50 protein-coding genes (1 of these 50 running past the window's edge) are annotated in these 57671 nt (G+C 45.2%); 43 read left to right on the plus strand and 7 right to left on the minus strand.

The window, feature by feature from the left end; genetic code table 11:
* The first annotated feature begins 107 nt into the window (after positions 1 to 107).
* Complete coding sequence (locus GPK81_RS00005; RefSeq protein ID WP_330627435.1) at positions 108 to 746, plus strand: hypothetical protein; 639 nt, start codon at positions 108 to 110, stop codon at positions 744 to 746.
* A 101-nt stretch (positions 747 to 847) separates the two neighbouring features.
* A complete protein-coding gene (locus GPK81_RS00010) occupies positions 848 to 1021 on the plus strand; it encodes a DUF4250 domain-containing protein (protein WP_118064036.1) in 174 nt (57 codons plus the stop codon).
* A 92-nt stretch (positions 1022 to 1113) separates the two neighbouring features.
* Here the strand turns inward: GPK81_RS00010 and GPK81_RS00015 are convergent, their stop codons facing one another.
* Both GPK81_RS00015 and GPK81_RS00020 read right to left on the minus strand, forming a co-directional pair.
* A complete protein-coding gene (locus tag GPK81_RS00015; protein WP_215706326.1) occupies positions 1114 to 6510 on the minus strand; it encodes a leucine-rich repeat protein in 5397 nt (1798 codons plus the stop codon).
* Positions 6511 to 6543: 33 nt separating this feature from the next.
* Positions 6544 to 7971 carry a helix-turn-helix domain-containing protein gene (locus tag GPK81_RS00020; protein WP_021976921.1) on the minus strand — a complete coding sequence of 476 codons (1428 nt, stop codon included), beginning with the start codon at positions 7969 to 7971 and terminating at the stop codon, positions 6544 to 6546.
* 514 nt (positions 7972 to 8485) lie between these two features.
* On the opposite strand from GPK81_RS00020, the gene GPK81_RS00025 reads away from it, so the two are divergent.
* The 5 genes from GPK81_RS00025 (at position 8486) to GPK81_RS00045 (ending at position 15625) form a co-directional block, all read left to right on the plus strand.
* Entirely contained in the window at positions 8486 to 9004 is a 519-nt protein-coding gene (locus GPK81_RS00025) for a MarR family winged helix-turn-helix transcriptional regulator (protein ID WP_242996935.1), read from the plus strand.
* Entirely contained in the window at positions 8997 to 11159 is a 2163-nt protein-coding gene (locus tag GPK81_RS00030; protein ID WP_021976919.1) for an ABC transporter ATP-binding protein, read from the plus strand. Before GPK81_RS00025 ends, GPK81_RS00030 begins: the two co-directional genes overlap by 8 nt.
* Positions 11156 to 12997, plus strand: a complete 1842-nt coding sequence (locus GPK81_RS00035; protein WP_215706327.1) for an ABC transporter ATP-binding protein — start codon at positions 11156 to 11158, stop codon at positions 12995 to 12997. The genes GPK81_RS00030 and GPK81_RS00035 overlap by 4 nt, the downstream gene beginning before the upstream one ends.
* Before the next feature lie 166 nt (positions 12998 to 13163).
* A complete protein-coding gene (locus GPK81_RS00040) occupies positions 13164 to 13484 on the plus strand; it encodes a putative heavy metal-binding protein (protein ID WP_021977063.1) in 321 nt (106 codons plus the stop codon).
* A 5-nt stretch (positions 13485 to 13489) separates the two neighbouring features.
* Positions 13490 to 15625 carry a HelD family protein gene (locus GPK81_RS00045; protein WP_174088458.1) on the plus strand — a complete coding sequence of 712 codons (2136 nt, stop codon included), beginning with the start codon at positions 13490 to 13492 and terminating at the stop codon, positions 15623 to 15625.
* A gap of 105 nt (positions 15626 to 15730) precedes the next feature.
* Here the strand turns inward: GPK81_RS00045 and GPK81_RS00050 are convergent, their stop codons facing one another.
* Both GPK81_RS00050 and GPK81_RS00055 read right to left on the minus strand, forming a co-directional pair.
* On the minus strand, positions 15731 to 16861 hold the full coding sequence (locus GPK81_RS00050) for a pyridoxal-phosphate-dependent aminotransferase family protein (RefSeq protein WP_118062753.1): 1131 nt from the start codon (positions 16859 to 16861) through the stop codon (positions 15731 to 15733).
* Positions 16862 to 16889: 28 nt separating this feature from the next.
* A complete protein-coding gene (locus GPK81_RS00055; RefSeq protein WP_021977066.1) occupies positions 16890 to 17447 on the minus strand; it encodes an ECF transporter S component in 558 nt (185 codons plus the stop codon).
* Positions 17448 to 17848: 401 nt separating this feature from the next.
* Here GPK81_RS00055 and GPK81_RS00060 point away from each other — a divergent pair, with 401 nt between their 5' ends.
* The 4 genes from GPK81_RS00060 to GPK81_RS00075 all read left to right on the plus strand — a co-directional run bounded on the left by GPK81_RS00060 (position 17849) and on the right by GPK81_RS00075 (position 22801).
* The gene (locus GPK81_RS00060) at positions 17849 to 18982 is read left to right on the plus strand and encodes a hypothetical protein (RefSeq protein WP_021977067.1); all 1134 of its coding nucleotides are present in this window, start codon (positions 17849 to 17851) and stop codon (positions 18980 to 18982) included.
* Between the two features lie 176 nt (positions 18983 to 19158).
* Positions 19159 to 19932 carry a class I SAM-dependent DNA methyltransferase gene (locus tag GPK81_RS00065; RefSeq protein ID WP_021977068.1) on the plus strand — a complete coding sequence of 258 codons (774 nt, stop codon included), beginning with the start codon at positions 19159 to 19161 and terminating at the stop codon, positions 19930 to 19932.
* Between the two features lie 18 nt (positions 19933 to 19950).
* Positions 19951 to 20832: an Hsp33 family molecular chaperone HslO gene (gene hslO / locus GPK81_RS00070; protein ID WP_215706328.1), complete on the plus strand. Its 882-nt coding sequence runs from the start codon at positions 19951 to 19953 to the stop codon at positions 20830 to 20832.
* A gap of 19 nt (positions 20833 to 20851) precedes the next feature.
* On the plus strand, positions 20852 to 22801 hold the full coding sequence (locus GPK81_RS00075) for an NAD(+) synthase (RefSeq protein WP_118169182.1): 1950 nt from the start codon (positions 20852 to 20854) through the stop codon (positions 22799 to 22801).
* Between the two features lie 75 nt (positions 22802 to 22876).
* On the opposite strand, the gene GPK81_RS00080 is transcribed toward GPK81_RS00075, so the two are convergent.
* Entirely contained in the window at positions 22877 to 23314 is a 438-nt protein-coding gene (locus GPK81_RS00080; RefSeq protein WP_118071226.1) for an FMN-binding protein, read from the minus strand.
* 165 nt (positions 23315 to 23479) lie between these two features.
* Between GPK81_RS00080 and addB the strand changes: the two genes are divergently transcribed.
* A complete protein-coding gene (gene addB / locus GPK81_RS00085) occupies positions 23480 to 26809 on the plus strand; it encodes a helicase-exonuclease AddAB subunit AddB (protein ID WP_215706329.1) in 3330 nt (1109 codons plus the stop codon).
* Entirely contained in the window at positions 26810 to 30532 is a 3723-nt protein-coding gene (gene addA, locus GPK81_RS00090) for a helicase-exonuclease AddAB subunit AddA (RefSeq protein WP_215706330.1), read from the plus strand. It abuts the gene before it with no gap.
* Positions 30533 to 30652: 120 nt separating this feature from the next.
* Here the strand turns inward: addA and GPK81_RS00095 are convergent, their stop codons facing one another.
* Positions 30653 to 32113 carry an RsmF rRNA methyltransferase first C-terminal domain-containing protein gene (locus tag GPK81_RS00095; protein ID WP_021977074.1) on the minus strand — a complete coding sequence of 487 codons (1461 nt, stop codon included), beginning with the start codon at positions 32111 to 32113 and terminating at the stop codon, positions 30653 to 30655.
* Positions 32114 to 32336: 223 nt separating this feature from the next.
* On the opposite strand from GPK81_RS00095, the gene GPK81_RS00100 reads away from it, so the two are divergent.
* The 13 genes from GPK81_RS00100 to GPK81_RS00160 all read left to right on the plus strand — a co-directional run bounded on the left by GPK81_RS00100 (position 32337) and on the right by GPK81_RS00160 (position 42183).
* A complete protein-coding gene (locus tag GPK81_RS00100) occupies positions 32337 to 32654 on the plus strand; it encodes a PadR family transcriptional regulator (RefSeq protein WP_015527209.1) in 318 nt (105 codons plus the stop codon).
* Positions 32655 to 32656: 2 nt separating this feature from the next.
* Positions 32657 to 33424, plus strand: a complete 768-nt coding sequence (locus tag GPK81_RS00105; protein ID WP_215706331.1) for a DUF1700 domain-containing protein — start codon at positions 32657 to 32659, stop codon at positions 33422 to 33424.
* Positions 33421 to 34338: a GIN domain-containing protein gene (locus tag GPK81_RS00110; RefSeq protein WP_119247833.1), complete on the plus strand. Its 918-nt coding sequence runs from the start codon at positions 33421 to 33423 to the stop codon at positions 34336 to 34338. The genes GPK81_RS00105 and GPK81_RS00110 overlap by 4 nt, the downstream gene beginning before the upstream one ends.
* A gap of 13 nt (positions 34339 to 34351) precedes the next feature.
* Positions 34352 to 34534, plus strand: coding sequence for a PspC domain-containing protein (locus tag GPK81_RS00115; protein ID WP_021977077.1), 183 nt, complete (start codon positions 34352 to 34354; stop codon positions 34532 to 34534).
* A 97-nt stretch (positions 34535 to 34631) separates the two neighbouring features.
* Positions 34632 to 34823, plus strand: a complete 192-nt coding sequence (locus GPK81_RS00120) for a small, acid-soluble spore protein, alpha/beta type (RefSeq protein ID WP_015527205.1) — start codon at positions 34632 to 34634, stop codon at positions 34821 to 34823.
* 164 nt (positions 34824 to 34987) lie between these two features.
* Complete coding sequence (locus tag GPK81_RS00125; protein ID WP_215706332.1) at positions 34988 to 36094, plus strand: DUF308 domain-containing protein; 1107 nt, start codon at positions 34988 to 34990, stop codon at positions 36092 to 36094.
* A gap of 43 nt (positions 36095 to 36137) precedes the next feature.
* Entirely contained in the window at positions 36138 to 36965 is an 828-nt protein-coding gene (locus tag GPK81_RS00130) for an arginase family protein (RefSeq protein WP_215706333.1), read from the plus strand.
* The gene (locus GPK81_RS00135) at positions 36962 to 37726 is read left to right on the plus strand and encodes a prolipoprotein diacylglyceryl transferase (RefSeq protein WP_021977080.1); all 765 of its coding nucleotides are present in this window, start codon (positions 36962 to 36964) and stop codon (positions 37724 to 37726) included. Before GPK81_RS00130 ends, GPK81_RS00135 begins: the two co-directional genes overlap by 4 nt.
* Before the next feature lie 162 nt (positions 37727 to 37888).
* On the plus strand, positions 37889 to 39727 hold the full coding sequence (locus GPK81_RS00140) for a S8 family peptidase (RefSeq protein ID WP_174088450.1): 1839 nt from the start codon (positions 37889 to 37891) through the stop codon (positions 39725 to 39727).
* 182 nt (positions 39728 to 39909) lie between these two features.
* Positions 39910 to 40134, plus strand: a complete 225-nt coding sequence (locus tag GPK81_RS00145) for a hypothetical protein (RefSeq protein WP_021977082.1) — start codon at positions 39910 to 39912, stop codon at positions 40132 to 40134.
* Between the two features lie 8 nt (positions 40135 to 40142).
* Entirely contained in the window at positions 40143 to 40337 is a 195-nt protein-coding gene (locus GPK81_RS00150) for a hypothetical protein (RefSeq protein ID WP_021977083.1), read from the plus strand.
* 18 nt (positions 40338 to 40355) lie between these two features.
* Positions 40356 to 40952, plus strand: a complete 597-nt coding sequence (locus GPK81_RS00155) for a GIY-YIG nuclease family protein (protein WP_118062762.1) — start codon at positions 40356 to 40358, stop codon at positions 40950 to 40952.
* Positions 40953 to 41094: 142 nt separating this feature from the next.
* A complete protein-coding gene (locus GPK81_RS00160; protein ID WP_118062763.1) occupies positions 41095 to 42183 on the plus strand; it encodes a class II aldolase/adducin family protein in 1089 nt (362 codons plus the stop codon).
* A gap of 146 nt (positions 42184 to 42329) precedes the next feature.
* On the opposite strand, the gene GPK81_RS00165 is transcribed toward GPK81_RS00160, so the two are convergent.
* Positions 42330 to 43556 (minus strand): 6-phosphofructokinase, encoded by a 1227-nt coding sequence (locus GPK81_RS00165; protein WP_021977086.1) that lies wholly within the window; start codon positions 43554 to 43556, stop codon positions 42330 to 42332.
* Between the two features lie 157 nt (positions 43557 to 43713).
* Between GPK81_RS00165 and GPK81_RS00170 the strand changes: the two genes are divergently transcribed.
* The 17 genes from GPK81_RS00170 to GPK81_RS00250 form a co-directional block, all read left to right on the plus strand.
* The gene (locus GPK81_RS00170) at positions 43714 to 43944 is read left to right on the plus strand and encodes an HPr family phosphocarrier protein (RefSeq protein WP_022426601.1); all 231 of its coding nucleotides are present in this window, start codon (positions 43714 to 43716) and stop codon (positions 43942 to 43944) included.
* Between the two features lie 216 nt (positions 43945 to 44160).
* Positions 44161 to 44439, plus strand: coding sequence for an autorepressor SdpR family transcription factor (locus GPK81_RS00175; protein WP_021977088.1), 279 nt, complete (start codon positions 44161 to 44163; stop codon positions 44437 to 44439).
* Positions 44429 to 45085 (plus strand): SdpI family protein, encoded by a 657-nt coding sequence (locus tag GPK81_RS00180; RefSeq protein WP_021977089.1) that lies wholly within the window; start codon positions 44429 to 44431, stop codon positions 45083 to 45085. The genes GPK81_RS00175 and GPK81_RS00180 overlap by 11 nt, the downstream gene beginning before the upstream one ends.
* 156 nt (positions 45086 to 45241) lie before the next feature.
* Positions 45242 to 45673, plus strand: a complete 432-nt coding sequence (locus tag GPK81_RS00185; protein ID WP_021977090.1) for a hypothetical protein — start codon at positions 45242 to 45244, stop codon at positions 45671 to 45673.
* 144 nt (positions 45674 to 45817) lie between these two features.
* Entirely contained in the window at positions 45818 to 47104 is a 1287-nt protein-coding gene (locus GPK81_RS00190; protein ID WP_242996937.1) for a vWA domain-containing protein, read from the plus strand.
* Entirely contained in the window at positions 47101 to 48621 is a 1521-nt protein-coding gene (locus GPK81_RS00195; protein ID WP_215706334.1) for an ATP-binding protein, read from the plus strand. The genes GPK81_RS00190 and GPK81_RS00195 overlap by 4 nt, the downstream gene beginning before the upstream one ends.
* Before the next feature lie 124 nt (positions 48622 to 48745).
* A complete protein-coding gene (locus GPK81_RS00200; RefSeq protein WP_021977093.1) occupies positions 48746 to 49618 on the plus strand; it encodes a phosphoribosylaminoimidazolesuccinocarboxamide synthase in 873 nt (290 codons plus the stop codon).
* 175 nt (positions 49619 to 49793) lie between these two features.
* A complete protein-coding gene (srtB, locus tag GPK81_RS00205) occupies positions 49794 to 50615 on the plus strand; it encodes a class B sortase (protein ID WP_021977094.1) in 822 nt (273 codons plus the stop codon).
* 37 nt (positions 50616 to 50652) lie between these two features.
* The gene (locus GPK81_RS00210; RefSeq protein ID WP_021977095.1) at positions 50653 to 51375 is read left to right on the plus strand and encodes an NAD-dependent protein deacylase; all 723 of its coding nucleotides are present in this window, start codon (positions 50653 to 50655) and stop codon (positions 51373 to 51375) included.
* 103 nt (positions 51376 to 51478) lie between these two features.
* Positions 51479 to 51673 carry a DUF951 domain-containing protein gene (locus GPK81_RS00215; RefSeq protein WP_021977096.1) on the plus strand — a complete coding sequence of 65 codons (195 nt, stop codon included), beginning with the start codon at positions 51479 to 51481 and terminating at the stop codon, positions 51671 to 51673.
* 115 nt (positions 51674 to 51788) lie between these two features.
* Complete coding sequence (gene rpsF, locus GPK81_RS00220; RefSeq protein WP_021977097.1) at positions 51789 to 52076, plus strand: 30S ribosomal protein S6; 288 nt, start codon at positions 51789 to 51791, stop codon at positions 52074 to 52076.
* Positions 52077 to 52156: 80 nt separating this feature from the next.
* Positions 52157 to 52615 (plus strand): single-stranded DNA-binding protein, encoded by a 459-nt coding sequence (locus GPK81_RS00225; protein WP_021977098.1) that lies wholly within the window; start codon positions 52157 to 52159, stop codon positions 52613 to 52615.
* 48 nt (positions 52616 to 52663) lie between these two features.
* Complete coding sequence (gene rpsR / locus GPK81_RS00230) at positions 52664 to 52927, plus strand: 30S ribosomal protein S18 (RefSeq protein WP_021651398.1); 264 nt, start codon at positions 52664 to 52666, stop codon at positions 52925 to 52927.
* Between the two features lie 238 nt (positions 52928 to 53165).
* Positions 53166 to 55214: a DHH family phosphoesterase gene (locus tag GPK81_RS00235; protein WP_021977099.1), complete on the plus strand. Its 2049-nt coding sequence runs from the start codon at positions 53166 to 53168 to the stop codon at positions 55212 to 55214.
* 2 nt (positions 55215 to 55216) lie between these two features.
* Entirely contained in the window at positions 55217 to 55663 is a 447-nt protein-coding gene (gene rplI / locus GPK81_RS00240; protein WP_021977100.1) for a 50S ribosomal protein L9, read from the plus strand.
* Positions 55664 to 55666: 3 nt separating this feature from the next.
* Complete coding sequence (dnaB, locus tag GPK81_RS00245; protein WP_015527183.1) at positions 55667 to 56995, plus strand: replicative DNA helicase; 1329 nt, start codon at positions 55667 to 55669, stop codon at positions 56993 to 56995.
* Positions 56996 to 57198: 203 nt separating this feature from the next.
* Positions 57199 to 57671, plus strand: partial view of a MerR family transcriptional regulator gene (locus GPK81_RS00250; RefSeq protein WP_021977101.1) — the 5' portion only. 97 nt of this gene lie beyond the right edge of the window; the window shows 473 of its 570 coding nt (coding positions 1–473); it begins with the start codon at positions 57199 to 57201; its stop codon lies beyond the right edge, outside the window.

Consider the following 57671-nt stretch of genomic DNA (forward strand, 5'->3'; position numbering starts at 1 on the left):
ATAACACAACCGTGGGACACACGGGGATAGCTCGCTTATGCTTAGCACAGTAGTGCTATCGAACGAGAACCAAACTTGCCGAGGTTGGGAAGCCCCCACCTCTATAGGTGGGGGAGGATGCCACTGTATCGGATCATGGACTTCTTGTGGGAGAAAATGTTCCTCCGATCCTGGGTGAGTATGGCGGCCTGAATCTGGGCGTGATGGAAGAACTTGGATACACCGTGAGAAAGAAGGATGAAAACGGAGATCCGGTAGATGAGATCGACTGGGAAAAGACCAGAGCGGTTCAGATACGAAGCAATTATATTTATATCAACCTGAAGGGAAGAGATAAATACGGAATTGTAGAGGCGAAGGACAAGTATGATCTGGAGGAACAGATCATTTCGGATCTCTATTCTTACAGGGATAAGGCAACCGGAAAGCGTGTGGTGGGAATTGCCATGCGAAATAAGGACAGCGTTGTTCTGGGACTTGGGGGAGCAGAATGCGGGGATATTATCTTTACGATCAATGAAGGCTTTAACAGGCTTCATGGAGATGGGTTATCCACGGCGGAAGGATATGCACAGACATCGGTTACCCCTGTTTTCCTGGCTGCAGGGGAGGATATTAAAGAGGGAAAGATCACAGACAGGGTGATCCGGCAGGTGGATGTGGCGCCTACCATCGCGGAGATCCTCGATGTGAGAAAGCCTGAGCAGTGTGAGGGGGCCCCGGTTTATCAGATACTGAAGAAATAAAAGATCCTGAAAAATTTTCCTTCCTGGCTCTTGACAAAAGACAAAATTGGTAAGATAGTAAACTTCAGACAAATATCAGAGAAAAAGGATGGAAACAGATCATGATACCAAAGGACCCGGTAATGCTTTTAAGTTATGTAAATACACAGCTGAGGGATTTTTATAAATCTCTGGATGATTTCTGCGAGGACAGAGGCCTTGTGCGAAAAGAGCTGGAGGATAAGCTCGATATGATTGATTATGCTTATGATCCGGCAGTGAACCAGTTTGTATAAAAAATCAGGAACAGGAAAACGATGTTATAAAGATAGCCGCAGTGTAGAGATATTGATCTGATATCGATTCTACGATGCGGCTATCTTTGATTTTATTTAACAGTTACTTTAACAGTTGCTTTCTTTTTGCCGGAGAGAATGGTAATGGTGGCCGTGCCTTTTTTTCGTGCAGTGATCATTCCCTGAGAATTCACAGATGCAATTTTTGAGTTGGAAGATTTATAAGTTATTTTTTCAACTGTGGTCAGTGGAGTGCGGGATATTTTTAATTTGTAGGTCTTTTTCAGTTTCAGAGAAAGACGGGATGGGGAAACAGTAAGTTTCTGAGTTGCGACTGTTTTTTGCTGGACTTTTATTTTGGCAGTAGCCTTTTTGCCGCTGGCAAGCGTGACGGTGATTTTTGTGCTGCCTGGACGGATTCCTTTGATCTTTCCGTGGGAATCAATGGTGGCAATTTTTTTGTTCGCAGAGCTGTAAGATTTTACTTTGTCACCTTTGGCTAGTCCGGTTACTTTGAATGCAGTAGTAGTCTGATCTGTTTGCAGAAGAATCGAGGTCATGTTGAGTTTAATGGTTGCTTTGAGCTGTGCTATAGCAGCTTTTTCTGTTTTTCCACAGTATGCACAGGTACGCTGTTTCTGGCCTGGCTGAAAAACTGTGGCGGATTTTACAGTTTTCCAGGAACTCCATTTATGAGATTTCTCCAGGATCTGAAAACTGATCTTGCGGGAGCCTGTATAGGAACCCATGCCTGTAACCGTAACGGAGGCAGTTCCTGGTTTGATGTTATTGGAGTATGTCAGTTTGTAATCTTTATCCAATGACAGAAGTGTGTCGCCATTTTTTACAGTTACTTCAGGAGTCTGTTCCCTGCCATCGCAATAAACATCATCAACTGTGACAGTAAGTGTAGCTACAGAGATTTCAGGTGATGTGACAGTTACTGTGCAGGTGGCCAGAAAACCGCCGTCAAAAGTTTTGACTGTGATAATGGCTGTACCAGCGGAAACTGCTTTGACAGTACCGATATCGTCAACCGTGGCAACAGCTTCATTGTCGGATGCCCAGAGAACATCTTTGATCGTGGCATTTTCCGGTGATACGGATGGAATCAGGGAAAAAGTTTCTCCGGTCATCAGAGATTTTTCAGGCTGATCCAACCGGATGTTTTCTACGTAAATACGTTCCGGAGCTGTTTCCCTGGTGTCGGAAGAAGCTACTGTTTTTTCTCCGGATTCATCTACAGGAGAGTAGATTCCTGTATCAAGGTTCTGGCTTTCTGGAATGTAGGTATTGTAGTTTTTTCCGGAAGTCAGAGGAATATCATTGTAAACAATCTTTCTGGTGAGAGTATCTCCGTCGTACTCTTCTACTTCGTAGGTCATGGAGCCGGTATCGTTTCCTGTCAGTTTCAGATAATAATCATCTCCGCAGAAGGAAACATATTTGGAGTCGCCATCTACATACATAAATATGTCGTTGTAAGAGGTATCTACAATGTTGTTTACAATGGAACCGCATAAATTATGGCTGCCGTCGTATACGTATACATCTACCGGGCAGTGGATCTTTGCATTGGTGTTTCTTCTGGAAGAACTGGAGGATTCGACTGCTTTGGTGTACATAGTATAAACACAATTGGAAAAAGATCCAAACTTTGTACGGCTCATAAGGTCTGTTACGGTTTTGGTAAAGAGAATTTCAGCTACTTCATCAACGTGTTTGCCCCAGGTTTCATCATAGACATTTTTTACTGAAGCCTCGGCCACAGATTTTACCTGTTTTGCAAAAGCTTCCATATCTGCACTGGCTATACCGATGATTCCTGAACAGTTATCCTGACTGATAGTGTAATTCAATGTTCCGAAGGCCCCGAAGCTGATGTCACCCCAGCCATAGTTTGATACGGAATAGGTGAAGTTGATCGTACGGGCTCCTTTTTTGGTAGCAGCGGATATGGAGAAGGAGGCAGTTAAAGTTTGGCCAGTTATTGTGGCCTTTTTACTGATTCCCATTTTGTCAAAAAGTTTTTCCAGAATTTTTTGACTGACAGGATTATTCCGATCTCCAGTGTAGGAGAAGGAAGAGGAATTGATGGCCACAGCCATATATCCGGATAAGAAATCATACAGTTCATTTTGCTGCTTAGTAGTAAAATATTCGCCCAGTTTCGGATCTCTGGTGAGAATATTTTTGTTTTTAAGCATTTGCTGGGCTTTGGTCATGTTCTGGACGCGTTCTGTCTTTTCTTTACGTTTTTCTGCTTGTTGACGGGTGTAATCCTGGTTATAAATATACAGTGTGCTGTTTGTGGAATGCACATATGAGTCAGAGTCCCCATAACATATGGAGAATTCAGCAGTTAATTTTGTGGTGGATTTTTCTGGAACAAAATTGGATGTAATGCTGAATTCAGGCGTTAAGATAGTTTTGGTTTCGGGTGCTTTGATTCTTAAAGGAGTTGGATATTCTATGAATGAAGTAAATCCTGTTTCTTTAAAATGAGCTTTTAATGGGGAATTGGTATTCATTTTTATTCCCTTAACAGAGACTGTATAATCAGCAAGCAGCTTTTTTAGTTCAGCCTCAGAATAAGCAGAATTTTGGCTGAATTTGCATGCGATTTTTAATGTACCTGATTGGGAAGAATGGTTGTATTGGCCATTTTCATACGTAAAGGTGTTTGCACTTGGTATAAAGTTTACGATTATATAAGGAGTGACAAGGTTTGCTGCTTCTTCCATATGAGTAACTCTGCTGTTTTTGTAGGTGAAAACAACGATTTTGTCCTTGCTGTTAACAAGGATTGAGGTTGCCTGGGTAAGATTGAAATCAGAAGCAACAGTATAATTTTTTCCTTCTATATTAATTGTGCCTTTTTCTGCATTTACACCGTCAAGATGTCCACTGATATAAGTGGTTCCTTCCTGGATAATTTCATGAAATGGAATGTTGTTGGCATTTGCGTAGGTTTCGGCCGCAGAGCAGGAATAACCTTTGATCACAAGATTTTTCCAGCCCTGGAAAGCTGTATCTGCAATGGAAGTTACGGAACTAGGGATGAAGGTTTCTTCCAGAGCCTTGCAGTTGTAAAATGCGTAGTTTCCGATGGAGGTCACAGAATCCGGAATGGATACAGAAGCCATATGAGTGTTGGAAGTACTTTCTACCCTTGCCAGATTATCGGGAATATTTTCCATACCAGGTTCCAGAATCAGTTCGCTCAGAGCACTGGCACCGCCAAGAGGTCCGTATTTACTGTCATAAGTACTGGAGCCACCGGTTTCACAGGAAGTAAGATTAGCCGGAATGGTGAGACTGTTAACCTGTGTATTTGCAATGAAAGAGTATCCCAGTTTTTTCAGTTTGGAAGGAAGGGTGATAGATTTCAGTGAAGAACAGTTACAAAAAGCAAGTCGTTCAATGGTGGTAATAGCATCGTCAAGCTCTATACTAACCAGAGAAGAACATCCGGAAAAAGAGGAATCACCCAGGTATCTTACGTTTTTGGAAAAAGAGATATTTTTCAGAGCAGTACAGTTGCTGAACGCACTGGACTGAATATCGACATAAGCACCACCCTTATTGTTGTCCGTAAAAGAAATGGAAGAGAGGGAAGTACAGTTTGAAAACGCGAGGTTTCCGATTGTATTAACCGTTTTTGGAAAAGTAATCTCTTCAAGGGAAATACAGTTTTGAAAAGCTTCATAATTGATTTGTTCAAGATTTTCTGACCAGCGAATGGAAATCAGTTTTTTGCAGCCGGAAAAAGCATTGTCAGAAATGACAGTGACAGAATCCGGAAAGGAAATATTTGTTAATTTTGCATTGTTTTTAAATGCATATTGACCTATGGTGGTGACAGAGTCAGGTATAGAGATGGAGGTCAAATGTGTGCCGGAAGTACTTTCCACTCTTGCCAGATTATCGGGAATATATTCCATGCCGGGTTCCAGAATAAGTTCTTTTAGAGTGTTAGCACCGCCAAGAGGTCCGTATTGACTCTCGTAAGTACTGGAGCCGCCTGTTGTACAGGTAGTAAGCCCTGCCGGAATGGTGAGACTGGTGATCTGTGTATTTGCAATAAAAGAGTATCCCAGTTTTTTCAGTTTGGAAGGAAGGGTGATAGATTTCAGTGAGGAACAGTTGCAAAAAGCAAAGCGTTCAATGGTGGTAATAGCGTCGTCAAGCTCGACATTAGTCAGAGAGGAGCATCCGGAAAAAGAAGAATCACCCAGATATCGTACATTTTTAGAAAAAGAAATATTTTCCAGAGCAGTACAGTTGCTGAACGCACTGGACTGAATATCGACATAGGCACCACCTTTATTGTTGTCCGTAAAAGAAATGGAAGAGAGGGAAGTACAGTCTGAAAATGCGGAAGGCCCAATGGTATTGATTGTTTTTGGAAAGGTGATCGCTTCAAGGGAAACACAATTTTCAAAAGCTTCATAATTAATTTGTTCAAGACTTTCGGACCAATGAATGGAGATCAGTTTTTTGCAACCATAAAAAGCACCGTCGGAAATGACCGTGACAGAATCGGGAATGGAAATGTTTACTAACTTTACACAGTTTTTAAATGCATATTTACCGATGGAAGTGACAGAATCCGGGATAGATACGGAAGTCAGATGCGTATTGGAAACACTTTTTACCAGAGCCAGGTTGTCGGGAATACATTCCATTCCGGGCTCCAGAATTAGCTCTTTCAAAGTATTGGCATCGCCAAGAGGACCAAACATAGTGTCCGAACTGGAACCACCTGTCGCACAGTAAGTAAGTCCTGCCGGAATGGTAAGACTGGAGATCTGTGTATTTGCAATAAAAGAGTAGCCCAGTTTTTTTAATCTGGAAGGAAGCTTCACAGATTTCAGTTCATCACATCCATAGAATACAAAATTACCGATTTCCGTAACTGTGTTGGAAATGACTACACTGGTAATTACAGGGTTGTAGGCAAAGGCACTGTCAGAGATTTTTGTGACAGTATAGTTATCAATTTTGGAAGGTATCGTTACTTCTGAATCACCACCTGTATATTTTGTGATCGTGGCGTAAAGTCCGGAAGTAGTATACTGGAATCCATCATCAGTTACATTGCTGCCGGCTGAAAGTACACTTCCGTCATCAAAGTCATTATCGGTAACCGGTTCTGATACAACATCAGAATCGGGTTCCATCGGCAGACTATCTAAAAAATTATCAGAAAATTCCGGCGAGATTTCATCAGCAGGATATTCCGTATCTGCTTCAGGAATGTCTGTATTTGCAAGGTCAGGTTCTGCATCAGATACAGAAGAATCCTGTTCTTCATCAGAACTTATAAAGTCAGAAATATCTTCGGTGTTTTCTTCTGTGAGGAGATGGGATTCCTCGGTGATTCCGGTGGAGTCTTCTCCAAAATCCAGATCTTCAGCCAGAACAGCCGACGCAGGCTGCAGACACATCAGTGCCGCAAGTGTACAGGCAAGGAACTTCTTTTTCATAGTGTTGGTCCTCCTTATGATAATTTTTTGTGATCAGGGCATCAGCGCAATATACTGTTTCAGCAGATTCAGAGTTTCTTCTTTTGTGTAGACAAGAGGGCTTCCCGGCAGATTTTTAATAAATTCGCTGAAAATCTTGCACAGGGAATGTTCCTGAATATGGATATTGCAGCAATATGCTCCAAAAACAAAAGCGTTGGTTGTATAAATATGAATTCCGGTGGATGTGACATATATGGTTAAGTAGTCTGGCAACTGCAGGTGAGTGGGGCGAAGAATCAGTCCGGAAATAGTTTCATCGGAAATTTCTTTATACAGGGTTTTTAGCATTTGACGGATATCATCAGGATCCAGTGGTGGAACATACTGAGGTGGCATATCCTGCAGAACGCAGGTTTGTGTAAGATCAGACAGACCTTTTTCTGTAAAAACAGTAAGGTAAGTGATCTGATCCTGACGTAGTACGGAAAAATGCTGTTCCACAAGCTCGTACATAGGATGATAGGGCATATCGTTGCTGTTCAGATATTTTTTGATGATTGCAGGTGTTATATAGCGTCCGGGACAGGGCTGTGACATAAAAACCTGCATGGTATCCGGTGAAGTGCCGGCAATGTATTCCTGAAGGACTTCCATAATATTAGAACTGCACTGGATGAGGAGATCGCAGTTTTGCAGTTTCGTTTGAAAAAAATTGCGATAATAAGAAATTAATTCTGTGTTGTCACTGATCCTGGCAGTACTCAGATCTTCAGAAATCTGAAGCAGGCAGGATGGGGTAATGATATAGTAGATCAGAGGAGAAGCTGTAACTGCGTGCTGGTTTTCTGTAAAGTAATAAGGTTTATAACTGCCCCGGGAAGCAAGACACAGAGGAATTATGGAACCGAGCTTCTTTAGATTTCTGCGAGCCGGATTTGGAGACAGAGTGCTGACACGGTGCAGATAAAGAAGTTCACTGACTGAAAAATGATTCTCATTCAACCATAATTCCATAAATTCCATAGTAAGATCAAGTTTCTCTGGAAGGAACATCTGGATTTCTACATCTGTGTGATGAGATACTTCGTAGATTAATACTGAACGGATAATACTGCGAACAGCGTATTCTCCGTTGATCAGAGAATCGGTCAGAGGAAGCGAGTTTACTTTTGGGGGCGGAAACATGGAGAAATCAACAGATGCCAAAGTATTCAGAAAATCACAGACAGCCTGACGATTTTCATAGGCATCCTCACCCTGTAGACTGATGTCATGCAGGCGGAAAAATTCCTGACGTTCTTCTGTGCACAGACCAAAATAACGGGCCAGTATCTGCATGGCTTTATAAGAAAGAATCCGTTCATCTTTCAGGGCTTTGTGGATTGATGTCCTTTCAATTCCTGCATTGCGTGAAATTGAAGCAATGGATTCTCCACTTTGATCGATAAGTTTTCTGAGGTAGTTGCTGAATTTTGACATAAGGATCCTCCTGTTTATCGAGTTGTTAATCGTATTATAAAGCTGGAAAAAAGGATTTTCAATTTGTGACGGAAACTGTGACAGATGAATCTTATATTTGAGCACAAATATGAAAGTTTAACCAAATCAAGTAAGTCCCCTGCGGGGTTGCGAAAAGCAATAAGCAGTGGGTGGGGACTTGCTTGTATCAGGAAGAGTGCAAGAGCCTCCTGATAAACTGCGGAGCAGTTATTTGGTGTAGAGCTACGTAGCGAAGCGGATTGCGAATATCCGCTTGACAATTATTCTTTTTAAATAGATTAGCCAGACAAAACAATTATAAGATTTTGTTTCCGGTTAAAAATGCTTGTAAATCTAAAAAAAGTGTAAAATTCACAAAAAACAGTTGCATTTTTTGTGCAGATGTATATTATGTATAGTTAGCCGACTAATTAAAATATATGGCGAATATATTTATGAACAGGCAGCAGAACGGAGTCAGAACAGCTGTTTTGTTTATGAAAGGGGTGACAGTGTGTTTTGTGAGAAGGAAGATGGGAAAGAAAAGCAGAGCAGCTTTTTAACTTTATTTATGAAGGTAGACCGACATTTTATGACGAAATGTTTTGGACAGATGCAGGAGCTTGGCATTTATCCGGGACAGATCCCGGTCCTGGGACTTGTTGCCAAGAAGGATGGCTTAAGTCAGAGGGAGCTTGCGAAGATCCTGAATATCAAGCCGCCCACGGTAAATGTTTCCGTACAGAGACTGGAGAAGGCAGGCTTTCTTTATAAAAAGCCGGATGAAAAAGACCAGCGTGTGACCAGGATCTACCTGACAGAAAAAGGAAAAGAGACCAAGGCAAAGGCACTGGAGCGGATCCATAAAAATGAAGCAGTGATGCTGGAAGGCTTCAGTGAGGCAGAACAGTGCCTGCTTCGGAGATTTCTGGAGCAGATCCTTGCAAATATTGAAAAGATCCAGCCGGAGGAATTTACAGGAAAGACTCCGATGGAGGAAATAACAGAAAAGGAGGAACAGAAACGTGATTAAACTGATGAAATATCTGAAACGTTCAGCGGGCTATATCGTGCTCATCATTGCGCTTCTTTTTCTTCAGGCATACTGTGATCTGTCGCTGCCGGATTATACATCCAAGATCATTAATGTAGGAATCCAGCAGAACGGTATTGAGGACAGTGTCCCTGAGAAGATCAGAAAAACATCCATGGACAACCTGAAATTGTTTATGGATGAAGCCGATGTGAAAACCGTTGATAAATTTTATGAGGAAGATGGAGACAATCTGGTATTAAAAGATAAGGTTTCCGAAGAAGACAGAGATAAGCTGAATGATATTTTCGGCAAACCGATGGTGATCGTTTCCACTCTGACCTCGGATAGTAAGGAAACCAAAGCAGCTCTTGCAAAAATGGACATTCCGGAAGGAACGGACCCCATGGAAGCACTTTCCCAGATGCCGCCAGAGGCACTTGCTGCAATGAAGGAACAGGTCAGTGAAAAGATCGACAAGATGCAGGATTCCATTATCACACAGGCAGGTGTTTCTTATGTCCGTGCAGAGTATGAAGCAATGGGTGAGGATGTGGATGCCATTCAGATGGATTATATGAAATCCACCGGCCTGCGGATGATCCTGATGGCGCTGATCACTATGATGGCAGCGGTCTGTGTGGTATTTCTTTCCTCCAGGGTTGCTGCTTCTCTTGGACATGATCTGAGAAACAGTGTTTACAATAAAGTAATCGGATTTTCCAGCAGAGAATACCATAAATTTTCAACCGCTTCCCTGATCACAAGATGTACCAATGATATCCAGCAGGTGCAGCAGGTAATGGCCATGCTGTTTCGAATCGTTCTGTACGCGCCGATCCTTGGTGTTGGCGGTGTGCTCCGTGTGCTGAATACGGATGCATCCATGACATGGATCCTTGGCGTAGCAGTGGCACTGATCCTGCTTGTGATCTTTGTGCTGTTCCAGGTGGCAATGCCCAAATTTACGATCCTGCAGACTCTGATCGACAAGCTGAATCTGGTTACCAGAGAGATCCTTACCGGTATCCCGGTAATCCGTGCGTTCAGTCGTGAGAAACATGAGGAAGAGCGTTTTGAGGAGGCCAATGCCACACTTACCAGAACAAACCTGTTTGTAAACAGATGTATGACTTTTATGATGCCGACCATGATGCTGATCATGAACGGAGTGTCGGTTCTTATCATCTACAGTGGCGCACATGCAGTTGACAACGGAACCATGCAGGTTGGAAATGTTATGGCGTTTATCCAGTATGCAATGCAGATCATTATGTCATTTTTGATGATCACCGCCATGTCCATTATGCTTCCAAGAGCCAATGTTGCAGCACTTCGTATTGATGAGGTCCTGAAAACAGAGGTCAGTGTCCATGATCCGGAGAATCCGGTGAAACCAGAGGCACAGACAAAAGGAACCGTAGAATTCGATCATGTAAGCTTTGCTTATCCGGAAGCCGGAGAGAATGTCCTGACTGACATTTCCTTTAAGGCAGAAAAAGGTGAGACCGTTGCCGTAATCGGAAGTACCGGAAGCGGAAAGAGTACTCTGGTAAATCTGATCCCGAGATTTTATGATGCAACAGAAGGTGCTGTTAAGATTGACGGTGTGGATGTCCGTGAAATGACGCAGAAGGATGTACGTGAGAGACTGGGATATGTTCCGCAGAAGGGAATCCTGTTCTCAGGAACCATCGATTCCAACATCCGTTATGGAAAAACGGATATTTCAGAGGAAGAAGTAAAGGAAGCTGCCCAGGTAGCACAGGCAGAAGAATTTATCGTTACAAAGCCGGAGGGCTATGAGTCACCGATCGCCCAGGGCGGAAGCAATGTTTCCGGTGGTCAGAAGCAGAGACTTTCCATTGCGAGAGCCATTGCCAAGAAACCGGAGATCTTTATCTTTGATGACAGCTTCTCAGCACTGGATTTCAAGACAGACAGTACATTACGTAAAGCACTGAAGGAGCATACAAAAGATACAACAACGATCATCGTTGCACAGCGTATCAGTACCATTCTCAATGCAGATAAGATCATTGTACTGGATGATGGCCGTATGGCAGGAATCGGAACACATAAAGAGCTTATGAAGAACTGTGAGGTATATCGTCAGATTGCCATGAGTCAGCTTTCAGAGGAGGAATTGGCATGAGTGAGCAGAGAAGACGAAAAGGGCCTATGGGAGGCCGTGGAATGCAGCCCACCGAAAAGGCCAAGGACTTTAAAGGGGCAATGGCCAAACTGTTCCGTTATATGGGACGCTACAAATTCCGTTTTATGCTGATGTTCGTATTTGCGGTAGCAGGTACGGTATTTAATATCGTAGGTCCGAAGATCCTTGGAAAAGCAACCACAGAGCTTTATAAAGGACTGGTTGCCAAGGTTAACGGAACCGGCGGAATTGATTTTGAGAAGATCGGAATGATCCTTCTGTGGACACTTGGATTATATCTGGCAAGTGCACTGTTTTCTTTTATACAGGGATTTGTAATGACCGGTATCTCCAACGATGTCACATATAATCTGAGAAAAGATATTTCAAAGAAGATCAACCGTCTTCCTATGAATTATTTTGAGAGCCGTACCAACGGTGAGATCCTTTCCAGAGTGACCAATGATGTGGATACGCTGCAGATGAGCCTGAACCAGAGTATGACACAGCTGATCACATCTGTGACAACACTGATCGGTGTCTTTATCATGATGCTGTCTATCAATGTATGGATGACACTGGCAGCACTTTTGATCCTGCCGGTTTCCATGCTTATCATCAACAAGGTAATGAAGCATTCCCAGAAATACTTCCAGGCACAGCAGGATTATCTGGGAAGAGTTAACGGCCAGATTGAGGAAAACTTCGGCGGACATGATGTTGTACGTGTATTTAACAAAGAGCAGGATGTTCTCACCGAGTTTGAACGTGATAACGGAAAGCTGTATGAGTCTGCATGGAAATCTCAGTTCTTTTCCGGAATGATGATGCCGATCATGCAGTTTGTAGGAAACCTTGGCTATGTGATGGTGGCACTTCTTGGAGGCGTTTTTGCCATCAGGGGAACCATTGAGGTTGGAGATATTCAGTCCTTTTTCCAGTACATCCGTAACTTTACACAGCCGATCCAGCAGATCGCACAGGTTACAAACCTTCTGCAGTCTTCCGCGGCAGCCTCCGAGCGTGTATTTGAATTCCTGGAGGAGCCGGAGGAAGAACTTCAGCCGGAGAATCCGGATTCTATTGAGGGACTGGAAGGAAATGTACAGTTTGAGCATGTAAAATTCGGCTACAACCCGGATAAGATCATTGTAAATGATTTTTCCGCGGATGTGCATGACGGTCAGAAGATCGCTATCGTAGGACCGACCGGTGCCGGAAAGACAACCATGGTCAAACTTCTGATGCGTTTCTATGATGTAAACGGCGGAAGTATCAAGGTTGACGGTCATGATGTCCGTAATTTCAACCGCAGTAATCTCCGGGAGATGTTTGGAATGGTACTGCAGGATACCTGGCTGTTCTCCGGAACCATTATGGAAAATATCCGGTACGGAAGACTGGATGCAACCGATGAAGAGGTGATCGCAGCTGCAAAAGCGGCTCATATCCACAACTTTATCATGCAGCAGCCTGGCGGCTATCAGATGGTTCTGGATGAGGAGACCAGCAACGTTTCCCAGGGCCAGAAGCAGCTGCTCACCATTGCAAGAGCCATTCTTGCAGATAACAAGATCCTGATCCTGGATGAGGCAACTTCTTCCGTAGATACCAGAACCGAGATGCAGATCCAGAAAGCCATGGATAATCTGATGAAGGGCAGAACAAGTTTTGTCATTGCCCACAGACTTTCCACCATCAAAGATGCAGATCTGATCCTGGTCATGAAGGACGGAGACATCATCGAGCAGGGCAATCATGAAGAGCTGCTGGCAAGAAAAGGATTTTATGCAGATCTTTACAATAGTCAGTTCGAGAAAAAAGAGGCACAGGCATAAAGCCGGTATAAAAGAGCGAAGCGGATTCCGAATGTCCGCTTCGCTTTTTTACTCTATACATCTGTTTCCCTTTCAGGTATAATTCTGTAATAAGGACTCCGGAGCATGTTTTCAGAAAGACGCCTGGGGTATCCATAAAAAATGAAAGAAACGGGAGGATTTTACCATGATCATAACAACAACACCATCGGTAGAGGGAAGAGCAATCCGTGAATATAAAGGAATCGCATTCGGGGAAGTGATCACAGGAGTGAATGTTATCAAGGACCTTGGCGCAGGTCTTCGGAATTTTTTCGGCGGAAGAAGTGCCGGATATGAGGAAGAGCTTCAGAAAGCCAGAGAAGAGGCACTGAAAGAGCTGGAGCAGCGCGCGGCAGCAATGGGAGCCAACGCAGTGATCGGTGTGGATATCGATTATGAGGTGCTTGGCGCAGACAATGGCATGCTGATGGTTACAGCAAGCGGAACAGCGGTAGTGGTGGATTAAGGCGTATGGCAGCAGTAAAAAACGGACGGGAATATCTTACACATGTGACAGAAACTCTGCGTCACCGGATCACTCAGCTGAATGATTCCATAGAAGCAGGTCAGAAAGAAATCGAAGGGATGCACGAGTACTACTGGGAAAACTACACAGAGATGGATCAGTACGGCTATGAGAACTTTGATAACCAGCAGGCACTTCTCCATGAGATCAATGCAAGCAATGAGAAGATCGAGCTGCGCCGCAGGTTCCGGAAAATGATGGATTCTCCATTTTTTGGAAGAGTAGATTTCTGTTATGAGGGCGACGATGAGCCTGAGATCTTTTATATCGGAATTGCAAACCTTGCGGAGGAAAACGGTGGCCTTCCACTGATCTATGACTGGAGAGCACCGGTGTCCGGACTGTTCTATGATTTTGACAAAGGGCCGGCATCCTATCAGGCACCTCTGGGGGAAATCCATGGAGACATTGCTGCCAAGTGGCAGTATAAGATCCGTGGTGGAAAAATGATCTATGAGTTTGAAAGTGATGTGAAGATCGATGATGAGATCCTGAAGGCAGAGCTTGGAAGTAACGGAGATGTACAGCTGAAAAACATTATCCGCACCATTCAGAAAGAGCAGAATGCCATTATCCGAAACACTTCGGACCGGATCATGGTGATCCAGGGAGCTGCAGGAAGCGGCAAGACATCCATCGCCCTGCACAGGATCGCCTATCTTCTCTATCATGACAGGAAAAATCTGAAATCTTCTTCTGTGCTGGTGCTTTCACCCAACGGAGTGTTCTCGGATTATATTTCCCATATTCTGCCGGAGCTTGGAGAAGAGAATATCCGGGAGATGAGCTTTGATCTTTTTGCCTATAAGAGACTGAAAAATACAGTGTCAGACTGCGAAGACCGCTACGATCTGATCGAGCGACAGATCGCAGGATCGTGCGATGAGAAACTTCTGAAGGAAAAACAGTCCCGGGATTTTCTGGACCGCATGGAAGGGTATCTGGTAGAACTGGAAGACAGCCTTATGAATTTCCGGGATGTGGAACATCGTGGTGTAGTCAAAAAAGAACAGGAGATCATCGAGCTCTTTTACTTTAAATTTATGGATATCCCGCTGCTTTCCAGAATGGATGCAGTGGCGGAGTATTTCATTGATGAGGTGGAAACGCTGAAGGGATTTGACCTTCCGGAGGAAGAGCGGGAGGCAGTGAAGAGCCGTTTTTACCGGATGTATGAGACAAGAGATCTTTATGTGTTATACAATCGTTTCCTGAGGCAGGAGGGATTTCCGGCGCTTCCACAGGTACAGTACGAAAAAAGAAAGCTTCGTTATGAGGATGTGTATCCGGTTCTGTATCTGAAATACCGGTTGGAAACCCAGCAGGAGGACAGTGGTGTCCGTCACCTGATCGTAGATGAGATGCAGGATTATTCCAGGATCCAGTATCTGATCATCCAGAAGCTTTTTAAATGTAAGATGACGATCCTTGGAGACCGGGAGCAGACCATGGACGGGGATCAGCAGGATGTACTCACATTCCTTCCGAAGATCTTTGGAAAAGATATCCGCAGGATCGTGATGAACAAGAGCTACCGTAACACTATTGAGATCGCTTCTTATGCAAATCAGCTTGCCGGGATCACAGAAGTGGAACTGTTTGAGCGTCATGGAAAACCGGTGGAGGAAAAAGAATTTCCGGGGCTTATCGAGGCATTGGAGCGCGTGGTGAAGGAACTGAAACTGGAGAAGCAGGCAGTGACGGAAGCTGAAGCAGACAGAATGAAAATGGCAGATATGGAGACAGCCGGTGCGGAAGGCCAGGAAGAATTTTCTTACGAGACAGCAGCGGTGATAACGAGAACTGCAGATGAGGCAAGAGAAGCATACTATATCCTTCAGAAAAAACTGGAAGCAGAAGGATTTGATACAAAGGAGCGGCTGTCCCTGCTTCACAGAGACAGTACAAACTTCAAGAAAGGTCTTACGGTTACCACCTTTTATATGGCAAAAGGCCTGGAATTTGACCAGGTATTTTCGGTATTTCCGGGAGCAGACCGAAGCCCTATCGTGCAGAGAGCCAGATATATTGCGGCAACCAGAGCGCTTCATGAATTGTATATGTATGAAATAACAGAATAAAAAATAATACAAAACGCTGTAAAAGGAAATCGTGGTACAAAATTCCTTTTACAGCGTTTTTGGATGATTTTTTGATAAAGAATTAAAAGATATAATAGAGTTGTTCTATTTCATGTTTTCACAGAAGATTTCTTCCATAGATCCGGTAAGCGGGACACCAAGTTTCCGTAAGATTCCGTCCAGAGCGTGGAAAACGTCGCGTACATTGTAGAAAGTTGCATTGTTTCCCATGTGGCCGATGCGGATGACCTTGCCTGCGAGAACATCGAAAGAACCTGCAAGCATGATGTTGTAGTCTTTTTTGACTCCGTCCAGGATCGCAGCGGCTGTGGTGCATTCCGGAACTTCAAAAACAGTTACAGTGTTGGAATAGCCGCTGTGGAGATACAGCTTAAGTCCGGCTCCTGTAATGGCCTTTCGGGAGGCTGCGGCGATTTTGGCATGGCGTGTAAGGATCCCGGGATCATCGGCAATGTTGTCAATAGCAGCCCGCAGGCCATAGATATCGCTGATCGGCATGGTATATGGAAACCATTTTTCTTCATAATAATGTGCAAAGGTTGTGAGATTTGCGTAGAAAGAAGCAATGGGTGTCTTTCTTTCAGTCATTGCCTTCTTTGCATCGCTGCTGACTACAACAAAGGTAAGTCCCGGAGGTGCGGATACCACTTTCTGTGATCCGCCGCACATGATATCAATCTGACATGCATCAATGTTCAGTGGTTCGCCGAAAGAAGCAGAGACAGAATCTACAACGGTAAGGATTCCATATTTTTTAAGAAGGGGACAGATGGCAGCGACATCGTTGAGCATACCACTTGGAGTATCGCCGTGAACTACGGTTGCATATTTGTAGTCATGGTTATCTGCAAGAAAATCTTCCAGTTCCTTCACATCGAGGGTATTCCGGTAATCTCGGGTATAAAGTTCCGGTTTGCCTCCGTACATGGAAACAAAATCGGCAAAGCCTTTTCCATAGATACCATTGTCGAGAACGAGAACCTTATCTCCAGGCTCAGTCATGGAAGCGATGGCAGCCTCCAGACCAAGAATACCCTCACCACTTAAGATGAGGGTTTCATTGGAGGTGTGGAGAAGAGCGCTGATCTTCTCACAGGTTTCTTTATAAAATTCGACAAAATCTTCGTCCAGATCCGGGTTGGTGCATTCCAGGCTTCTTGCCAGACGGACATTTTCTGCGACCTGTGTAGGTCCCGGTGTCATGATCTTATACATAAACTCACCTCTTGTTTTCTTTGGTTATTTATTTTTTTAATCCGGTTTTTCTTGCTGCAAGGTTTAATGGTGTGATCACTACGAGAACGATAACTGCTGCAACTCCAATCTGTACCAGGTTTCCAGGAATAGAAGATACAGGTGCCAGAGGGTTTCCGTAGATGATAACTTCTGCGATGTAGTAACCGACAACCTTGATCACGCAGGCTGCTGCGATGGCGATCACATACCATTTCATGTTCTGATGTTTGTGGTCTTCTGTGATCTTACCTACGGTGAATCCCATGATGCCTACGATGATAAGGGTAAATGGCGCCCAAAGGGTCCAACCGGAGAGAAGGTCGAACAAGCCCATTCCGATTCCGCCTGCGATGGCTCCGGTTTTCTTTCCAAATAAAATGGCACCGATGAAGAGCGGTACATTTCCAAGGTGGATCAGTCCGCCGTTGGCTGCAATTGGAAGCTTGACATTAATAAATGCTGTGAAGATATAAGTCAGTGCAACAAATACGGCTGTGATGGTGAGAAACTGAACAGATGAAAGTTCCTGATCGGTTCCCTGAGATGTCTGAACTGCTTTTTCCATAGTTATGAATCCTTTCCCGAAAACATCTTTATATAGATGTCCTCTTTTCATATGTTTTTGGTTGGATATACTTTACAACATGAGTGTATACGAATAAAGACACAATTATCGAAAAAAAAAGGGGGACAGATTAAAAGAAAACAGAAATTCTGTATCGGAGACGTAAAACCGGAAATACAGAATCTGATGTGGAATGGAATAAGATAGGCACATCTGGGGAGATTATAATATAGGAAGAAGTTTGTACGGAACAGGATATTTGTTTACAGGATATTCATAAAGTACAGGGAGAAATCAATTGACAAAGTTGTAATAAAATCGTAAAATGTAGCAAAGAGTGTGTTCAGGAGCGAATATTCCGGACACACTTTGTGACTGATGATGATTATGAGGAGGATACTATGAAGAATAAAAAATTTATCGCACTTTTAGCTATGACTGTTGCTCTCTCTGGTGTCATGACTGCATGTAGTTTCGGAGGTGGAAAAGAGGACAGCGTGGTTGTGGAGTCTACTCCTACTCCTACACCTGCGAAGAAAGCGACAGCTACACCGACTGTTGCGGCAGATGCACAGAACACAACCTACACATCCAAGGATAAATCCGTAGCGATTAAGCTTCCGGATGCAACCTGGGCTAATAAATCCGATGAGACAGATATGTTAAGCTTTGAGTCTCCGGATCAGGGTAAAATTCTGATCCTTCACGGTTCTGGTGCAGATCTGGAGTCTGCGGTAATTCCGAATTCACAGGATATGGCCGTTTCCATGACACAGGCAGAGAACATGGTCAATGGAACCGATTTTGAGATCCAGGATTATAAGTCAGACCAGAAAGATGGAATCAATATCTATTCCTACACTGTAAAATACAAGGATACAACCAAGAGTGATGGTTATGTATATGCCATCAATAAATATTTTGTAAATGACAGCGAGTATTACAGCCTTGTGGCATCTGTTAAAAAAGAGGATGCTCTGAAAAAGGTTCAGGAGTCTGTCGACAGCTTTGCAATCCTTGGTGATTCCACTCTGAAGAGTGCGGCAAATGGTTCCGCAGCCAAGACTGCCGGTAAAGGTAATGCAGCAGCTTCCTCTGACGGAAGTGCATCTGCAGATGGTAATGCAGCAGCTTCTTCTAACGGAACAGCAGCAGATGGAACTGCAGCTGCCGACGGAAGCACATCTACAGACGGAAGTGCAGCATCTGACGGAACATCTACAGACGGAAGCAGTACATCTGACGGTTCTTCCGATGGAACTGCATCCACTGACAGCAGCTCCTCCGGTGCTATTGTAAATGGCGGATTTACAGATGAGCAGCTTGGCAACACAGATGAGACAAGAACTATTTACAGAAACTCCGATGGTAAACCACGTGTTATCGTTCCGGACGGAAACGGTGCATGGATGGATAACGAAGGAAACCGTTTCACCTTCTCTTCTCAGTATGACTGTGATGTATATGAAGAGGATGGAACAAGCTTCTACTGGCACGGTGAGGCTGCAGACGTATACTATATGCCTGTACAGTAAAGCCTGGAGCAGCAGGAGATTCGGTTAGATAAGAAATCCGGGATCACAGCTTTTGTGGCTGCGGTCCCGGATTTTTTGTGTCATATTATGTCAGAGGCGTATACTTATACAGGAAGACATGGTATAATGTGAACGCTGCGGGCGATGGAACGCCCGGAAAATATTTGGAGGTTTTTATGGAAGCATACAGTGATTTCGCCAGAGTTTATGACATTTTCATGGACAATGTGGAATATGAAAAATGGGCGGAATATCTTATAGGAAGTCTTAAAGAATACGGAATTGAAGATGGGATCGTGCTGGAACTTGGCTGCGGGACCGGAGTGATGACGGAACTTCTGGCAGAGTCCGGTTATGATATGATCGGCGTAGATAATTCCGAGGAAATGCTGGGCGAGGCCATGGAAAAACGGGCAGAGTCCGGTCATGAGATCCTTTATCTGGAGCAGGATATGCGGGAGTTTGAACTTTACGGAACAGTGCGGGCTATCGTCAGCGTCTGTGACTGTATGAATTATATTACAGAGGAAGAAGATCTTCTTACTGTATTTAAACTGGTGAATAATTATCTTGATCCGGATGGAATTTTTATATTTGATATGAATACGCCGTATAAATACCGGGAAATACTTGGAAATACGACTATTGCGGAGAATCGGGAAGAGGGCAGTTTTATCTGGGAAAATGAATTTGACGAAGAGACAGGAATTAACGTTTATGATCTGACTCTGTTCCTTCCAAGAGAAGACGGACTTTATGAGAGAGATGAAGAAATCCATTACCAGAAGGCCTATGAGCCGGAGAAAATCCGGGAATTGCTTGAAAAGGCAGGCCTTATCCCTCTGGCAGTTTATGATGCATACACCAAGGATGCACCGAAACCGGACAGCGGAAGACTGACCTTTGTGGCAAGAGAACATGGCAAAGGAATTTCGGCAGAAGAGAAATAAAGGAGGAAATTTTTTTATATGAGTGATTATATTGTAAGAGCAACAGCGGCAAACAGCCAGATCCGTGCGTTTGCGGCTGTGACAACAGATATGGTGGAGACAGCGAGACAGAATCATAATACCAGCCCGGTGGCAACAGCGGCACTGGGACGTCTCCTTACCGGTGGTGCCATGATGGGAGCGATGATGAAAGGGGAAAAAGATCTTCTTACACTTCGTATCCACGCAGGCGGACCGCTGCAGGGGATTACGGTAACTGCGGATTCTCACGGAAATGTAAAAGGTTATGTAGGAAATCCGGATGTATGTATTCCGGCAAACAGCAAAGGCAAACTGGATGTTGCGGGAGCTGTCGGTGTAGGGTTTATGGATGTGATCAAGGATATGGGCTTGAAAGAGCCATATGTGGGTCAGGTTGCACTTCAGACCAGTGAGATCGCGGAAGACCTTACGTATTATTTTGCCACCAGTGAGCAGGTTCCGTCTGCAGTAGGACTGGGTGTGCTGATGAATAAGGATAATACGGTTCGTCAGGCCGGCGGCTTTATTGTGCAGCTGATGCCGTTTGCAGAGGAAGAAGTGATCGCAAAGCTTGAGGAAAACGTATCAAAGATCGATTCTGTTACCAGCCTTCTGGAGCAGGGCCATACACCGGAAAGCCTTCTTGAGAAAGTACTGGAAGGTTTTGATGTGGAGATCAATGATACACTGCCCACACAGTTCCACTGCAACTGCTGCAGAGAACGTGTGGAAAAAGCGCTGATCAGCATTGGAAGAAAAGAACTCAACGAGATGGTCCAGGAAGGCAAGGACATTGAGATGAACTGCCATTTCTGCAATAAAAATTATAAATTCAGCGTGGAAGATCTTAAGAGAATCATAAAAGAGTGCAAGCGATAAGCCGCAGGAGGAAGAAAAAATGAAGCATGGTTTTATCAAGGTGGCAGCAGCAACGCCGAGAGTTACCGTTGCAGACTGCAAGGCAAACGGGGAGGAAATCCTGAAGGCCATTCATGAAATGGAAAAAGAGCATGTCAAGCTGATGGTATTTCCGGAATTCTGTATCACAGGATATACCTGTCACGATCTTTTTCTTCAGAGATGCCTTCTGGACAGTGCGTGGGATGAACTTCTCCATATTGCAGATGAGACAAAAGAGACAGATGCCCTGATTTTTGTGGGACTTCCACTGCGTCACAGAGGCAAACTTTATAATGTGGCAGCTGCCCTGAATCATGGCCGTATCGTGGGATTTGTGCCGAAGACTCATATTCCCAATTATAATGAGTTTTATGAGCAGAGACAGTTCGCCGGTGCAGAGGAAGAAGATGTGGAATTTGTGGACTTCCTGAAGGGCGTGAAAAATGAGGAAGATGAGTTCTGGGATGAGATTCCTTTTGGAACAGACCTGATCTTTGAGTGTGAGGAATTCCCGGAATTCACTGTTGCGGCAGAGCTCTGTGAGGATCTCTGGGTTCCGGCACCGCCAAGTATCCGTCATGCCATCAACGGCGCCCATATTATCGTCAATCTTTCTGCCAGCGATGAGATGGTAGGGAAGGATTCCTACCGGAGAACTCTGGTAAGCGGGCAGTCCGCACGGCTGATCTGCGGATATATTTACGCAAGCGCAGGAGAGGGCGAGTCCACTCAGGATCTTGTGTTCGGCGGACAGAATATGATCGCGGAAAATGGCTCCATGCTTGCGGAAAGCAGACGTTTTGAGAACGGCATTATTTACAGTGAGATCGATGTACAGAGACTGGCTGATGAGAGAAGAAGAATGTCCACATATCCGGCAGTTTCCATCTGTAGCCATACAAGAGTTGGTTTTTCCGTAGCAGAGGAAGAAACCAGACTTACCAGAAAGTATCCGCAGTATCCGTTCGTTCCGTCTGTGAAGGAAGAACGTGATGAGCGCTGTGAGGAGATCCTGAATATCCAGGCTATGGGACTTAAGAAACGTATGGAACATATCCACAGCAGGAGTGCGGTGGTAGGACTTTCCGGCGGGCTGGATTCCACACTGGCGCTTCTTGTAATGGCGCGTGCTTTTGACCGGATGGGAATGCCGAGAGATCAGATCCACTGTGTGACCATGCCGTGTTTTGGAACCACAGACAGAACCTATCAGAATGCCTGCAAGTTAAGCCGCTGCCTTGGTGCAAAACTTACTGAGGTGAATATTAAAGAGGCGGTAAATGTACACTTCCGGGATATCGGACATGATCCGGACATCCACGATGTGACTTATGAGAACAGTCAGGCACGTGAGCGTACCCAGATCCTGATGGATACGGCAAACAAGGAGGGTGGAGTTCTTGTGGGAACGGGAGATCTTTCCGAGCTGGCTCTTGGATGGGCAACCTACAATGGTGACCATATGTCCATGTATGGCGTGAATGCTTCTGTCCCGAAGACACTGGTACGTCATCTGGTACGTTATTATGCGGATACCTGCGGGGATGAGGAGTTGAAAGAAGTTCTTCTGGATATTCTGGATACGCCGGTCAGCCCTGAGCTTCTGCCGCCGAAGGATGGCAAGATCGCCCAGAAGACCGAAGATCTGGTAGGACCTTATGAACTCCATGATTTCTATCTGTATTACATGCTGCGTGCAGGATTTACACCGGATAAGATCTATCGGCTTGCCTGCCTGACTTTTGACGGAATTTATGATAAAGAGACGATCCTGAAATGGCTGAAAACCTTCTACCGGAGATTTTTTGCCCAGCAGTTCAAGCGTTCCTGCCTGCCGGATGGACCGAAGGTAGGTAGTGTGGCACTTTCTCCAAGGGGAGATTTAAGAATGCCAAGTGATGCAAGTGCAAGGATCTGGCAGGATGTGCTGGAGAAGATTGAAATCTGAAGATAGATCACAGAGTGTAATGGAAAGGTACGATTTATGATCGGATTTACCTGACATGATAAAAAAGCGGAGAGCTTATGTGTTCTCCGCTTTTTTTACTGCGTCTGTGATGGCCGAAAGGAGTACCTGGGAGGTATATTTCCGGTCTCCTGCATACTGAATGTCCTCCAGGGACTGGCTAGAATAAATCTGGCTTGCCAGGGAATTCAGAACCGGCTCCATGAGAGGGTAGGAAGCTTTTGTTGTTTCGCTTAAGTTTACCAGACGAATGGCTTTGATTTTGTCAGCGTTTACGGTGACTTCCACATCAAAGGTATTATCATTCAGGGTAATGGAAGAGGTGTATACACCCGGTTTGTAGCGGGATTTTTCGCCGGCTGTATGGCTGGCAGCTTTTCCGGGACCGAACATGAAGAAAAGGATGACAGCCAGAACAACAGCCAGAGCCAGAAAGACGGCTGTGTAGATGATCTCTTTCATATGTAGGACGATGATCCTGGTTTTGGAACTCATGGCGCACGCCTCCCGAAGCTTTTTTATATAGTTTATTAAAAGAGAAGAGAATTTATGCCAGAGCGCCCGTTCTATGGGAACAGGATTTGTGGTATGATAGAGATACTTCAGGTGTAAAATGCGCCAGAGCGACCGAAAATCTGCAGGAAAATCAGGAGGAAAAGAATGTCACTACAGTTTATTATAGGAAGTTCCGGAAGTGGAAAGTCCTGTTATGCATATCAGAATATCATAGAACAGGCCGGACTGCATCCGGAGAAGCTTTTCTTTGTGATCGTGCCGGAACAGTTTACCATGCAGACCCAGAAGACACTGGTGGAGATGAGTCCGGGAAAAGGAATCCTGAATATTGATATTTTAAGTTTTGAGCGTCTGGCATACCGCGTGCTGGAGGAAGTTGGCGGAGACAGCCGTACGCTTCTGGAAGAAACCGGTAAGAGCATGGTGCTCCAGAAGATGGTCCAGCAGCATGGAAAGGAGCTTTCCTACCTGGGAGGCCAGATGCGTAAGGCGGGATATCTGGATGAAGTGAAGTCCATTTTGTCAGAATTTATGCAGTACGATATCCGGGACAGTGAAATTCAGGAGATGATCGAGGATTCCAGTGACAGGGCATTACTTCAGATGAAACTGAAAGATGTATCTGTTCTTTACCAGGCATTTACCGGGTATCTGAAGGATCATTATATGACGGGAGAAGAAGTGATGGACGCTCTGGAAAAAGCTCTTCCTTTTTCCAGAAAGATGAAAAACAGCGTTCTTCTTCTGGATGGATACACCGGTTTTACTCCCATCCAGATGCGGGTGGTGGGAGAATTGCTTGCTGTTTGTGAAAAAGTGATGGTAACGGTGACCATGGATGCGGCTGAGAATTTAAGTACCAGAGGGAAGCCCTATCAGCTTTTTTACATGAGCCGTCAGATGATCCACAGACTTTCGGAACTGACCAGGGAGATTGAGGAGCCGGTCCTTTTGAAAGATGTGAAAAAATCCCGGTTTTCCCAGGCGCCTGCACTACATTTCCTGGAAAAAAATATCTTCCGTTACCGGAAAAACGTATATAAAAAGAAACAGGATGAGATTTGTATGTTTTCCGCGACAAGTCCCCTGAAAGAGATGGAAGAAACTGCCCGGCGGATCGCCAGACTTATCCGTGAAAAAGACTGCCGCTACGGTGAGATCGCAGTGATCACCGGTAACCTGGAGGAGTATGGAAATCTTGCAAAGCAGGTATTTGCGGCAGCCGGGATCCCGTATTTTATTGATGAGAAACATACGGTTCTTATGAATCCTTTTGTGGAATATTTCCGGGCAGCTCTTGAGATGGCAGTACAGGATTTTTCCTATGAAAGTGTATTTCGTTATCTCCGATGTGGAATGTCCTGTGTGACCAGGGAAGAAGCAGATCTTCTGGAGAATTATGTGCTGGCACTTGGAATCCGGGGATTTAAGAAATGGGATGAAGTATGGGTGCGCATCTATCGGGGGATGCCTCCGGAAAATATTCAGAGGCTTAATGAGATCCGGGAGCGGTTTGCAGATGAGACCAGGGAGCTGGCGTTAAGTTTTAAAGGTGGAAAGAAGACGGTACGGGAATACTGTACCATTCTCTATGAGTTTGCGGTAAAGAGCCAGGTACAGCAGAAACTGAAGCATCAGGAGCTGAAATTTAAAGAACAGGGCGACAAAGCCATGGAGAAGGAGTATGCTCAGATATACGGGATCGTTATGGAACTTCTGGACAACATGGTGGAGATCCTGGGTGAGGAGACAGTGAGCCGCCAGGATTTCCGGCAGCTTCTGGAGACCGGTCTTAACCAGGCCAAGGTGGCGTTGATCCCGCCAAGCATGGATCAGGTACTTGTGGGAGATATGGAGAGAACCAGGCTAAAAGATATCCGGGCGCTGTTTTTTGTTGGAGTCAATGAGGGAAATATCCCCAAGAATACTTCCGGTGGGGGGATTTTAACAGAGCTTGACAGGGAGTTTTTTCAGGATCAGGGAATACAGCTGGCACCTGGTCCGAAAGAACTGATGAATACGCAGAGATTTTATCTCTATCTGAACATGACCAAGCCAAGAGAACTGCTCTGTCTTTCTTTCTGTCAGTCAGACAGTCAGGGAAAAGCTTTAAGCCCGGCCTTTCTTATTAATAATATCCGGGAAATGTTTCCGGAAATGGAAATCCGGCAGTGTGGAGAAGTGCAGGACTCCATGGAGCTTCTGGAACTTCCGGGAATCAGTCTGGATTATCTGCTGAAAGGTCTTGCGGGAGAAGAGTATCGGGATGATGCAGTGTTCCAGGAATTGTACAGCTGGTACCTTCAGAGTCCGGAATATAGGACACTTGTGAAACGGCTGACAGAAGTATCTTTTTCGGAACGTCCATCGGATATGATCGGAAAAACTGTGGCAGGGATTCTTTACGGGGAAGTTTCTCCATACAGTGCTACCCGGCTGGAGCGGTTTGCGGCCTGTGCATTTGCACATTTTCTGCAGTATGGCCTGAAAGTGACAGAACGGGCGGAATATGAATTCCGTGCTATGGATATGGGAAATGTGATGCACATGGCACTGGAAAAATTTGCGGCGGAAGTCCGAAAAGAGGGACTGGACTGGGCGGATCTTACAGAGGAAGAGAGAAACCGTATCATAGATGACTGTCTGGATCAGGTTTCCGCAGATTACGGAAATACAGTTCTCAAAAGCAGTGCAAGGAATGAATATATGATCGAGCGTACCAGACGGATCTTAAGGCGTACGGTGTGGGCACTGCAGGAACAGCTGAAACATGGAGAATTCCGACCGGAAGGCTTTGAGGTGAAGTTTGAGGGTGGCCGGATCGACCGTGTGGATATTATGGAGGAGTCGGAGAAGAACCGGGTCTATGTAAAGGTCATTGATTATAAGACAGGAAATACTTCCTTTGATATGCTTGCACTGTATCATGGACTGCAGCTTCAGCTGATGATCTATCTGGATGGTGCGCTGAAGGTGGAACAGAGAAAATATCCGGAACGGGAGATCGTTCCTGCAGGAATTTTTTATTATAATGTGAAAGATCCCATGATCCAGGAGAAGATCCATGCGGATGTAGAGCGGGTTCAGGACCAGGTGATGAAAAAACTGAAAATGAACGGTCTGGTCCAGGCGGATGATGATGTAAGCATAAAGATTGATGAAACCCTTGCATCCATACCGGTGTCCAGAAATAAGGACGGAAGTTTCAGCAGGCGGTCTTCGGTGGCATCCAGGCAGCAGTTTAATGCACTGGGGGAATATGTGCGCCGTAAGATCTGCGACATCCGGGAGTCTATTCTGGACGGAAACGCGGCAGTGGCGCCTTATGAGCTTGGAAAAAAGAACGCCTGTACCTATTGTCCGTATATTACAGTGTGCGGATTTGACAGAAAGATACCGGGATATGAGTTTCACAGATTACCATCGTTCTCAGAAAGTGACCTGTGGAAAAAAATCATGAAGGAGGACGAATAAATGGCTGTGAAATGGACGGAAGAACAGGAAAAAGTCATCACGCTCCGGGACAGGAATATTCTGGTCAGTGCGGCAGCCGGTTCCGGTAAAACCGCAGTACTGGTACAGAGGATCTTAAGTAAGATCATGGATTCTGTGAAACCGGTGGATATTGACCGCCTTCTGATCATGACATTTACAAGGGCGGCAGCCGGAGAGATGAGAGAACGTATTGAACGTGCCCTGGATCAGGCACTGGCCGAAGATCCGGATAATGAGCATCTACAGAGACAGATGACACTGATCCATACTGCACAGATCACGACCATTGACGGATTCTGCTCCTATGTGATCCGGAATTATTTTCATCTGATCGGACTGGACCCGGGTTACAGGACAGCAGATGAAGGAGAACTGAAGCTTTTGCAGGAAGACGTGCTCAAGGAGCTTTTTGAAGATTATTATGCAGAGGGCGATGAGGATTTTACCACTTTTGTGGAATGCTATGCGGCAGGGAAATCCGATGAAAGCCTGAAAGAGCATGTTCTGGATCTGTATGATGCGTCCATGAGTAATCCCTGGCCCGAAGAGTGGCTGGATGGCTGTGTGGAGAATTATTGCCTGGACCCGGAAAAAGGAATTGTGGAAACAAAGTGGTACCAGTCTCTGTGGGAAATTGTGGACAGTGCGCTGAAGGAAGCAGAAGAACTGAACCGGAGTGCCATGGAGATCTGTGGAGAAAGTGAGGGACCGGAACTGTATCTGGATGCCCTGCAGAAAGATCTTGTGCTGATCCGGCAGTTGCAGGAACTGTCCGATAAACAGGACTATGATCAGATGGTACAGACTCTGCAGAATCTTTCATTTGCAAGGCTTTCCACAAAAAAGATGGAAGGGGTATCCGGCCAGCTGAAAAGTCTGGTAAAAGATATCCGGGAAGATGCAAAGGATATCCTGAAAGATCTGGGAAGCCGGTATTTTCAGTGCAGTCTTGAGGAACTGACGGAGCTGACGCTGGCATCTGCAGGACCATTAAAGATGCTGGTAAAACTCACCAAAGATTTTGCACAGCGTTTCAGTGACAAGAAGAGGGAAAAAAATGTCCTGGATTTCTCAGACATGGAACATTTTGCCCTGGAGATCCTTCTGAAAAAAGAAGGAGATATCTGTACGCCAAGCCAGGCAGCAAGGGAACTTTCCGAGAAATACGATGAGGTTCTTCTGGATGAATATCAGGACAGCAACCTGGTTCAGGAAATCCTGATGCAGAATGTTTCCGGCTGGGTGAATGACCGTAAAAATATCTTTATGGTAGGAGATGTGAAGCAAAGTATTTACCGGTTCCGACTGGCTCGTCCGGAGCTGTTTATGGAGAAGTACAAAAGCTATTCTCTGACAGACAGCCTGGAGCAGAGGATCGATCTTCACAAAAATTTCCGAAGCAGACAGGAAGTTCTGGAAAGTGTCAACTTTATTTTCCGACAGATCATGGGAGCGGATCTGGGTGGAATTGATTATGATGAGGCGGCTGCTCTGTATCCGGGAGCCTCTTTTCCGGAGGGACAGGATAGCGAATTCGTAAAGACTGAGGTTCTTCTTGTGGAAAAAGACGGGGAGATCCTGGAGGATTCCGATGTGGACGCACCGGAAAATGAAAGGGAGCTGGAGGCTCTGGCCATTGCAGGAAAAATCCGTTCCATGGTGGGACATGACCTTGTGCTTGACAAGGAAACCGGGGAGTACCGTCCTGTACGGTATGGAGATATTGTGATCCTGCTCCGCTCTGCCACCGGATGGGCAGAGACTTTTGGGGAAGTGCTGGCTGCAAGAGGGATTCCGTCCTATACGGCGTCCCGAACCGGATATTTTTCCACAACAGAGGTTGTTACACTTCTGAATTATCTCCGGGTGCTGGATAATCCTCTTCAGGATATTCCTCTGACCGGTGTGCTTCGTTCTCCCATTGTGGGATGCACCACAGAGGAGCTGGCAGAGCTTCGGATCGCATATCCGGAGGGAATGATCTGTGAATGTGTGCGGGCATTTGTGGAGGATTATCGGGAACACCGGATTTTTGAGGAGAAGAAAAAAACTCTGGGAGAGAAACTGTCCCGTTTTTGGGACACAATGAACGGACTCCGGGATATGGCTGCATATACGCCGGTCCACCAGCTGATCCTGGAAGTGTTGGAACGTACCGGATATGGAAACCATGCAAAGGCTATGCCAGATGGCGCACAGAGAAGTGCAAACCTGAACATGCTGGTGGAAAAAGCCATGGAATACGAGAAGACAAGTTATCGTGGTCTGTTTAATTTTGTACGGTATATCCAGAAACTGCAGCAGTATCAGGTGGATTACGGAGAGGTGAATCTTTCCGGAGCAGGAGAAAGTGCTGTGCAGATCATGACCATTCATAAGAGCAAGGGTCTGGAGTTTCCTGTCGTGTTTGCGGCAGGAATGGGGAAACGGTTTAATTTCCAGGATATGAATGCAAGTATCCTGATCCATCCGGATCTTGGCATCGGTGCGGATGCCATACTGCCGGAAAAGAGGATCATCGCATCATCCCTGTGCAAACAGATCATCCGCCGGGAACTTCTTAAAGAAAGTCTGGGGGAGGAACTCCGTGTGCTGTATGTAGCACTTACCAGAGCAAAAGAAAAACTGATTCTCTGTGGAACAGTGGGAGATCTGGAACAAAAATTGACATCACTGTCCGTATTAAGGGACAGTAAAGAAGAGCTGCTTTCTCTGGGACTGCGTATGCGTGGAAAAACTTACTGGGATTATGTACTTCCATCTCTTGCAAGGCACAGGTGTATGTCGTCACTTTTCCATGAATATGGAATATTTATGAACCGGATGAATCCACTGTATGGGGATCCTTCGGAATTTGTGGTGACGAAGATCACAGCACAGGATCTTACAGAAAATGAGATTGTGGAACAGGCAGAGCGGGAAATGAAGAAAGAAACTCTGGAAAACTGGAATCCGGGCAGAGTTTTTGACAGTGAGATCCGGGAAGAAATCGAGAGACGGTTTTCTTTCATATATCCATATCAATATCTGGAAGATCTTCCTGTGAAAGTCAGTGTATCAGAACTGAAAAAGAGAAGTTACCACAGTGAACAGGATCTTGAAGAGACGGTGGATTATGAGACGGAAGAAGAAATTCAGCCGATAGTTCCTCGGTTTATCGAGGAGAAAAAAGAGGAAGGTTATACAGGAGCACTTCGCGGAACGGCTTATCATCGGGTGATGGAGTGCCTGGATTACGGACATGCCGGAAGCCAGGAGGAAATCCGCAGTCAGCTGAAAGAATGGGTGGAGCTTAAGCAGATGGAAGAAAAAGAGGCTGCGTCCGTGCGGATTTTGGATATCTGCCATTTTGTGGAATCGTCTCTCGGACAGAGGATGAAAACGGCTTCAGAAAAGAAGCTTCTGTTTCGGGAACAGCCTTTTGTGATCGCAAGAAAAGCTTCGGAGCTGGAACCGGAGTGGCAGTGCGAGGAAGATGTTCTGGTGCAGGGAATCATTGACGGATATTTTATTGAGGACGAAGAGATCGTTCTGGTGGACTATAAAACGGACTTTGTGAGACGTGGAGAAGAACAGAAACTGATCGATCGTTATCGTGTTCAGCTGGAAGATTATGCCCAGGCGCTGGAGCGGATGACAGGCCGGAAAGTGAAGGAACGGTATATTTATTCGTTTACGCTGGGAAAAGAAATTCTGTTGTAAGAAATATTGTTGTGAAAAATAAAAGTCAGAGACCGAATACTTACTTTGCAGAAAGGTTCGGTCTCTGACTGGCAAATGTGATATTATATTGATGTGGGGAAATATCCTGCAGCGGAGCGCTTATACTCTCCAGCCTGCAGGATATTTGTTTTTCAGGATTCCGTTTACAAGTTTTCCGAAGCCAAGAGGATAACCGTCCACGCAGAGAAGATGCCAGCCTTTTTTGTGAGCGGCCTCTTCCGGCTCGATCATAAGAGTTTCGCCTTTCAGATAACGGGTAAGCCGCTCATCAGAAACCGGCAGAGAGATAACGGCTTCCACATCTCCTTTATGAAGAGCCAGCGCCAGTGGCTGAGACGGTTCAAATCGGTTTTTCTTCAGATCACCCAGATAGAGACCGTTTCGAAGGAAGGAGATCCCACGGAGATCCAGCGGGAAAGGCAGCTGGTAGTACACTTTATCTTTGCGGACTTCCACACGGTTCCAGTCAAATTCCTGGCCGCCAATGGTTTTCAGGCCGATCTCCGAGAAAAATTCCTCCAGCCATTTCCGAGTGTTTTTGTCCGGCCCTTTTGCGGAGAAACGGAAAACAGGTGGAAGAGAATCGCCTTTTTTGTGGAACAGGGCGAGAAAATGACCTTCGCCATCCATTTTGTGTGGAAAGATTCGAACGCATTTTTGAAGTTCTTCCGGATCAAATATATTTAAGCTTAATGTGATTTCGGAATCGGAATCATCGGCTATACCGGCATATTCCGGGCGGCCCTGAGAGAATCCTTCGTATCCCTGCATTTCCATAAGTTCCATATCCGGACGCTCACGGAGAAGATAAGCCACAACCTCTTCATCTTCGCAGGGGGAGAAGGTGCAGGTGGAGTAAAGCATCATTCCGCCTGGACGGAGCATATCGGCTGCTTTTAAGATCAGGTCTTTCTGGATATCGGAAAGTTCCGCGGATTTTTCCGGTGTCCAGTCACGGGCAAGTGCCTCCTCTTTTCGGAACATGCCTTCCCCGGAGCATGGGGCATCCAGAAGTATCTTGTTAAAGAAAGCCGGGAAACGCTGGGCAAGTTTGGCGGGTTTTTCGTCGGTGACGAGCATATTTTTCATGCCAAAAAGTTCCAGGTTCCGAAGAAGGGCTCTGGCCCTGGAAGTACTGATATCGTTGGCAAGAAGGAATCCGGTATCATTTAAGGCAGCTCCAAGTGCCGTTGCTTTTCCTCCGGGAGCCGCACAGAGATCCAGGACAAAGTCTCCCGGTTCGATGGCAAGTCGGGAAGCCGGTGTCATGGCACTTGGCTCCTGAAGATAATAAAGTCCTGCCTGGTAGTAAGGACATCGGGCGGGGCGGCTTTCCTCATCATAGAAGTATCCGGTGCTGATCCACGGGATCGGCCGGATTGGGAAAGGGGAAAGTTCCTGAAAGTCCTGGCAGGAGAGCTTTGCGGTGTTTACACGGAGACCGTAGGTGCGGGGATTTTCGTAGCTTTCAAGGAAAGCGTCATAATCATCTCCAAGCATTTCTTTCATACGCTCCAGAAAAGGAAGCGGTAATGTCTGTATTTTATCTGAATCTGTCATAATTTCCTCCATAATATCAATCTCAAACTGCTGAAAATATTATAAAGGATGAAAGGATTTTTCTAAATACTATTGACAAAACTATATTATACGATATATAGTATTATTCACAGAACAATATTACATGACTTATCATGTGAATGCAGAAAGCAGTCGCATTCCATGAGCATGTAGTCAGGCGGATTGCGAATGTCCGCCTGACATATTATAGAGAGGTGAGCAGATGGTATTTAATACAGGAGCAGCCCTCCTGGATGCGATTGTCCTGGCTGTTATTTCCAGAGAGAAGGACGGTACCTACGGGTATAAGATCACCCAGGATGTGCGAAGTGTTCTGGAAGTTTCAGAATCCACGCTGTATCCGGTTCTTCGGAGGCTTCAGAAGGATGAATGCCTGGAAGCCTACAATATGGAATATGCAGGCAGAAACCGGAAATATTACAAGCTGACAGATAAGGGCGCAGCGCAGCTGAATCTTTACAGAAGTGAATGGGAGATCTATTCATCCAAGATTACCAGGATGTTTGAGGAGGGAGTATAATTATGAACAGAAAGCAGTTTATGGAACAGCTTGAACGGCTGCTTTCCGATATTTCAGAGGCGGAGAGACAGGAGGCACTGGAATATTATGAAGGATATTTTGATGATGCAGGTCCGGAGAATGAAGGAGAAGTGATCCGGGAACTTGGAAATCCGGGGAAGGTTGCCGCGATCATCAAGGCAGACCTTCAGGAGAACAGTGATGATTACGGGGAATATACAGAGAACGGATATCAGGATACCCGTGTGAAAGAGAACGGGGAGATGCCGGATCAGTACACAGAAATAACAGTACGCGGAGATGGACAGGAAGAAGAGCCTCATGATACAGGAAGTGCCGAAAACCGCAGGAAAAGTCGGGCCCAGCGTGGCTATCATGCAGAGAAGAAGCAGAATAAGGCAGGGATCATCCTTGCGCTGATCGTTCTTGTTTTTGCGGCTCCACTGATTAAAGGACTGTTTGGCGGAGCACTGGGAATTCTGGTGACACTGGCGTTACTGCCCTTCCTGCTGACATTTTTTGCGGGAGCGGGATCGATCATTCTGGTGATCGGTGCAGTTGCGTGTATTGCTGTTGGAATTGCCATGGTGGTATCTCTTCCGTCGGCCGGGATCCTGACTATCGGTATCGGATTTCTGATGATGGCACTTGGACTTTTGTTACTGGCACTGACGGTGTGGTTCACAGGTAAGATACTGCCGGCGATCCTGCGGAAATTTACAGGATTCTGCAGTAATCTCCTGAATGGAAGAAAGGCGGAAAAAGTATGAAACGTTTTCTGAAAGTAATCCTGATCCTTGCGGCAGTATTCGGTGCGGCGGGTTTGGGACTTACTGCAGGCGGAGCTGCCATGGGAGCGACTATGGGAGATATAGGTGCTCTGGATAACGGAATCACCCAGATACTTCATATCCTGGATCATAAAGACGGCTGGGATGAAGAGAATTCCGAAGCAGCTATGGATGGGCAGGATGAGGATCTTGTGGCAGATGCAGAGAAGGCAGTAAATGAAAAAGGTGTTCTGACAGACAATGCAGACGGTTCTGCTTATACGAAAGCATATGAAGCTTCCGGTGTATCAGATCTTTCCTGTGATCTGAAATACGAAGAATTGGTTCTGAAAACATGGAATGAGGCTAAAGTTCAGGTGAAAGTTACAGGGAAGAATCACAATCGTGTTAAGATCAGCAATGACAACGGCAGTCTGACAATCGCCAGCAGCCAGAAGGTAAGAAACCGTTCCGTAGAAATTTTTTGCCCGGAAAACTTAAGCCTTCAGAAGATAAAACTTCAGATGGGAGCCGGAACCATCGAACTGGATGGCGATTTTAAAGCGGATCAGATGGAAGTGAATGTGGGGGCAGGAACTCTTGAGAATTCCGGCAGTCTGGATGTAAAAGAGGCAAATTTTACAGTTGGCGTGGGAACTGCTGACATCAGTGAAATTCAGACAGAGAAATTAAATGGCAGCTGTGGCATGGGAAATATGGATCTTACACTTGCAGGAAAAGCAGAGGATTATAATTATGAGCTGAAATGTGGCCTTGGAAATCTGGAGGTGGATGATTCTCAGGAAACATCCATCACTTCCGGAAATAAACAGATCACAAATGAAGGTGCCACGAAAAATATAAAACTGGATTGTGGAATGGGAAACGTTCAGGTGGAATTTGAAGAAGATTAAAGGAGGAAGCATTATGAGCAACAAAAAACTTTACAAATCATCAGTAAACCGTATGTTGTGTGGTGTCTGCGGCGGGATCGCAGAGTATTTTGATATTGACCCGACTCTTGTACGGCTGGTATGGGTGATCATCACGTTGATGGGCGGAGCCGGAATCCTGGCGTATATCATTGCGGCCATCATTATCCCGGATTAAAAATGACAGCATCCGTAAAGAACGGACATATTTTTCAGAATGCATAATTTCTCCGGAAAACGTCCATACTCCATAAAAAAGATGAGGAGTGTGGAAGATGAACAGGGAGAAAGAAGTAAAGGCATACCTGGAGGGGAAACTTTCCCAGGCAGAAAAACTGAAATACGAGATTGCCGATGAGATGGGAGTCCTGGATAAAGTGATCAAAGACGGGTGGAAAAGCCTCTCTGCAAAAGAAACCGGACGGATCGGCGGTCTTATGACAAAAAAGAAGAAACATAAAAAGTAAAATGCAGCCTGAAGGAACGGGGTGAAATGCCGCCGGAAAAATCCTTCAGGCTGTATTGAATTATAAGAAAATTTTTCTGAAAAAAAGAATTTTTTTTGACGGTTCAGGGTGGACTGACCAGTGGAAAAGAGCTATACTGTTGGAATAAAAGAGGAGGAATGAACATGGGTGAAAAAATCAATAACGTTCTGAAGGGTGAGATCATCTCTTCAGTATTTTACATACTGTTGGGACTTTGCCTGATCCTGATCCCCACACAGACGGTGGATGTGATCTGTAAAGTGGTATTCGGACTGATCCTCATCGGAGTTGGCATTTATCACATTTATATTTACATACGTGGAAAAGCAACCGCTACGATCATGGATCTTTTAAGCGGTGTGGTTGTTTTCGTGCTGGGCGTGTTCCTTTTTATGACACCTTCCATCGTGATCAAACTGCTTCCATGGATGCTCAGCGCATTTGTACTGGTTGACAGTCTGTGGAAATTTAAAGGTGCTTTTCTTCTGAAAAAAGGCGGACACGGTGCATGGAGCGTGCTTCTGATCGGCAGTCTTGTTTTTATTGCACTTGGAATTGTGATGCTGTTTGGAAGATTTCCGAAGATCATGACTCTGCTGATCTTTTCCGGCTGGGTGCTGGTGTGTGACGGAGCTGCGGATATCGTATTCTTTATTATCATGAAGCTGGGACTTCGAAAGATCGCCAAAAAGGCAGAGGCAGAGAAGGAAGAGGCTGGTGCGGACAGTTCAGAGGCTGTAGATGATAAGGTAGATATGGATACACAGAGTGATACAAAGACGCAGGATGGAAATGATCCGCAGAGCGGAAATGCGCCGAAATATTCAGCAAATACTGCGACAGAGAATATGGCTATCGAAACGGCAACAACGGAACCGGAGAAAAAATCCAGACGTGGGATCTTACGAAAAAAAGAGAAAGTTCAGGAGAGGACCGGTAATTCGATAACAGAACAGAATGAGCAGGAAAATGCATTGAAAGACAGTTCGGCTTCAGATTTTAGTTCTGAAAATGCAACAGAGAGCACAGGGGAACCAACGCAGGATACAGAAGGTTCTACAAACAGAAAAGTGACAGAGGAAGTCACGGAACCAGCAGAAAAACCAAAACAGGAGAATTCCCGCTGGGAAAAAGAACCGGAGAATGTGGAGATGAAACTCTGGGATGTGGGTAAAGACCAGGTGGAAACCGGCAGTCTGAAAGATCTTCTGGACGGTTCGGATGAAGATCTGGAAGAGTGGAAAGACTGACCATTCTCTTGCATCATCTGCCATTCCGTGGTAAGATGTGCACATGAAAAATACAGATAAAAATATTAAGATACTGATGATGGATTTTTCCGGAATATATGAGGACCAGCAGTTCTGGAGGGGAAAAGAAGTATCCCGGGTGGGGGCCAGGGACATTCCCGGAACCAACTGCTACTGTGATGAGGATGCGATGAATGCCATACGCAGCCGTATTGCACCTTATTCTTCCGGAGAGATCCATTTTATTGATTCCGGAAACTATCACTATATGACAAGGATCTGGCTGGAAAAAATATCGGAGCCATTTGAGCTTCTGGTGTTTGATAACCATACAGATATGCAGCCGCCTGCTTTTGGCGGCCTGCTTTCCTGCGGAGGATGGATCTATGATTCCATTATGGAGCTGCCACTGCTTAAAAAGGCGATCCTGATCGGCCCGGATGAGGAGGCTTTTTCCAGAGTGGAACCGGAGTTTAAGGAAAAGGTGGAGTTTTTGAGCAGGGAGAGGCTTCTGGAAATGGAAGAAACGGAAGTGTCTGCATTTGTAAAGAATCAGGTGGGAGAATATCCATTGTATATTTCCATAGACAAAGATGTTCTCTGTGAGGCGGACGCAGATACAAACTGGAGTCAGGGCGATATGCGGTTAAGTACCATGCTGGAATGTCTGGGTGCTGTCAAAGAGAAATGTGCAGAGAGAATTTCGAGGATCCTGGGCGTGGATATCTGCGGGGAATGTGATGTGACAGAACCTGGAAACAGTGCTTTGAATGACATGGCCAATGCTGCGCTTCTGGAATTTTTTACATCTACAGATGTGGGTGAGGATATTGAGGAAAACAAAAACGGGACAACAGGAGGAAACGGATGAAAAATGAACTTCTTACCATCGGACCATTTACGATATATGGTTATGGCCTGATGATCGCCATTGGAATTGTGGCAGGTTGTCTGACAGCAGAATACAGAGCCAGAAAACAGGGACTTGACAGCGAACAGATCTTTCCCATGATTCTGTGGTGTCTGGTCGGTGGATTTCTCTGTGCAAAGCTTCTTTTCTGGATCACAGAGTGGAAATCAATTGCTCAGGATCCGGGATTTATGATGGAAACCTTAAGTTCCGGTTTTGTGGTGTTCGGCGGAATTATCGGCGGGATACTGACAGGATTTTTGTACTGCAGGATCAAAGGTCTTATATTTTTTAAATATGCGGATGTGATCCTGCCGTCCGTGGCATTGGCCCAGGGATTTGGCCGGATCGGATGTTTTCTGGCAGGGTGCTGTTATGGAAAAGAGACGGAGAGTTTTTTTTCTGTGATATTTCAGAATTCGGAATATGCGCCCAATCACGTGGCGCTGATCCCGACGCAGCTGTATTCCAGCGGCCTGGATTTCCTGCATTTTCTTCTGCTGTTGCTGATTGCGCGGAACAAAAAAGCAGATGGCCAGGTGACTGCCTGCTATCTGATCTTTTACAGCGTCGGACGTTTTGTGATCGAGTTTTTCCGGGGAGATATTATCCGGGGAAGTGTAGGGATTTTGTCAACTTCCCAGTTTATCAGTATTTTTACCGGGATTGCGGGGATTGTGCTGCTGGTACTGGTGGCGAAAAAAAGGAGTCCGCAAGAGTAAATTTAACCGAATCAGGAAATTTTCCTGCGGGTTGCGAAAAGCGATATGCAATGGTGTAGTGATATGGCAGTTATATGTATCAGGAGAATGTGTCGGGCAGTAGTGGCATAAAGACGGGCCCGCCCTGCATAAATCTATGAAAAAGGCGAAAGCAGGCCTGCCATGCTCAGAAAAGAAGATTTTGAACCAAATATGGAAACAGAGGATAAGATCCCCGGAGCGCAGCCGGAAAACCCGGCACAGAGTCAGCGCTTCGGGGATTTTATCGTGAAATATATGCAGAATGTCCAGAATACCATGGAACTTTTTCCGGGGACATCTTTTCAGGCGATCAATGAGATTTTCGGGGTTCTCTATGTTCCTCTGGAAAATATGGGAGAACTTGAAGTTACAGGGACATCTTATAATTCTATCCCGAAATGTTATACCTATATGGATATGGAAGCAACAGGGGCATCTGGGATCACCCGGCTGCATGATCATCCGTATCTCAAACTTCGGGGAAAAGGGACGGCGGTGGCAGTAATCGATTCGGGAATTGATTATCAGAATGCAGTGTTTCGAAATGCAGGCGGTTCCAGGATCGCTTATTTATGGGATCAGTCGCTGGAAGATGAGGAGGGGATGGGCAAAGACAAAGAGCAAAATGAGTCTGGACGGGAGTTGGAATCTGAAAATGGAGATGTAGGTAATCTGTTGGAAAATGGGGCTGATATGGCAGATACAGAAGTTCCATATGGCAAGTTATTCCGTAAAAAAGATATCGATCTGGCACTGGCTTCCGAGGATCCGTTTTCTATTGTGCCATCCAGGGACACTAATGGCCATGGAACGGCACTTTCCGGTATTGCGGCAGGAAATATGGTACCTGGAGAAAATTTCACCGGAGCGGCACCGGAAGCGACATTGATCATCATCAAGGTAAAACCGGCAAAACAATATCTCCGGAATTTTTATCTCTATCCTCCGGATGCAGAAGTTTTTCAGGAAAATGATGTGATGATGGCCATTGCTTATGCGATTTCCTGGGCAAAAAAACTGGAGATGCCACTTTCTATCTGCCTGGGGATCGGAAGCAGCCAGGGCGCTCATCTGGGGACCAATGCATTAAGCCAGTATGTGGATTATGTGGCGAATTTTTCCCAGGTATCTGTGTCAGCAGCTGCCGGAAACGAAGGAAATACAAGAAACCACAGTACGGGAATTTTTTCTCAGGGAAGGGAGCAGATCGTGACAGAACTCCGTGTAGCGGAAAGAGAGCAGGGGTTTACCATGGAATTCTGGGGAGAGCCGCCGGAGATCTACGGGCTTTCCATCCAGTCACCTACTGGGGAGATACTGGAAGTCAGCAGTTCTATTGGTTCAAGAACTCAGGAACTGTCCTTTGTTTTTGTAGAAACGAAGGTGTATGTGAATTATATCCTGATCGAGCGCCAGACCGGATATTCGCTGGTATATATCCGATTTTTTCATCCCGCCTCCGGAATCTGGAAGATTTTTACCCGGGGAAAGAACAGACAGAACGTACAGTTCCATATGTGGCTTCCGGTAGAAGGATTGATATCCCAGGATACTTATTTTCTGGAACCATCGCCCTATACAACCGTGACAGCTCCGGGGGACGCCAGAAACAGCATCACGACAACCGCCTACCAGCACCGTGACGGAAGTATCTACATTGCCGCAGGCAGAGGCTATACGCCAGATGGAATGATAACCCCACATCTGGCAGCCCCTGGAGTCAATGTAAAAGTGCCCCTGGTACGAGGCGGCTTTGGAACCCGCTCCGGAACCAGCATTTCCGCCGCACAGACCGCCGGCATCGCGGCACTTCTGTTTGAATGGGCCATCATACGGGATAACCAGCCGTTTTTTACAGGAAGCGGCGTGAAATATTATCTGCAGAGAGGCGCAAGAAGAGAAGAAAATATGCAGTACCCGAACCCGGAGTGGGGGTATGGGAAGGTGAATCTTTATCATACTTTTGAGTTGCTGACGTGAGAAACTGTAATTCTCCTTTGTGGCGTAAAAGTATCTCAATATGTTGGAAATCTGTGATATACTATAATCAATTGAATGCAAAGCGTAATGTGAATATTCAGTTTACATGTGATTAAGAGAAACAATTCAAATTGGTCAGACATTGTCTGAATGATTCAAAAAGGAAAAGAAGGAATACATCTATGAAAACAAAAAGCATACTGATCAAAGACACAACGAAAGAGGACAGGATCCGCATTGTCCAGGAGGGGCTGAACCAGTGCGGGGGTGCCTGTGATTTCTGTAATGGATGTGATAATCTGGGCGGAGGATCTGTGGATGCTTTTTATGAGCCTTATATTAACGGTGAAAAGGAATTGCGTGAGCTCAATGAGGAATACAGAAGCAACACAGGGCTTGTAAAGTAGGTGAGGATATGAGACCACCGGAAATCGGGAATTCTACAGAAGAGGAACGAAGACAATACATTAAGAATACTTTCCGATGCATCGCAGATTGTGACATGTGTGGATTATGTACCGTATTCCACGGAAAAGATCCGGAAGTTGCCTATGTAGATTACATCAGCGGCAAAAGGGATTATCTGGATGTATCGAAAGATTACAGATGAGTTGGGAAATGGAGATTTATGGCAAAAGGATATATTTATATCATGACAAACCCGGCCTTAAAAGATATGGTCAAGATCGGATATGCAACGGATGTGGAAAGCAGGCGTAAACAGCTGAGTACGACAGCTCTTCCATACGAATATGAGATATATGCAACATATGAAACTTCCGGAAAACTGGAAGATAAAAAACTTCATAAGATGATCGATAATTTGAATCCGGATCTGAGAATATCAAAGAATCGGGAATTTTTTATTCTTTCCCCGGAAGATGCATATGAGCTGCTGGAGTCCATAGCCACAATAAGCGGAACAAAAGATAAACTAAAAAAAGTAAAAACAGTACCGGCTAAAAAACAGAAGACCAAGAGACCACCTGTTAATTTTTTTAAGTGCAACATTCCAGTTGGAGCGGAACTGGTGTTTTCTGATGATCCATCGGTTGTGGCTGTTGTGGTTGATGAGCGTAAAGTGCAGTATAAGGATGAAATTACATCATTATCAGCAATTTCAGACAGGATAAAGGGATATTCTACATCCGGCCCGTCTTTATTTACATACAAAGGAAAAACAATTTCCCAGATCGCAGAAGAAACTCAGTGGAAAGATGCGTAGATCTTACATTTGGAAAAGTAATAAAAAGATACGAAAGTACTAATTTTGGAAAAAATATTCATATAGATAAATCACTCTGCATCGTGTACTATAAACATAGAGAAAAAACTATATCATGACACAACAGGGAGGAATTTTACTTATGGATCTTTCAACTTTGGTTAAAATGTCAAATACTTACGGAAGCAATCCGGCTTATGTTCTGGCAGGAGGCGGCAATACTTCTGTGAAAGACGATACAACACTGTATGTAAAGGGTTCCGGCACACAGCTTGCCACCATTAAGGCAGAGGAATTTGTCAAAATGGACCGGGCGCGTCTGAATAAGATCATGAAAACGGAATATCCGGCAGATGACGTGAAACGTGAGTCTGCATATCTTGCGGATGTAATGGCAGCAGTAACCGACGAGGATAAGACCAAGCGCCCCAGCGTGGAAGCGCTTCTCCACAATTTATTCGCCTATACATATGTGCTGCATGTTCATCCTACACTTATCAATGGACTGACCTGCGGAAAAGGCGCAAAAGCTCTCAGCGAACAGCTTCTTGGAAAAGATGTGCTCTGGATCGATATCTGCAAACCGGGATACACACTTGCCCGCATCTGTTTTGAGAAGATGAATGCCTATAAAGAAGAAACCGGAAAAGACGTTCAGGTCCTTCTTCTTCAGAATCACGGAATTTTTGTTGCGGCAGATACCGTAGAAGAAATCGGTGTTTTATTTGATAGTGTTATTGAAAAGCTGGAAAAACAGGTAAAAAGAACTGCGGATGTAAGCAATGCAGTTACACCGGAAAAAGAGCAGGCAGCAGAGAAACTTTCCAGGCTGCTTGGTCATAGGGTGGAAGTTGTACCGGCTGCGGAGGCTGATAATTTTGTAAAGGATAAAACTGCTGCAGCACCGCTTCTGAAACCGTTCACTCCGGATCACATCGTATATTGCGGACCATATCCGTTATTTGTGGAAAATATCGATGAGGCGAAAAGTGCGCTGGATGCATTTATGGCAGAAAATGATAAAGAACCGAGACTGATCCTGGTACAGGGCGTTGGTGCATTTATCATGGAAGATGACAAAGGAAAGGCTGCAAAAGCACAGTTACTGGTAAAAGATGCGATCAAGCTTGCAGTATATGCGGAAAGCTTTGGCGGTCCGCTGCAGATGACGGATGAGATCACATATTTCATCACACACTGGGAAGCAGAAGCGTACCGCAGTAAGAAATAAAAAGAAAATATAGAGAAATTAAGAAAATGCATCGGGAACTATTGAAAAATTCCCGGTGCATTTTTGGGATAAATACCTGATAAAAAATTATTCAGGGCAGAGTTACGTTACAAATGTGGGTGTACTTATCCATTTTACTGCAAATCTTATTTCCGGTACACAAACGCCGGCAGTCCGTCTTCTCCAACCGGAACATCTACAGTTCCCTGGATCAGCGGGCGGGCGTAGCGGATAAAGTCTTCAGTGACATCGGAGCCGTCTTTGGTGATCCATTCCACAGGGACGGTCTTTTCTTCGTTGCAGATAAGGTTGACGTCTTCCAAAGTGCATTTCATGGAGTACGGGGAATCACTCTGACGTTTAAAAGCGATCATCTTTCCGGTTTCACCGTTCAGGGCAGCCTGTACACCAAATTCACCGGCAAGGATACCTTCCTGCTGGTCTGTCTCGGAGAGCATGGATGCGGAGCAGCGCTGGCTTACGTTGAGTTCTACAGAGCGGGCTTTGACACCGAGGCGGCTGCGGACAAGATTCTCAAGGTATTTACCACAGCCAGCAAGCATTTTGTGGCCGAAAGCGTCGGTACCGGCAGCACTGTCGTATTCGCAGATGAAAGTGCCGTCTTTGTCATGGATTCCCTCGGATACACAGACGACAACGTTGCAGTTTTTCTCAAAGGCAGCATTAACTTTCCGGAGAAATTCTTCTACATCGAAATCCGTTTCCGGAAGATAAATGAGAAGTGGGTTGTCTCCGGTGTATTTCCGGGCAAGGGCAGCTGCTCCGGTGAGCCAGCCTGCGTGACGTCCCATGATCTCGATGATGGTGACGGATTTTTTCTCATAAACACAGGCGTCCAGGGTGATCTCACGGACAGTGGAAGCCACGTAACGGGCAGCACTTCCGAATCCTGGAGTATGGTCTGTGTTTACAAGATCGTTATCAATGGTCTTCGGCTCGCCGAGGATACGGATATCACTGTCGATCTTTTCGGCATAGCGGGAAAGCTTGCTGACGGTATCCATGGAATCATTTCCTCCGATATAAAAGAACCAGCCGATGTTCATCTCCTCGAATTTCCGGAACAGCTTCGGATAAACCGGATCTTCCAGAGATTCCGGAAGTTTGTAACGGCAGGAGCCAAGATAGGCGCCAGGTGTCCAGGTAAGAGCGCGAAGCTGTTCGCCCGGAAGTGCTTCCTGAAAATCAAGGACTGTTCCGTTTAAAAATCCCTCAATACCGTTGACCATGCCATAAACGTGGTCGATCTCTTCTGTATGTTTAAGTGCTTCAGATACCACACCGTAAAGACTGCTGTTGATCGCTGCGGTCGGTCCGCCGGACTGTCCTGCGATAAGGTTCTTTTTTGACATTTTGATACCTCCTGGGTGTTGTTTTTTTATATTGTAACAGAAATAGGAGAAGATAACATCTAAAAAAATCACCTTTTTTATAAAAAAATTACTCTATACAAATAATTATATCATAGTAAAATAGTAGTATAGATAGAGAAAAGAGGTGAAAAAAACGATGACAGTAAAAAAAGTACAGTTTGAGAGCATGGATGAAGTGAACCGTTTTCTTGATGTGACGGAGCATTTTCCGTTTGCAGTGGATCTGAAAAGGGGAAGCAGAACAGTAAATGGCAAATCCATTCTTGGAGTTGCATCCATTGGCCTTGGCATAGAGATGGACTTTTGTGCACATGTGCCGGAGCTTGCGCCGGAGATCACATCCAGTCTTGGTTTTTGCATGAGGTAGGTTTAAGAGGGGAAAAAATAAATAATGGTTGATCGATGGTGAATGAGGATATCGTAAGGTCGCAGAGGCGATGATCGGTATCCTCATTTTTTGATATATGACAAATGTAACTATTTAGAAAAAAATCTAAATACTTATTGACCGGGGAATCCGGAAGTGATATATTCTATTTAGAAATATTTCTAAATACCATCCGAAAGGAGGAAGACATACACGATGGCGTTTGCGGAAACCTTCAAGGCACTTTCGGACCCTGTGCGGAGAGAAATCCTGCAGCTTCTGAAAAACGGGAAAATGTCAGCCGGAGAGATCGGAGGACATTTTGACATGACAGGTGCAACCATATCCTATCATCTGAAAATTCTGAAGAAAGCAGATCTTGTGTGGGAGACGAAGGTGAAGAATTTCGTGTATTATGAACTGAATACCACAGTAGTGGAGGAACTGCTTTTGTGGCTCAGTGATCTGAAAGGAGGAAATAGTGATGAAAGATGAAGAAAAGAAAGAATTTCTGAAAGAGTATAAAATGTCCCTGATCTCCGGAAGTATCCTTACGATCTCGCCGTCACTGGCAGGAATCCTTCTGTGGAACCGTCTGCCGGAGAAGATCGCCACACATTTTGACCAGCATAATCTGGCCAACGGCTGGAGCAGCAAGCCTGTGGCAGTTTTTGGGATCCCGTTTCTGCTTCTGCTGGTTCATCTGTTCTGTGTTTTTTTTACAGCCAATGATCCAAAGAGAAAAAATATCAACAAGCGCATTTTTACCATGATCCTGTGGCTGGTTCCGGTGGTATCTGTGATCACCTGCATGTCAATCTATGGCCTTGCTCTGGGAATGGACATTGATATGGGAATGATCGTGAACATCATGGTTGGTATCATGTTTATCATTCTCGGAAATTATATCCACAAGGTGAAACAGAATTACACGGTGGGAATGAAGCTTCCCTGGACGTTAAACAGCGAGGAGAACTGGAACCGTACCAACCGTATGGCTGGCTGGGTGCTGATCCTGTCAGGAGTGCTTTTTCTTATGAATTCGCTGCTTCTGAAAACGGAAATTGTCCTGATCATAATTCTGGCAGCAGTGTTTGTTCCAATGATCTATTCATTTATTCTTTATAAGAAGGGAATCTGAGAAGATATTCCCGGGCCGTCATTGTCAGAAAAAGGCAGTGACGGCCTCTTTTTTACCAAAAAATAATGTTCAAACAAAGCGGTCCGTGATATGATAATGTCATACAAAAATATTTCCTCAAACACTATAAACAGACATCGGACAGGAGGGATCATTATGACAGAATTAAGCCGTTTTCAAAAAGATGTGGAAGTTGCTGCCAGTGCCCTTGAAATGCGGGCAGAGAACGAGGATGCCAGGGAGGAGGCTATCCACCTTTACCGGAAATTCGGAAGTACAAAACAGGAACCGCTGCGGCTGGCAGTTGCACTGCGGGGATATTTTCTGGAGGAAGGTGTGGAGGAAGCGGAGCGTGCGGATTACGGAGCGTACCTGAAGAAACGGATCCGCCCGGCAGTGGAACGCCTGATCCTGGAAGATGACTGGGAAAAGATCGGGAAGCTTTATGAGAATGAGTGGTTTGGGGAACAGGAGCTGGAAGTGTTCCTGAAACTGGCCGAAGAGTGGAGGAGACCTGCGGCATTGATGGGACTTCTCCATTTAAAAAAAGAAAAGTATGGATTTAAAGAGAAAAAATTTGAACTGTGAACAAACCTGGTGAAAAATGTAATACCAGATGTATTTTGGCACGTACAGACGTACAGAATGTAAATGACAATAAAGAGATATTCAGGAACATGGGATGGAAAGGAATAAAAACTGGTTTGGTCAGAAGGAAAGGGGGCAGATCCGGTGAATCGGAAGCAGGAAGAACTGGGGACACATATCCTGGAAAATGTAAGGAACGAACTGTACTACTATTTTCCATATCTGGACGGTGCTTTTGCCTGCATTTCCGGGAAAGGCTCGGAAGAGACCAGAACCATCGGAACAGATGGAGAATTCTTCCTTTTTTCACCGGAATATCTGCTGGAACTTTATGTGAAAAAGCCGGAGGCAGTGCGACGAGGGTATTTACATATGCTGCTGCACTGCCTGTATCTGCACCTTTTCCTGGAAAATCAGGAGGACAGACGTTTATGGAACCTGGCCTGTGATATTGCTGTGGAACAGATCATTTCCAGAGAAAAGATCCCGGTTCTGGAGACCGGTGGAAATGCAAAAAAAATCCGGGAAAAAGTCTTTCATATTCTTGGAAACGGCGCGGATTCCGCAGAAAAGATCTGTCGGAAACTGAAAGAACAGACCTTTCCATTTCATCTGGAAGAGCTGGAAGAAACTTTTCATTTTGATGATCACACACTCTGGGATAATTGCACAGGAGAAAAAGGGAAAAAGACAAGAGAAAAATGGAACAGACTTCTTTCCTATACTGCCGCAAACCGCCAGGATCACCGGAAACGACGGGGAAGCCAGAAAGGGGACCAGAGGGAAGATGCAGGCCCCATAAGATCCGGAAGATACGATTACAAAAAATTTCTCCGCCAGTTTTCCGTACTGCGGGAGGAAGTGGAACTGGATACGGAGAGTTTTGATTATATTTTTTATAATTACGGAATGGAACATTATGGAAATCTTCCGCTGATCGAGCCGCTGGAATATAAGGAAGTGAACCGTCTTGAGGAGTTGGTGATCGCCATTGATACTTCCGGTTCCTGTGATGGAGAGACTGTGCGGAGATTCCTGGAAGAAACCTATTCCATTCTCAGTGAAAAAGAGAATTTTTTCCATAAGATGAAAGTCTATCTGATCCAGTGTGACTGCTGTATCCAGGATGTAAAAGTGATCCATTCGGAAGAAGAATGGAAAGAATACAGCAAAGATATCACCATACAGGGGCGGGGAGGAACAGACTTCCGACCGGTGTTCCGGTATGTGAAGGAGCAGCAGGAGAAGAAGGAAATCCGCCGTCTTAAAGCCCTGATCTATTTTACAGACGGAGACGGGATCTATCCGGGAAGTAAGCCGGATTACGAGACGGCCTTTGTATTTTTGCATAAAACAGAAAAAATGGAGCTTGTTCCGCCCTGGGCGATCCGGCTTGTGGCAGAGCAGGAAGGAGTGCGTCATAACATATGAATATAAAAGAGGCAAAAGAAGAGATTAAACATACCTTACTGGCTTACAACCGGAAAGATGCAGCCGGACGTTATACATTTCCCAGACTCCGGCAGCGTCCCATTCTGCTTATGGGCCCTCCGGGAATCGGAAAAACCGCCGTCATGGAGCAGGTGGCAGAGGAATGCGGAGTAGGGCTGGTAGCCTATACCATCACCCACCATACAAGACAGAGTGCGGTAGGACTGCCCAGGATCGTGACCCGGTGCTATAACGGAAAAGAGGTCAGTATCACAGAGTATACCTTAAGTGAGATCATTGCCTCTGTGTATGACTGTATGGAACGTACCGGAAAAAAAGAGGGGATCCTGTTTATCGATGAGATCAACTGCGTTTCCGAGACACTTGCGCCGACCATGTTGCAATTTCTTCAGAACAAGACGTTCGGAAGCCACAGCGTACCGGAGGGATGGCTGATCGCTGCAGCGGGAAATCCTCCGGAATATAATAAGTCGGTCCGGGAATTTGATATCGTAACCCTGGACCGTGTGCGTAGGATGGATATCGAGGCAGATCTTGGGGTGTGGATGGAGTATGCCTGGAAAAAGGAGATCCACGGATCGATCCTTGCTTATCTTGGCATGAAAAAAGATCATTTTTATTCCGTGGAGAATACAGTGGACGGGAAGTTCTTTGTGACGGCAAGAGGATGGGAAGATCTGTCCGAAATTCTGAAAGCTTATGAGGAACTAGGCGTTGAGATCACGGAGAATCTGATCGGGGAGTATCTTTGTCGGGATGAGATCGCAAGGAGCTTTTTTGCCAGTTATCAGCTGTATCGGAAGTACGGAGAGGACTATGGGCTGAAACGCCTGCTTTCCGGAGAAATGGCGGAGGAAGAACAGCAGAAAAAAGTAAAAATGGCGGAAGGTGCTTCGTTTGAGGAACGTTTTCTGGTAACTGGCCTTCTGCTTAGCGGACTCAACGGAAGTTTTCTGGATTATGAAAAGCTGGATAAAGAGACAGGCGCTGTTTATCAGGAACTCCTGCATCTGAAAGCTTTTCTTCATGATAAAAAGGACATGACGGCGCTGGATGAATTTACAGATGTGAAGAAGAAAAGTCTGGCTGTCCGTCTGGAGGCGGAGCTTCTTAACCTGGAACAGCAGACCACGGAAGAGTTTGTGATCCGTACTCTGGAGGAATTCAGCCTTACTATCCGAAAGGAACATATCACAGATACAGAGACTGGTTTTGAACGGATCCGGCAGCTGTTTACGGAAATGGTAGAGAAGAGAAAAGACTGTGCTAAAAAGATCAGCAGAGAGCTGAAACGGGCATTTGCCTTTATGAAAGCATGTTTCGGAGACGGACAGGAAACGGTGCTTTTTGTCACCGGACTGACCAGGAACAGTCATGCAGCTGCTTTTATCCGGGAGTATGGATGTGACCCTTATTTTGCCTGCAGTGAGAAGCTTCTTTACCGGAAACAGGAGAAAAAACTTCAGGAGGAATGTGAGTCGCTATTAAAAATATGAATAATCCCTTAACGAATACTTATGACTGAAAAGGGCCTGGCATCTTGACAGGAGGGCTTGAGTGGTGATACGGTAACGGTGTCGAAAACAAAAACCAAATAACCGAATGATGAGGTGTGAGAACATGCAGGAATTAAAACCAATCAAAGAAGGTAAAGTACGTGAGATCTATGACAATGGCGACAGTCTGATCATGGTTGCAACAGACCGTATCAGCTGCTTTGACGTAATTCTGAATAATGAAGTTACAAAGAAAGGTGCTGTACTGACCCAGATGTCCAAATTCTGGTTTGACATGACTGAGGACATTCTTCCAAACCACATGATTTCTGTAGATACCAAGGATATGCCGGAGTTTTTCCAGCAGGAGAAATTTGAAGGAAAATCCATGATGTGCCGTAAGCTGAACATGCTGCCGATCGAGTGTATCGTACGTGGATACATCACAGGAAGCGGCTGGGCAAGCTACAAGGAGAACGGTACTGTATGCGGCATCAAGCTTCCGGAAGGTCTGAAAGAATCCGACAAGCTGCCTGAGCCGATCTACACACCATCTACCAAGGCTGAGATCGGTGATCACGATGAGAATATTTCTTTTGAGCAGAGTATCGATCATCTTGAGAAATACTTCCCTGGAAAAGGACGCGAGTACGCAGAAAAACTTCGTGACAACACCATCGCTCTTTACAAAAAATGTGCAGAGTATGCACTCAGCAAGGGAATCATCATTGCAGATACAAAATTCGAGTTTGGTCTTGATGAGGACGGCAACATGGTCATCGGTGATGAGATGCTGACACCGGACAGCTCCCGTTTCTGGCCGGCAGAAGGCTATGAACCAGGACATGGCCAGCCATCTTTTGACAAACAGTTTGCACGTGACTGGCTGAAAGCCAATCCGGACAATGACTGGACACTTCCGCAGGAGATCGTGGACAAGACCATCGAGAAATATCTCCAGGCATACAAAATGCTCACAGGCAAAGAACTGGACTGAAAATAACAGCAGCTCTGAAATAGAACATACCTTACAAACCGCCCCGGACGCCCATTCCGAGGCGGTTTCTTTCTATATAAAATGTGATAAAAACAAAACAGTTGCAAGAAAACAGAGGGGTATTTATAATAAATACAGAAACCAGAAAATCCTGACAGATCAAAGGAGTGTGATTATGAGCAGGAAAGACAAGGCGAAAAAGAAAAAAACGGCAGGAGATTATGTTCTGACTCTGGTGCTGATCGTGGCAGTTGTGGTGTTCTGCTATGCTGCCTTTAACCTTTATCATATTTATACAGAGTATAAAAAAGGCACAGATGAGTATAACAGCATTTCAGAAATGGCAGTGACGGAGCGTGATCCGGATGCATCGGAAGATCTGGGACAGCCGGAGGAACAACAGCCGGTGGCTCCTATAAATGTTGATTTTGCATCTCTTAAAAGTATTAATGATGATGTGATCGGCTGGATTTATATGGAGGCACTTCCTCAGATCAGTTATCCGATGGTACAGGGCAAGGATAATAATATGTATCTTCACCAGACTTATGAGAAAAATTATAATTTTGCAGGAACGATCTTTATTGATTATGAGAATAAGAGGGATTTCAGTGACTGCAACACGCTGGTGTACGGACATAATATGAAGAATGGCTCCATGTTTGGAATGCTGAAAAAATACAGGGCAGACGAAACGCTTTACAATACCAGCAAATATTTCTGGATACTTACCCCGAAGAAGAACTACCGCTATGAGATCATTGCCGCATACACAACTTCGGTGAACAGTGATACGTATACCCTGTTTAAAGGTCCTGGTAAGGAATTTCTGGAATATGAGAAAAAAATGTTCAAGAATTCCGAGATTAAAACAGAAGCAGGTGAGGGTGAGGCGAATGTGAAAGATAAGATCGTTACATTGTCTACATGCACCGGTAATCAGGCAACACGTTTTGTTGTGCAGGGAAAAAGAGTAAACGCAGTGGATCCACAGTAGCCATTTTTTATGTGAAAAATAAGGGAGGAAGATTCATATGGAAAATGAAATAGGAAAATTACAGAAGATCATTGATGAGAGCAATAATATCGTATTTTTCGGCGGAGCAGGAGTTTCCACGGAAAGCGGGATCCCGGATTTTCGAAGCCAGGACGGGCTGTATAACCAGAAGTATGATTATCCGCCGGAGACGATCTTAAGCCATACATTTTTTATGCGCAGGCCTGAAGAATTTTTTAAATTTTACAGAGATAAGATGCTTTGTGATACTGCAAAACCCAATGCGGCACATCTGAAACTGGCAGAGATGGAGCAGGCAGGCAAGCTGAAAGCGGTGATCACTCAGAATATTGACAATCTTCATCAGATGGCAGGAAGCAAAAAAGTTCTGGAACTTCACGGAAGTGTTTACCGCAATCATTGTATGAAGTGTGGGAAATTCTATGATTTTAAGTATATGAAGGAGTCAGAAGGAGTTCCGAAATGTACCTGTGGTGGTATGATCAAACCGGATGTGGTTCTCTATGAGGAAGGTCTGGATGACTATACGATCCAGGAATCTGTAAGAGCAATTTCAGAGGCGGAGGTCCTGATCATCGGAGGAACTTCCCTGGCTGTGTATCCGGCAGCAGGACTGATCGATTATTTCAGGGGAAATCATCTGGTGGTGATCAACAAGGCGCCGACACCGAGAGACAAATATGCGGATCTTCTTATTAAAGAACCGATCGGAAAGGTGTTCTCTCAGATACGGATCTGATAAACTGCATAGCAGTTATCCGGTGCAGGGCTACGTAGTGAATGCGGATATTTTTATCCGTTTGACTAAAATATCCGGAAAAAAGAAAAATGAGGAGTATCAAATGGGATTAAATTATGAAGTAGGAGATATTGTCACACTGAAGAAGGCGCACCCCTGTGGCAGCAAAGAATGGGAGATCCTTCGTGTAGGAGCGGATTTTCGTCTGAAATGCATGGGCTGTGGACACCAGATCATGGTAGCGCGCAAGCTTGTGGAGAAAAATACACGAGATTTGAAAAAATTCGAAAAAAATTAAATTTATGCTTTACATCACGGGAAAGATATGCTAGAATCAACAATCGTGATATATTTCATATCCTTGCTCTTTGACAGGCAAAGGGCCAAAAGACCATAAGGAGGTTAAGACAAGCATGAACAAGTACGAGTTAGCATTAGTTGTGAGCGCTAAGCTTGAGGACGAAGCACGTGACGCTGTAGTTGAGAAAGCAAAAAGCTATATTACACGTTACAACGGCGTGATCACAGAAGTTGAAGAATGGGGTAAGAAGAAATTAGCTTACGAGATTCAGAAAATGCATGAAGGCTTCTACTATTTTATTCAGTTTGAAGCAGATTCTCAGTGCCCGGCGGAGATCGAGAGACATGTCCGCATCATGGACAATGTATTAAGATACCTGGTTGTCAAGAAAGAGGCATAATTTTTGCAGCGGATTTTCGAAAACACCATTAAGAACCTGTTCAGTTAAGTGAAATCTGAGATCATAAGAGAGGTAGAACGATGAACAAAGTAATATTAATGGGACGCTTGACAAGAGATCCTGAGGTAAGATATTCCGCAGGAGAAAATGCCCTGGCAATCGCCAGATATACACTGGCAGTTGACCGCAGATTCCGTCGTGACGGAGAAGCAAATGCTGATTTTATCAACTGTGTTTCTTTCGGACGGACAGCAGAGTTTGCGGAAAAGTATTTCAGACAGGGACTGAAAATTGCAGTTACGGGACGTATTCAGACAGGAAGTTATACGAACCGTGAGGGACAGAAGGTTTATACGACAGAGGTTGTTGTTGAGGATCAGGAATTTGCTGAGAGCAAAGCGTCAAGCGACAGCTATGCAGCATCTCATCCGAGAACAGAAGCAGCACCTGCACCGTCTATGCCAAGTCCGAGCGCAGCAAGCGCCGACGGCTTCATGAATATTCCAGATGGAATTGATGAGGAGCTGCCGTTCAACTAGAACATCTGATCAAGACAGATGAGACGAATAAGATAGGAGGAAACAATCATGGCTTACAATAGAGGCGAGAGACCAGATTCTCCGATGAAGAGAAGAGGCGGACGCAGAAGAAAAAAAGTTTGTGTATTCTGCGGTAAAGAGAATAACGAGATCGATTACAAGGATGTAGCAAAGTTAAGAAAGTATGTTTCCGAGAGAGGTAAGATTCTCCCGAGAAGAATTACAGGTAACTGTGCAAAACATCAGAGAGCACTGACAGTTGCTGTTAAGAGAGCACGTCATATGTCCCTGATGCCATACGTTCAGGACTAATTCCGATCATCCACAGGATCGTTGCCAGACAGATGAGCAGTCATCTGGATGGCAGCGGTCCTGTTTTTTATTTTCTGTGACGACATAAAGCTATAAAACGGACGTTTCCAGTCATGCAGTGTATGGCAGCGTTTTCCGGCTGTAACAGATTTTATCATAACTATGGAATTATAATAAGAAATCTGGTATAATGATAGATAACTTGTGGTTTTTATTACGTTGAGAACAGGAAAAAGCAATGAACAACAAAGTTAAATTTAAAGGGCCTATGAAACACTTCATGCGCTGGCCACTGTATCTTTCGGTTCTGGTGGTGCTGCTGGACCTGCTGGTGTTTATTGTAAGTGTGAAGGCCGGAATTCTGGTGTCTGTAGGTACTGTTATTTATATTTTTATCGCAGTACAGCTTTTCCGATATCACAAACCGCTGATCATCAATGATATGATAGCATTTGCCAATCAGTATGATGTGGTGGAAAAGAGGATGCTGGAAGAACTGGCACTTCCCTATGCCATTATGGATATGGAAGGCCGTATGATCTGGTCCAACCGGATCTTTTCGGAGATCACGGGCAGAGATCAGTTTTATAAAAAAAATATCAGCACAGTTTTTCCGGACATTACTCCGGACAAGCTTCCGGTAGCCGATGAGCTGGAAATTTCCGAGATGAGTACGCATTTCGGGGATCGGATCTATCGTGTGTCCATGCAGAGGGTGACCATGGGAGAAGTGGTAAGCCATGCAGATATTCTGGAGGATATGTCCCAGAATGTTAGCCTGATCGCCATGTATCTTTATGATGAGACAGAGCTTAAGGAATACATTCAGAAGAATGAAGATAATAAGCTTGTAGTAGCCCTGGCTTATCTGGATAATTATGAGGAAGCTCTTGAAAGTGTGGAGGATGTGCGGAGATCTCTTCTGATCGCACTGATCGACCGTAAGATCACGAAGTACTTTTCCAACTTTGACGGTCTTGTAAAGAAGCTGGAGAAAGATAAATATCTCCTGATCATGCGCCAGAGCTCGCTGGAAACTCTGAAGGAACAGAGATTCCATATTCTGGATGAGGTAAAGACTGTTAACATCGGAAACGAGATGGCAGTGACTTTAAGTATTGGAATCGGTCTGAATGCTTCCACTTATATTCAGAATTATGAATATGCCAGAATTGCCATTGAGATGGCACTGGGACGTGGCGGCGACCAGGTAGTGATCAAAAATGGCAATAATATCACCTACATTGGCGGTAAAGCTCAGCAGATGGAGAAATCCACCCGTGTAAAGGCCCGCGTGAAGGCCCAGGCGCTGAAGGAATTTATGAGTACCAAGGACCGTGTGGTTGTCATGGGACATAAGATCACCGACGTGGATGCTCTGGGAGCAGGCATCGGTATTTACCGTGCAGGCAAGACTCTTGGTAAGCCGGTGCACATTGTAATTAATGATCCGACCACATCCATCCGGCCTCTGATGAGTGGCTTTATGGAGAACCCGGATTATGAACCATCCATGTTTGTGGACAGTAATCAGGCCAAAGAGCTTGTGGATAATAATACGGTAGTGGTTGTAGTAGATACCAACAAGCCAAGTTATACAGAGTGTCAGGATCTTCTCTATATGACCAAGACTATCGTGGTACTGGATCATCACCGCCGTGGCAGTGAGGTAATACAGAATGCAGTTCTTTCCTATGTGGAGCCTTATGCATCTTCAAGCTGTGAGATGATCGCGGAGATCCTGCAGTATTTTGCGGATGGACTGAAGCTCCGCAGCATTGAGGCGGACTGTATTTATGCGGGTATCATGATCGATACCAACAATTTTACAACAAGGGCAGGTGTACGTACCTTTGAGGCTGCGGCATTTCTGCGAAGATGCGGGGCGGATGTGACACGTGTACGCAAGATGCTCCGTGACAATATTGATTCCTATAAGGCGAGAGCGGAGGCTGTCCGTACTGCTGAGATCTACCGGGATTATTTTGCCATTGCAAGATGCCCAAGTGAAGGTCTGGAAAGCCCTACCGTTGTAGGTGCACAGGCGGCCAATGAGCTTCTTAACATTGCCGGAGTCAAGGCATCCTTTGTTCTTACAAGCTATAATAACGAGGTTTACATCAGTGCCAGAGCCATTGACGAAGTTAATGTCCAGGTCATGATGGAACGGATGGGCGGCGGCGGACATCTGAATATTGCCGGTGCGCAGGTGAAAGACACCATGGATGAGACCGAGAGAATGCTGAAAGAAATTATAGACCAGTTATATCAGGAAGGGGACAAATAGAAATGAAAGTAATTCTTCTGGAAGATGTAAAATCCCTGGGAAAAAAGGGACAGATTGTAAATGTAAGTGACGGATATGCAAGAAACATGATTCTGCCGAAAAAACTTGGTGTTGAGGCTACTTCCAAGAATCTTAATGATCTGAAACTCCGTAAGGCAAATGAGGAAAAGGTTGCGCAGGAGAACCTGGACGCTGCCAAGGCATTTGCAGAGGAGCTTTCCACAAAAGAGATCATCCTGACCCTGAAAGTGGGCGAGGGTGGAAGAACATTCGGTTCTGTATCCTCCAAGGAAATCTCAGAGGCAGCAAAAAAACAGCTGAATCTGGATATCGATAAGAAAAAACTTCAGCTGGAGAATCCAATCCGGAACCTTGGTGTTACCAACGTTCCGGTACGTCTCCATCCGAAAGTAACCGGAAGTCTCAAGGTTTGGGTAAAAGAGGCGTAATCGATGGAAGAGGCACTGATCAAGAGGATTCTTCCTCACAGTATTGAGGCAGAGCAGTCAGTGATCGGTTCCATGATCCTGGACCGTGATGCGATTCTTGTGGCTTCCGAGATTCTGACCAGTGATGATTTTTATCAGAAACAGTATGGTATTATCTTTGATGCCATGGTAGAACTCTGTAATGAGGGACAGCCGGTAGATCTGATCACCCTGCAGAACCGTCTCAAGGAGAAAGAACTCCCTCCGGACATCAGCAGTATGGAATATGTCCGTGACCTGATCGCTGCAGTTCCTACCTCTGCCAATGTGAAATATTATGCCAATATTGTCAGTGAAAAGGCAGTTCTCCGCCGGCTGATCCGGACTACGGAAGAAGTTGCCAATGCCTGCTATCTGGAAAAGGACAGCACGGAGACCATTCTTGAGGAATCCGAAAAGAAACTGTTCAATATTCTGCAGAGAACAAACGGCAGTGATTATGTACCGATCCAGCAGGTTGTATTAAATGCAGTCAGTAACATTGAGAAGGCTTCCAAGCTGAAAGGCTCCGTCACCGGAATTCCTACCGGATTTGTAGATCTGGATTATAAGACCTCCGGTATGCATGCGTCCGACCTTGTACTGATTGCGGCGCGACCTTCCATGGGAAAAACTGCTTTTGTGCTGAATATTGCCCAGTATATGGCATTTCGTAAAGATGTGACCGTGGCGATCTTCAGCCTGGAGATGTCCAAGGAGCAGCTGGTAAACCGTCTTCTTGCCATGGAATCCCATGTGGATTCTCAGAATCTCCGTACCGGAAATCTGAAAGATGAAGACTGGACGAAGCTGGTGGAAGGTGCAGATATCATCGGTGGCTCCAATCTTATTATTGACGATACTCCTGGAATTTCTATTGCGGAACTTCGTTCCAAATGCAGGAAATATAAGCTGGAGCACAATCTTGGAATTATCATGATCGATTACCTGCAGCTGATGAGCGGAAGCGGAAAATCCGATTCCAGACAGCAGGAGATTTCCGATATTTCCAGATCTCTGAAAGCGCTGGCAAGAGAGATCGATGTGCCGGTGATCGCATTGTCTCAGCTGAGCCGTGCGGTAGAACAGAGACCAGATCACAGGCCGATGCTTTCGGATCTTCGAGAGTCCGGAGCTATTGAGCAGGATGCGGATGTGGTCATGTTCATCTATCGAGACGATTATTACCATAAAGATACCGAGAAAAAAGACATTGCAGAGATCATCATAGCCAAGCAGAGAAACGGCCCCATTGGAACCGTAGAACTGGTATGGCTGCCAAGGTATACGCAGTTTGTAAATATGAAAAAGTAGAGCCGTGCAGACGGAAAAATGAAATGCTGTCAGGATGAACACTTGTATTTAGCCTGACAGCATTTTGTTTTTCCGGCTGCACGGCTCTGCTGATAAGTCACATCCGGTAAAATTATGTCAACCGATTTTTCTTGCCATTTCCTGAATCCAGGGGTTATACTATAGACAGTAACAGTGAATCTCTACACAAGGGGGCGTTCACGATGGAAAAAAGATATACGGTGAGACAGGCTGTAACAATGACAGGCGTGAAATCTTATGTTCTGCGGTACTGGGAGGAAGAACTGGATCTTCGGATTGGGCGCAATGAACTGGGACACCGCTATTATACACCTTTTGATATCCAGCTTTTTCTTAAAATAAACGAGTTGAAAAACAGAGGTCTTCAGCTGAAAGCAATCCGAACGCTGATTCCGCAGGAAGCAAGAAATACTTATCCGTCAGACCTTGCAAAAACCGGCAGTGAAATCCTGGAGGGAGAAGCGGTTGAGATTGAAGATATTCCGGTAGGAACACCAGAAGAAGCAGCAGAAGACATGTTTATGGAGAAGCAGAAAACATCAAAGGAGCATAGAGAGGATGACAAAAAGATCCTCGAATTTCAGGAAATCCTGGAACGGCTGATCCATGAGGAAATGCAACGGAAAAAAGAAGGAGAATACAGGTGTCGTTCTTT

This window comes from Blautia sp. MCC283 (assembly GCF_018785565.1).
Lineage (GTDB): Bacteria > Bacillota > Clostridia > Lachnospirales > Lachnospiraceae > Blautia_A.

Excerpts from the sequence above, each read along its gene's own strand:
- rplI (WP_021977100.1), top strand. The coding sequence starts at position 55,217 with ATGAAAGTAATTCTTCTGGAAGATGTAAAATCCCTGGGAAAAAAGGGA.
- rpsF (WP_021977097.1), top strand. The coding sequence starts at position 51,789 with ATGAACAAGTACGAGTTAGCATTAGTTGTGAGCGCTAAGCTTGAGGAC.
- GPK81_RS00165 (WP_021977086.1), bottom strand. The coding sequence starts at position 43,556 with ATGTCAAAAAAGAACCTTATCGCAGGACAGTCCGGCGGACCGACCGCA.
- srtB (WP_021977094.1), top strand. The coding sequence starts at position 49,794 with ATGAGCAGGAAAGACAAGGCGAAAAAGAAAAAAACGGCAGGAGATTAT.
- GPK81_RS00020 (WP_021976921.1), bottom strand. The coding sequence starts at position 7,971 with ATGTCAAAATTCAGCAACTACCTCAGAAAACTTATCGATCAAAGTGGA.
- GPK81_RS00010 (WP_118064036.1), top strand. The coding sequence starts at position 848 with ATGATACCAAAGGACCCGGTAATGCTTTTAAGTTATGTAAATACACAG.
- GPK81_RS00140 (WP_174088450.1), top strand. The coding sequence starts at position 37,889 with ATGCTCAGAAAAGAAGATTTTGAACCAAATATGGAAACAGAGGATAAG.
- GPK81_RS00045 (WP_174088458.1), top strand. The coding sequence starts at position 13,490 with ATGGCAGCAGTAAAAAACGGACGGGAATATCTTACACATGTGACAGAA.
- GPK81_RS00150 (WP_021977083.1), top strand. The coding sequence starts at position 40,143 with ATGAGACCACCGGAAATCGGGAATTCTACAGAAGAGGAACGAAGACAA.
- GPK81_RS00120 (WP_015527205.1), top strand. The coding sequence starts at position 34,632 with ATGAACAGGGAGAAAGAAGTAAAGGCATACCTGGAGGGGAAACTTTCC.
- GPK81_RS00135 (WP_021977080.1), top strand. The coding sequence starts at position 36,962 with ATGAAAAATGAACTTCTTACCATCGGACCATTTACGATATATGGTTAT.
- GPK81_RS00110 (WP_119247833.1), top strand. The coding sequence starts at position 33,421 with ATGAAACGTTTTCTGAAAGTAATCCTGATCCTTGCGGCAGTATTCGGT.
- GPK81_RS00225 (WP_021977098.1), top strand. The coding sequence starts at position 52,157 with ATGAACAAAGTAATATTAATGGGACGCTTGACAAGAGATCCTGAGGTA.
- hslO (WP_215706328.1), top strand. The coding sequence starts at position 19,951 with ATGAGTGATTATATTGTAAGAGCAACAGCGGCAAACAGCCAGATCCGT.
- GPK81_RS00180 (WP_021977089.1), top strand. The coding sequence starts at position 44,429 with ATGAAAGATGAAGAAAAGAAAGAATTTCTGAAAGAGTATAAAATGTCC.
- GPK81_RS00040 (WP_021977063.1), top strand. The coding sequence starts at position 13,164 with ATGATCATAACAACAACACCATCGGTAGAGGGAAGAGCAATCCGTGAA.
- GPK81_RS00175 (WP_021977088.1), top strand. The coding sequence starts at position 44,161 with ATGGCGTTTGCGGAAACCTTCAAGGCACTTTCGGACCCTGTGCGGAGA.
- GPK81_RS00195 (WP_215706334.1), top strand. The coding sequence starts at position 47,101 with ATGAATATAAAAGAGGCAAAAGAAGAGATTAAACATACCTTACTGGCT.
- addA (WP_215706330.1), top strand. The coding sequence starts at position 26,810 with ATGGCTGTGAAATGGACGGAAGAACAGGAAAAAGTCATCACGCTCCGG.
- GPK81_RS00130 (WP_215706333.1), top strand. The coding sequence starts at position 36,138 with ATGAAAAATACAGATAAAAATATTAAGATACTGATGATGGATTTTTCC.
- GPK81_RS00075 (WP_118169182.1), top strand. The coding sequence starts at position 20,852 with ATGAAGCATGGTTTTATCAAGGTGGCAGCAGCAACGCCGAGAGTTACC.
- GPK81_RS00035 (WP_215706327.1), top strand. The coding sequence starts at position 11,156 with ATGAGTGAGCAGAGAAGACGAAAAGGGCCTATGGGAGGCCGTGGAATG.
- GPK81_RS00215 (WP_021977096.1), top strand. The coding sequence starts at position 51,479 with ATGGGATTAAATTATGAAGTAGGAGATATTGTCACACTGAAGAAGGCG.
- GPK81_RS00170 (WP_022426601.1), top strand. The coding sequence starts at position 43,714 with ATGACAGTAAAAAAAGTACAGTTTGAGAGCATGGATGAAGTGAACCGT.
- GPK81_RS00235 (WP_021977099.1), top strand. The coding sequence starts at position 53,166 with ATGAACAACAAAGTTAAATTTAAAGGGCCTATGAAACACTTCATGCGC.
- GPK81_RS00050 (WP_118062753.1), bottom strand. The coding sequence starts at position 16,861 with ATGTATAAGATCATGACACCGGGACCTACACAGGTCGCAGAAAATGTC.
- GPK81_RS00095 (WP_021977074.1), bottom strand. The coding sequence starts at position 32,113 with ATGACAGATTCAGATAAAATACAGACATTACCGCTTCCTTTTCTGGAG.
- dnaB (WP_015527183.1), top strand. The coding sequence starts at position 55,667 with ATGGAAGAGGCACTGATCAAGAGGATTCTTCCTCACAGTATTGAGGCA.
- GPK81_RS00080 (WP_118071226.1), bottom strand. The coding sequence starts at position 23,314 with ATGAGTTCCAAAACCAGGATCATCGTCCTACATATGAAAGAGATCATC.
- GPK81_RS00200 (WP_021977093.1), top strand. The coding sequence starts at position 48,746 with ATGCAGGAATTAAAACCAATCAAAGAAGGTAAAGTACGTGAGATCTAT.
- GPK81_RS00060 (WP_021977067.1), top strand. The coding sequence starts at position 17,849 with ATGAAGAATAAAAAATTTATCGCACTTTTAGCTATGACTGTTGCTCTC.
- addB (WP_215706329.1), top strand. The coding sequence starts at position 23,480 with ATGTCACTACAGTTTATTATAGGAAGTTCCGGAAGTGGAAAGTCCTGT.
- GPK81_RS00015 (WP_215706326.1), bottom strand. The coding sequence starts at position 6,510 with ATGAAAAAGAAGTTCCTTGCCTGTACACTTGCGGCACTGATGTGTCTG.
- GPK81_RS00160 (WP_118062763.1), top strand. The coding sequence starts at position 41,095 with ATGGATCTTTCAACTTTGGTTAAAATGTCAAATACTTACGGAAGCAAT.
- GPK81_RS00105 (WP_215706331.1), top strand. The coding sequence starts at position 32,657 with ATGAACAGAAAGCAGTTTATGGAACAGCTTGAACGGCTGCTTTCCGAT.
- GPK81_RS00125 (WP_215706332.1), top strand. The coding sequence starts at position 34,988 with ATGGGTGAAAAAATCAATAACGTTCTGAAGGGTGAGATCATCTCTTCA.
- GPK81_RS00185 (WP_021977090.1), top strand. The coding sequence starts at position 45,242 with ATGACAGAATTAAGCCGTTTTCAAAAAGATGTGGAAGTTGCTGCCAGT.
- GPK81_RS00145 (WP_021977082.1), top strand. The coding sequence starts at position 39,910 with ATGAAAACAAAAAGCATACTGATCAAAGACACAACGAAAGAGGACAGG.
- GPK81_RS00210 (WP_021977095.1), top strand. The coding sequence starts at position 50,653 with ATGGAAAATGAAATAGGAAAATTACAGAAGATCATTGATGAGAGCAAT.
- GPK81_RS00155 (WP_118062762.1), top strand. The coding sequence starts at position 40,356 with ATGGCAAAAGGATATATTTATATCATGACAAACCCGGCCTTAAAAGAT.
- GPK81_RS00065 (WP_021977068.1), top strand. The coding sequence starts at position 19,159 with ATGGAAGCATACAGTGATTTCGCCAGAGTTTATGACATTTTCATGGAC.
- GPK81_RS00100 (WP_015527209.1), top strand. The coding sequence starts at position 32,337 with ATGGTATTTAATACAGGAGCAGCCCTCCTGGATGCGATTGTCCTGGCT.
- GPK81_RS00055 (WP_021977066.1), bottom strand. The coding sequence starts at position 17,447 with ATGGAAAAAGCAGTTCAGACATCTCAGGGAACCGATCAGGAACTTTCA.
- rpsR (WP_021651398.1), top strand. The coding sequence starts at position 52,664 with ATGGCTTACAATAGAGGCGAGAGACCAGATTCTCCGATGAAGAGAAGA.
- GPK81_RS00115 (WP_021977077.1), top strand. The coding sequence starts at position 34,352 with ATGAGCAACAAAAAACTTTACAAATCATCAGTAAACCGTATGTTGTGT.